Here is a 55,825-nt window from a genome sequence, read left to right on the forward strand (position 1 = left end):
ATGACAATGTGTTCTTTTGTTTTCGTTTCATGGGCTTTTTGTTTTCCCTCAGATGATGTACGTATGCTCGTACACGCAGTAAGAAGCAAAATCAAACTGGCCATGATTGAAAAAATGCGCAGCTTCAATCTTGTTGCTCCTTCCCATTCTACTAGTGGAAAGTGTATCATGTTTTAGAAGATTTGCAAATGCCTAGTCTCTTAGCTTACTTGAGTGTACTGGCTGACTTCACATCGGAAATGATATCATCGTACGGTGTATTCTCTACTCCATTGTAATCTTTCAGCACCTTACCGTCCGGACCTACCAAATAAAAAGAAGATTGATGAATCACTTGGTCCTCTCCCTCCGGCTTCTTTACGATCGCTTTAAAGCTCTTAAGTGCGAACTCCTCAATCTCACTCTGGCTGTATCCCGTGAGAAAATCCCAGTTATCAAAAGATAATGGATAATTTGCGGCAAATTTCTTCAGCTGTTTCGGCTTATCGTTTTCTGGGTCAACACTAAATGATATGATGCGGACATCTATATTTTCGGCTTTCAGTTTTTTTTGCAGATCGGTCATATGAGCGGTCATTGGCGGACATATAGTTTCACAATTGGTAAAAATAAAATCCGCCAGCCATACTTCTCCTTTTAAACTCTCTAAAGAAACGTTCTTGCCGTCTTGGTTTTGAAATGTAAAAGGCTCCACCTCGTAATTGAGCGGATTTTTAATCTGCTGTCCTCCGCATGCACACAAAAACAGAAAAATCAGCCCAGCCGTTAACCCCTTGATAACCTTCATGACATCCACCCTTTCCAGCCAGCATAAAAACGCTTTCTAAAACCGTCCTTACTGTCCCATGTTTGTATTCGATACTGAGCAAAAAAAATCCTGCATGCCTCCCATTAACGATTACAAAGGAGGGCATGCAGGTAAAAAACGGCATGTTACGCGTTGTGCTTTAACACCTCTTGATGAAATACAGCCTGATAATCTGCCCACTTCATCCGGCGCTTCATATAATGTCGGAAAGAATACACTTTTGCCCTGCTGTTTGATGAAAACACTTCTTTTAAGTAGAATTGCAAATGGTGATGTAACATAAAGAAATAGTGCTCATCTTCCTTTAATACAGGTATTTCTGTCACTTTCACCTGAATCCCGTCACCGCGTTTGAACTCTAGGCTTTTGAGTAACAAGCTATCAATCCTCTTTTTTGTTTTTCTTCTATTATATATGATGCCAGCCGGGCTGTCTGTCATTTTGCGCGGTTGTGTAAAAAAATTAGATCAGCAAATGGAACAAGTCCTCATCCTTGTTCACCTCTACATAATGAAACGGTTTTTTGTTCATCCGTTCAATCAGCGGCCCATAATCGGCTTTGTTCTGCAGCTCGATGCCGACAAGAGCAGGTCCGTTGCTTTTATTATTTTTCTTCGTATATTCAAATCTTGTAATGTCATCATTCGGCCCGAGGACTTCGTCAAGAAATTCGCGGAGCGCCCCCGCTCTTTGCGGAAAGTTGACGATAAAATAATGCTGAAGACCTTCAAAAATCAAGGAACGCTCCTTCATTTCCTGCATTCTTCCGATATCGTTATTCCCCCCGCTTACCACACACACCACATTTTTTCCTTTGATTTCATCCTTGTACAAATCAAGCGCTGCGACAGAAAGAGCTCCGGCCGGTTCAGCAACAATCGCACATTCGTTATATAATTCAAGAATGGATGTACATACTTTTCCTTCAGGCACAAGGAGAATGTCATCAACGACAGTTTCCAGCGTCTGGAAGGTTTCCTCGCCAATTTTTTTAACAGCCGCCCCATCTACAAACTTGTCAATTTTATCAAGTGTGACGACATGCCCAGCTTTATTTGATTCAAAATAGGATGCCGCTCCCGCCGGCTCAACAGCAATTACCTTTGTATCAGGAGACACGTTTTTCAAATATGTACCTACCCCAGAGAGAAGGCCGCCGCCTCCGACACTTGCAAAAAGAAAATGCGGTTCTGTATCAATGTCGTTTAAAATCTCGACTGCGAGCGTTCCCTGTCCGGCCATCACATCCGGATCATCGAACGGATGGATAAACGTCCGAGATTCCGCCTCACAGCATTCAACAGCGCTTTTATACGCATCGTCAAACGTATCGCCTGTCAAAATAATATCGATAAATCCTTTTCCGAATAGTTCAACTTGAGATACTTTTTGTCTCGGTGTAGTAGACGGCATAAAAATTTTCCCGTGAATGCCAAGATGTTTACACGAAAATGCCACACCTTGAGCGTGGTTTCCGGCACTTGCACACACAACTCCGTTCTCTGTCTGCTCGCTGGAAAGCTGTTTCATTTTATGATAAGCCCCTCTGAGCTTAAAAGATCTGACAACTTGCAAGTCTTCACGTTTTAAATAGATATTGCATTCATATCTCTCAGAAAGTCTGTCATTCCTCTGCAAAGGTGTGTGAATGACAACGTCCTTTACGTTTTGGTGAGCCTTCAAAATGTCTTTCACTTGGATGAGAGAGTTTTCTTTAAGCAACGGTTTCATGTACAGATTCCTTTCTTGTTTTAAATCCCTATTTAATATGCCATTATAACATGAATATTCAAAAAATAAGACAATTATTTTTATTTAATAATTAAAAAAATACAGACTATGTCCACCACATCTTGTGGTAACTTCTTTTCAACCATTATCCTGCAGAGCCAAGAAAAAAGATGATCGTAAAATAAAGGGTGTTTTCAACCAAAAGGCATGATATAATGAAACCAATTAGAACCAAAAGGAGCCAATTGATGAATAGTGCACCAAAACTCAATACATTTCAACATCTAATCGGAGAACATCAAACTTTCCTGGAAGCGAAGCGAATCGCCAAGCAGTTCTCGTTATCGGAGCTTCCTGTCTTAATAACAGGAAAAATCGGAACAGGCAAAAATCACTTCGCACATGCCATACACTTGGAATCTTCGAGAAGCAATGAACCGTTTATAAGCGTCAATTGCAGCACCCATTCGGAAGAAACCCTTATTCATGAGCTTTTTGGCCCTAACGGAAACACAGGTGTTTTTCAAAAAGCGGTACGAGGAACCCTTTTTCTTGATGATGTATGGCGCATGCCTGCTTCTGTACAAGCTCAGCTGTTAAAAGCGCTTGATTCAGACACGGAGAAACCGCGAATGATCTGTGCTTCTGCAGACCGATCCGTGGAACATACCTTCAGGCAAGACTTATTCTACAGACTGAACATTTTAACGCTCACACTGCCCGAATTATCGGAACGAAAAAGCGATATTCCGCTTTTGACACAGCATTTTCTCTCAAATTCCGGTCAGCAATTGTTAATCGATCCCTCCGTTTTTCCCGTGCTTGAGAAGCATGCATTTGAAGGCAATGTCAGGGAATTAAAAAACGCTGCAGATTATATGGCGGCAGTATCAAGCGGAGGAACGATTCAGCCATATGACCTGCCGCCATATATTAGAGGCGCGATAGACGGAAAAACGTCGAAGAAAAAAGCGAAGCTGCTGACTTTAATGGAAAAAGCTGAGTTTTTGTTTATTTTGGAAACAATAAAAGTATTGAACGAAAAAGGAGAACCTGCCAGCAGACGGATCATTTCTGAACACAGCAAAAATACCCAAACCTCGTTAACTCCTCAGCAGGTCAGAAGCCGTCTCGACTATTTGGAGAAAAAAGATTATGTCACCAAAAGCCGCGGACGCGCAGGCACAAAAATTACCTTTGAGGGCTTGAGCTTTATAGAGACGTTAAAAAATCAAATGATCTAGCGATCGAAAGGAGAATGTACTTGTTTACAATCAAAGAAGAGATCGCCAATGCGATTACACACGGCATCGGTGTCCTCTTATCCATCCCAGCATTAGTGTTTCTAATCATATTTGCGGCTAATTACGGGTCTGCATGGGACATTGTCAGCTTTACGATATTCGGTGTCTCTATGCTGCTGTTATATTTGAGCTCCACACTGCTTCACAGCATCACACATAAAAAAACGAAGGACATTTTGGAGATTATTGATCATAGCGCGATTTACGTACTCATCGCCGGAACCTACACGCCTTTTTTGCTTGGACCGCTGAAAGGCACACTCGGCTTTACCCTGTTGGTTATCGTATGGTCACTTGCCCTAGGCGGAATCGTTTTTAAAATTTTCTTTGTGAAACGGTTTATCCTATTGTCAACCTTCGTGTATTTAGTCATGGGGTGGCTGATGATTATTGCAGTTAAACCTTTATATGCTTCACTGAGCGGAGCGGGATTCAGCCTCCTTTTTCTCGGCGGCATTTTATACTCTGTCGGAACCATCTTTTACATTTGGAAAAAGATCCCCTTCCATCACGCCATTTGGCACAGCTTTGTATTGGGCGGGAGCGCTGCCATGTTTTTCTGCGTGCTCTTCTATTGTGTAAAGGTGCCGTTCCTTTCGTAACAGTAACAGAAAAGCGCAGTCTTCACGACTGCGCTTTTTTATGCACGTAATTGTTTTTCATTGGCAGGTATATAAGCTTTTGAAAAGGACAATTCAATGTCTGCCGGTTTTAAGCGTTTAAAAAACGAGCCCTTTTGCATGTTATCTGTTCCTTTCGTTTCCACCATCACCAACGGAAGATGATAGCGGGCCGCAAGTTCTATAGGATCAATAGAACCATCTAGTGAAAGAATCAGGCTTTGTCCCTTTTCCAGCTGTTTTGTTACATCTTCATATACCTTTTCTGAATCACCGTCTGAAATCACATCCATCCGATCCAGCCATTGCCCGATAAAAGGCAAGCGGAACACTTTTGGGTTGGCGATAAAGCCGGCCGGTTCCTCAATATATCCAGCAATTAAGGCCAGTTCAGCCAAACGCAAACGGGGATGCACATACAAAACAGGACCGTGTGGTATTGGCTCTGGCTGATGGATTGTCACAACTGAACCGGAGATGCCGATACAGCCTTCCAAAAACGCCTTTGGCTGTTCGTACACAAGAGTCATCTGTTTTTTGTATGACAGACGGGGATCGAGCATTGTTTGATTAAATAATTGTTTCATATTTTTTAACAGCATATACACAATATAAACCACTAGAAGGCTGTAGCGAACCAATTAAAATCCTCCCGCTTTAGAAGAATTCTTTTTTTCATACATTAGAAATTCGTAATCATACGGGTTTTTTTCGTCTTTGATCCCCTGCTCAGAAGAAACCAGCTTCCAATTGGATTCATCAAATTCAGGGAAATGACGGTCACCCTCAAACTCGTGATGAATTTTCGTCATATACAGTCTGTCCGCATAAGGGAACAGGTCCGTATAGAGCTGAGCCCCTCCGATCACAAAGCATTCTTCAGGGCCTGAACAAATGTCCAGTACATCCTTTAATGAACTGACAACCGTGCATCCCGGAAATTCTGAAGCCGGCGCTGAGGTAACGACAATATTTTTCCGATTTGGAAGCGGACGTCCGATCGATTCAAATGTTTTCCGGCCCATAATGATTGAATGGCCCGATGTTACTTTCTTAAAGTATGCAAGATCATTGGGCAAATGCCACGGCAAATCATTGTCTTTGCCGATAAGCCTGTTGGCATCCATCGCAAAAATGAATGAAATCATACGCTGACCGCCCCTTTTATATGAGGATGCGGATCATAATCCTCGATGATAAAGTCCTCAAATGCAAAGTGGAAAATAGAATCAACCTTTCTGGCGAAACGAAGCTTCGGAAGCCGTCTAACATCTCTTTCCAGCTGCAAATTGACTTGTTCAATATGATTTTGGTAGATATGAACATCACCAAACGTATGGATGAACTCGCCCGGTTCAAGCCCAGTCACATGAGCAATCATCATGGTTAGCAGGGCATAAGATGCAATATTAAACGGCACACCTAAGAAAACGTCGGCAGAGCGCTGATACAGCTGACAGGACAGCTTGCCGTCAGACACATAGAATTGGAACAGGCAATGGCACGGCGGCAACGCCATTTTATCAATTTCACCAACATTCCAGGCGCTGACGATTAAGCGTCTGGAGTTCGGATTTGTCTTAATATCTTCAATAAGACGGGAAATTTGATCAATGGTGTCTCCATCAGCTCCCCGCCAAGAACGCCATTGGGAGCCATATACAGGTCCAAGTTCACCGTTTTCATCAGCCCACTCATTCCAGATTCGCACTCCGTTTTCCTGCAGATAGCGTACATTCGTATCTCCTTTTAAGAACCACAGCAGTTCATGCGCAATTGATTTAAAGTGGAGTTTTTTAGTGGTGAGCATCGGAAAGCCTTCCCGTAAATTAAATCTCATTTGATATCCGAAAGTGCTGATTGTTCCGGTCCCTGTCCGGTCTCCCTTTTTCTCACCATGCTCTAAAACATGTCTGCATAAATCCTTATACTGTTTCATTTTTTTCATCCTTTAAAAGTAGTCTTCTAGTAGTGTAACACAATAAAAAATCATTTCTGAACCCAGAAATGATTTTTTTATAGTCAGCTGACGACAGGCTTTTCATCCTGTTCTTTTTCTTCATCTTGCAGATCCTGATGCGTATGGGCAATTCTGCTCGCCGCTGCTGCAGCAAGAGCTGCCACAATATCATCCAAAAAGGTGTGAATACCGTCTGGACTTTCATCAAGTTCCTTAATAATTCCAATCTTCTCTTTATCCAAATAACCGAAATTGGTCAAACCGATCGACCCGTACACATTAACGATTGAAAGCGGGATAATTTCATCTATGCCGTAAAGCGGTTCATCCGTTTCAACAAGGTGTTGCAGCGGTTCGGGGAGAAGCTTCTGTTCTGCAAGCTGATCGAGTGCAAGGCCTGTCAAAACAGCATGAATAATTTCACGTTTGTTCAGGACTTTTTCTACATTCTCCATGCAAACACTAAGCGGCAGATTTGGATTGTATTTTTCCTGAAGTTTTTGAACAATCCGTGCAATATCTTCTATCATAACGCCCCGTTTGTTCAGCATATCCTTTGTTATATCGACCATTTCATTCATTGTGTACTTTTTCATGTCTAATGGCATCTCCTTTAGGCACTCATCCAGTTGGGAGGCGTGTTGCGGTCCCAGTAAATGCTCCCAAGCTCATGATGTGATTGAAATCCATCTTCTGCTGTATGATAATGAAAATTAAACCAGTAGCCGTCATGCGGCGGATGGTCTCTTCGCACATGGAATCTGAGAAGATCTTCTCCAGTTGTCCGATTGTAAACGTTGAAAATTTTTTCCGTTTTGCCCGCTGAAGGCATGCTTGAGATCACAACATCTTGGTACGCCTCATCATCTTGCAATGTCGCTAAATATTCACTAATCACATTTTCGATTTTTGGCAGGATCTCTTTCCGATAGTCATCCTCAATGACCGGAGCGATTCTGCTGCCGAATTTTAAAAAGGACTGATCCTCAGCGCTGTCAAGGAGCTGTTCCTTGTACGATTGAAAAAGCAGTTCAGGATTTTGCCTGTCATCCGACTCATCATCGTACAGGTCATGCTCATCATAAAAAGCGGTGTAATCATTCTGCTCAAGACTGCTCGGCTGTCCGGAAGGCTTGTCCGCCATAAGGGCAGCCGGAGGAGATACGAGCCCGAACGTTACAATGGTAAATAAAACCACAAGGGTCTTTCTCATCCACAATTTCATGACTGCTTATTCCTCTCTATTTTATTGTCATGTTTCTCTTATTTTAGCACATCCAAAACATGCAAGTCATGTACTATATGAAACTGATATGCAAATTAGGAGATTCGTTGCTATGCACTTTGTGTAAAAACGCTTACAATATTCAATGAAAGGAGGCTTTCCGCATGATTGACGCTCTGTTTGCCACAGTTTCACTCTTAACATTATTATACTTTGTCGTCATGGAGGTCACCGATTAACAGAAAGCCCGTGATATGAATCACGGGCTTGTTTGAATGACGCCATAATGGAACAGTGCTGTTTTTCTTTTCATGACGTTAAAACCAAACTGTTCAAACCGCGGACTTTTCCAGTGGTCTTTTAGCACAACGCTTTTTCTGGCGACTCGTACCGCTTCATTGATACATCCTTCGTGTAAAACTGAATCCTCTGCCAAATCACGTAAAGGCGCGATGCCGTCAGAGGTCTCTACAGGTTCATGAAACATTGGATCGAAATAAACCACATCAACAGAGTTGTCAGGAAGCTGTTTGATGTATTCTAAGCAATCACCATTCTTCACCTGGATTCTTCTCATCGCAGTTTGAAGCTCTTCTATACCCGTTTCCCATGAATGCAGCCCCATCCTCACTAAAACAGACACAAGATGGTTTTTTTCAATCCCAACAACAGAACCCGTTTCGCCTACTGCCATACTTGCGATAATGGCATCTGACCCCAGCCCGAGTGTGCAATCTAAAAACGTATCCCCTTCAGATAAGCCGGCAGCCCGAAGCATAGGCTCTTGCTCTCCCTGTAAGAAGCGTTTGGCTCTAAACATCGCTGTATTCGGATGAAAAAAGAATTTGGCACCTTGTTTCGTATACAGCTCAAACCGCTCTTTGCCGACCACAAGCAAATCACGTTCAGCTGACCTCAGCAGGTGTTCAACCGTTTGTTTATTCCGGCCGCAGTATGGCATATTTAGCTCTTTAGAAAGCTGCTTTGCGGTTTTTATGGTGTGTTCAGACGGTCTATAGCTTGTTGTTATCATCTTCTGTACTCCCAAAAAGAAAATGCCCGGAAAACGGGCATTTAGCAGTGCGCATCGAAGGCAGCAGTCAGATTTTTCATGATTTCTTCCATATCGTGTCCTTCAATTTCATGACGCGGAATAAAATGTACGACTTCTTTGCCTTTCAAAAGAGCCATTGATGGTGAAGAAGGCTCCTGGCCAGTAAAATACTCACGCATTTTCGCAGTAGCTTCTTTATCTTGGCCCGCAAAAACAGTCACCGTATTGTCAGGTGTTTTGTCATTCTGGAGGACTGCCTGTGTAGCCGCAGGACGCGCAAGGCCTGCCGCGCAGCCGCATACAGAGTTAACGACTACAAGAGTTGTGCCCTCTGCCTTTTCCATAAAGTTTTCTACTTCTTCTGCTGTTGTTAACTCTTCAAAACCTGCTCCAGTCAGCTCGCGGCGCATCGGTACGACAAGCTGGCGCATGTATTCTTCATAAGCCATTGACATAAAAAAAGCCCCCTCTAGTATCCTTCATCTGAAGTAAAGGATACTATAGAGAGGGCCGGATTTCAAATGTTCACGCCTTAAAATATAGAAGTAAGTGTCCCCAGCTGTCTAGATTTTCATAATACCGCCGGTGTTGGCACTTGTCACAAGTTTAGAATAACGTGCCAGGTAGCCGGTTTTCACTTTCGGTTCAAAACCTTTCCAGTTCGCTTTTCGTTTTTCCCACTCTTCTTCTGGCACTTGTACATCCAAGATACGTTTTTCAATATCAACGATAATATGGTCTCCGTTTTCAACAAAGGCAAGTGGCCCGCCCTCAGCGGCCTCAGGTGATACGTGGCCGATTGAGAGGCCACGGGAGGCTCCGGAAAAACGTCCGTCCGTAATCAATGCCACTTTTGGTCCGAGTCCCATTCCAACGATTTGGGATGTTGGCGCCAGCATTTCCGGCATGCCAGGTCCGCCTTTTGGCCCTTCGTATCTGATGATGACAACGTCGCCTTCTTTTACTTTTCGGTTGATAATGCCGTCAAGCGCCTCGTCCTGAGAATCGAATACGACAGCCGGCCCTTCGTGTCTTGTAATCCCATTCTGTACGCCGCCTGTTTTAATGATAGCGCCGTCCGGAGCTAGATTACCGAATAAAACAGCAAGGCCTCCCTTTTCAGTGAATGGTTGATCCAGCGGGTGAATGACGTCATAATCCTTTACTTCATGTCCGGCAATGGTTTCTCCAAGAGTTTTTCCTGTAACAGTCAGCGCGTCTAAATGAAGCGCTCCTTCTTTCTTGGAAAGCTCATTCAGAGCCGCTGACACGCCGCCCGCTTCATGAAGATCTTCAATAAACACATCCGATGCAGGCGCCAGCTTGGCCAAGTGCGGCACGCGCTCAGCGACTTCGTTAATGCGTTCTAAAGAGTATTCAACGCCGGCTTCGTTTGCAAGGGCAAGGGTATGAAGAACGGTATTTGTAGAACCTCCGAGCGCCATATCGAGTGCAAACGCGTTATCAATCGCTTTTACTGTAACGATATCACGCGGTTTGATATCTTTGCGAATCGTTTCCATTAATTGCGCAGCCGATTTTCTCACAAACTCTTTGCGTTCCGGAGATGTCGCCAGAATGGTTCCATTACCCGGCAAGGCAAGACCAAGTGCTTCTGACAGACAGTTCATTGAGTTCGCCGTAAACATGCCTGAGCAAGACCCACACGTTGGGCATCCGAACTGCTCTAGTTCTTGAAGCTCGTTTTCGTTGATTTTCCCTGCTTGGTAGGCGCCTACCCCTTCGAATACTGAGGAAAGGGAGATTTTTCGCCCGTCACTTGTTCTTCCTGCCGCCATCGGTCCGCCGCTGACAAAAATCGTCGGAATGTTGATGCGCATTGCCGCCATAAGCATTCCCGGTGTGATTTTGTCGCAGTTCGGAATACAGACCATTCCGTCAAACCAGTGTGCGGATACAACCGTTTCCACAGAGTCTGCGATAATTTCACGGCTTGGCAGCGAATATCTCATACCGATATGCCCCATTGCGATGCCATCATCTACCCCAATGGTATTAAATTCAAACGGCACGCCCCCTGCTTCTCTGATTGCTTCTTTTACGATTTTCCCAAACTCCTGCAAGTGAACATGACCGGGAACGATATCAATGTATGAATTACACACCGCAATAAACGGCTTGCCGAAATCCTCTTCTTTTACCCCTGCTGCACGAAGCAAACTGCGGTGCGGAGCTCTATCGATTCCTTGCGTGATCATATTACTGCGTAATTCTGCCATGGTGATCCTCCTAAATTCTTTCAATTATTTGATTGGATTTTATTTTGACAATTTTCAGTTTATTTATGGGCTATTTTTGCAAATAAGATAAATACAGGCCGCCCTCACCTTGTTTTGTTCTTTCGTGTTTTTATATTTATATAGCTTTCTTTCGATTTGAACCCTCCAACTATTAATATTGTTACTTACTATAAATAGTTTTCGGATATTTTTCAACAATATTCGAAATAATTTTTATAAAAAGCGAATTCACATAAAAAAGGTGCATGATCTGCACCTTTTTTATCTCTATTCGCCTTTTTTTCTGCTTTCCGTCATTTGTTTCCAAACAGAACCTTTTGCTTCTTCTCCATGCTCAATACGTTCAAGCGCCATTTTGACTTGAAGGCTGACCTCAAATTCGGGGTCATCTTCGGCAGCGCGCAAAGCATCAATTGCACTTTCATCGCCGACTTCGTACAGGAACATGGCCGCACGCCAGCGAACAAGCTTGCTGGAGTCGCTTAACGACTTGATCATAGCAGGAATGGCTTGAGGATCGCCGATATCAGACAGGCAGTCTCCGGCCGTTCTTCTGACTGATACAGCTTTGTCCTCAAGTGCTTTATACAATAGAGGAAGAACATCAGGTGTTTCAATCATTCCTAAGTACACAACAGCCTGTCTTCTGATGGACACCTTTGGATCATCCAATGCCTTCTGTAAAACCGGGATATCCTCTTCTTTCGGATCCATCTGTTCCAAGTGTGCATAACGCTTTTTCCAGTCCTCATCATCCAGCATGTCAAGCGTTACTTTATACGCTTTGCGCTGTACAGCTTGTTTTGCTTCGCCCTTTCCTTGAGCGGCTGCTTCAGTCAGTCGTTTCAGCCGTTCATCACTGTATGCCGCCTGAAGTTCTTCTGTCACGTCATGGCCGATTTCATCAAAGTCACCGAATCTGACACCTTGTTCTTTCCAAGCCCGCTCAAACACAACATTGGAAGCTTCAGATCTAAGTTTTAAGATCGCCTGCTGAAAGCGTTCAGGTAAGCCGAAGCGTTCTTCCCGCTCTCCATCGGTTAATTTAACTTGCATAGGAATGCCGCTGAACATCTGCACAAAAACTTTTACCTCTCCAAAAGATTCTTGATCAGAACGATTTTCTTCTCCGCTTTCAGCACTTTCCATCCCAAATGCAGTGCGGACTTGCGGTAAAATGTCTTTCCAGTCGTATCTTGCATTCCGTTCAACAGCAAGAAAATCTGCGACGTGATATACCCCTTTAACTCCATCTATTTTAAGGATTTCCGCTATAACAGGCGGTGCGCCTTCTGCTTGCTCAGGTTTATAGTTATTGCTTTTGCCCGCCGGAAGCTCTTCCGTTAAGATGACTTTCATTGTATTCGGGCTTGGTGTAGGTTCAATTGATTTTATCTTCATGATCGTCCTCCTATAGCATATCTGTGACTTATTCTATCATAGTCGCTCCAAGCCTTCTATTACGACGTTTTGGCATCAATCCCGGGTATGTCTTTTTCTAATTGGCGGACAAATTGAAGCATAAAATTGTGTCTTTCTTCTGCCAGTTCCCGTGCAGTGTCTGTATTCATCATATCTTTCAGCCGCAGCAGCTTATGAAAAAAATGAGCGTAGGCGCTTTGATCATCTCCATAAAGGCCATGCCCGTTTGCGCCCGCAAACATGAAAACTCTCGCAATGCCGACAGCACCAATCGCATCAAGTCTGTCAGCATCCTGTACGGCTTTTCCCTCAATTGAGAGCGGCTCCTTCGCCAGCTTTTCCCTGTCTCGAAAGGACATCCTTGTTATAATATGAATCACCCTGTCAGCATTCTCTTTTCCTACTCCGAAAAAAACGAGCTGATCATATACTTCGCTCACAGAAAGCCTGACCGTGTCAGGCAGCTTCACATCAATTAAATCATGAACCAAAGCCGCCGTTTCAACAATGAACAAATCCGCTTTTTCCTTTTCTCCAATATACGCTGCAATATCTGCTACTCTTGATACATGATGCCAATCATGTCCAGAGCTTTCGTCAGTCATGATAGATTGAACCCATGCCCTGATTTGCTCTGCCTGCTTCAATTCCTTCACAAAAACACCCTCTTTTTATTGCTCTAATAGCTTCACGATATCGTCTTCCAGCTCTTTCGGATTTGTATTTGGTGAATAACGACCAACGATTTCTCCATTTCTATCCACTATAAATTTCGTGAAATTCCACTTGATCGCCTTAGTTCCCAGCATCCCTTTCGCATGTTTTGTCAAATACACAAACAGCGGGTGGGCGTTTTTCCCGTTTACATCCACTTTTGAAAACATAGGAAATGTAACACCGTAATTTGTTTCACAAAATTCCTGTATGTCAGCCTCTTCACCAGGCTCTTGGTTCATGAATTGATTGCAGGGGAACCCTAAGATCTCCAGCCCCTCCTGCTGATATGTATCATATAATTCCTGCAGCTGCTTTAATTGGGGAGTAAAACCGCACTTACTTGCTGTATTCACGATCATCAGTACCTTTCCCGCGAAAGGCTGAAGTGTCATGTCTTTCCCTGTGATTGTACGTACCTTCATATGATAAATAGACATGTAAGTCCCTCCTATGTCCCTGGTGCTGATTATTTTACCTTTTTTAAATCGCAATTTAAAATGTAAACATCAATTAAGAACTCATAAGAAGCCTAACGATATGAACGTCCGTTCATTATCAATTCATAACGCTCGTTTTTTATCTTATCATTCTATAAAACATTACAATTCCCTCTGACATCTTTGAAAATCATTTTACTGTGAAACCAAAAGGCGTGTCAGTGCGTTTTATTTAAAGAGTTTTCTGTTGTTTCCCCCTCAACACGTATAGATAGATTGAAAATTGGCGTGAAAATTCCTATAATGAAGAAAATTAAACGGGGAAATAATGGAGGTGGCACGTTGCCTATTAATATACCAACACACCTGCCGGCAAAACAGGTGCTTGAAAGTGAACATATATTTGTAATGGATGAAAGCAGAGCATTTCATCAGGATATCCGGCCGCAAAAAATTATTATATTAAATTTGATGCCGAAAAAAATCCAAACAGAGACTCAGCTTCTCAGATTGCTTGGAAATTCGCCTTTACAGGTTCATTTCACATTTTTAATCCCAAGCACACACACGCCGAAAAATACTGCGAGAGAACACCTTGACGAATTTTACACGACTTTTTCCAATATCCGTCACAAGAGGTTTGACGGCATGATTATCACCGGTGCGCCGATCGAGCATTTGGCGTTTGAAGAGGTTTCATATTGGGAAGAGCTCAAGGAAATCATGGAGTGGAGCAAAACAAATGTCACTTCAACCTTGCATATTTGCTGGGGTGCTCAAGCAGGTTTGTATTACCATTACGGTGTGGAAAAAATTCAAATGCCGAAAAAAATCTTCGGTGTGTTCGAACATACCGTTCTTTCAAAACACGAAAGATTGGTAAGAGGTTTTGACGAGCTATACTACGTGCCGCATTCCCGGCATACAGATATAAATATGGAACAGCTTCAAGCAGTGCCCGAGTTAAACATTCTTACCGCATCAAAGGAAGCCGGGGTTTGCTTAATTGTGTCTAAAGACGAAAAACAAGTCTTTTTGACAGGGCACCCTGAATATGATACAAATACGCTTCTTCAAGAGTATGAAAGAGATTTGGAACGAAACCTTTCTACTGTCGAGGCACCTAAACATTATTTTGCAAAAGGCAGCAACGAGCCAGTGAATCGCTGGAAAGCGCATGCCACATTATTGTTTATGAATTGGCTGAATTATTACGTTTACCAGGAAACTCCTTATGAATGGGACTAATTTTTCTTTTTTTAGTGATACGCTGAGCAAAAAATATGATAAAATACATCTGATTCAGTCTGCGTATAACAAAAATTTAAAATACTGGAATCCAAATCATTTAAAATTAGCTTAACTTTTTCACTGCATTAATAATTCGATTATGTATTTGTGTTATGTTTATGTATAGACAATAACTCCTTACGATGCATGAAGCTTGCTTGTTGTTGATTACATTGAGGTGAATTTACTTGAATACCAATAAAAGAGTATTAATTTTGACTGCAAATTACGGAAATGGACATGTGCAGGTAGCCAAAACACTATATGAACAATGTGTACGGCTCGGCTTTCAGCATGTAACAGTTTCTAATTTGTACCAAGAGTCAAATCCGATTGTTTCAGAGGTAACTCAATACCTTTATTTAAAAAGCTTCTCAATCGGGAAACAGTTTTATCGTTTGTTTTATTACGGAGTTGACAAAATCTATAATAAACGTAAATTCAATATTTACTTTAAAATGGGTAATAAAAGATTGGGCGAACTTGTCGATGAACATCAGCCCGATATTATTATTAATACATTTCCGATGATCGTCGTGCCTGAATACAGACGCCGAACTGGAAGAGTCATTCCTACCTTCAACGTTATGACTGATTTTTGTCTTCATAAAATTTGGGTTCACGAAAACGTGGATAAATATTATGTGGCGACAGATTACGTGAAGGAAAAACTGCTGGAGATCGGCACTCATCCAAGCAACGTAAAAATCACAGGAATTCCAATCAGGCCGCAATTTGAAGAATCCATGCCGGTTGGCCCGATATATAAAAAGTACAATCTTTCACCAAACAAAAAAGTGCTTCTGATCATGGCAGGTGCTCACGGTGTATTAAAGAACGTAAAAGAGCTGTGCGAAAACCTTGTCAAAGATGACCAAGTGCAAGTGGTTGTCGTGTGCGGGAAAAATACGGCTTTAAAAGAATCTTTGAGTGCGCTTGAGGCGGAAAATGGTGACAAATTAAAAGTTCTGGGCTATGTGGAGCGCATTGATGAGCTATTCCGAATCACAGATTGCATGATTACCAAGCCCGGCGGCATTACTTTGACAGAAGCCACAGCCATTGGAGTGCCTGTCATTCTGTACAAACCCGTGCCTGGACAGGAAAAAGAAAATGCAAACTTCTTTGAAGACCGCGGAGCTGCCATCGTTGTGAACCGTCATGAAGAGATTCTCGAGTCAGTCACTTCCCTTCTTGCAGATGAAGATACCTTGCATCGCATGAAGAAAAACATTAAGGACCTTCATTTAGCAAACTCCTCTGAAGTGATTTTAGAGGATATCCTGAAGGAATCAGAAATGATGACTACCAAACAAAAAGCCAAAGTGCTATCGTAATGGCGTACTTGAGAGCATACGAAAATCGTGTGCTCTTTTTATTTATATTCAGCCATTAATAAAAGCGGTTACATTTTTTTATGAAACTTGCCCTTCTTTTGAAAAATAAGCCGTTTCGAAACTTGACGGGTGCTCCCAGATGGTGTATAGTTGAACCATCATTTAACAATGGAATCAAAGTTAGATGATGACAAAATTTTTTTTAGCACATGGGTGCTACAGTACTAGGAGGAATTAAGCAATATGCAAAACGGTAAAGTAAAATGGTTCAACAACGAAAAAGGATTCGGCTTCATTGAAGTTGAAGGCGGAGACGATGTATTTGTTCACTTCACAGCTATCGAAGGAGATGGATACAAATCATTAGAAGAAGGACAAGAAGTTTCTTTTGAAATTGTCGAAGGTAATCGTGGACCTCAAGCTTCTAATGTTGTAAAACTCTAAACTCAATACATGATGATGAGATGACAAATAGAGGAGAGGCATTCGCCTCTCCTATTTGATTTTCATCTGGATTTCAATCGCCAAAATGTTTTGTTTACACCTCTGTTCAATCTCTTCAACATACTTTTCCATTGATGGTTTTCCTTTTTTCGCGATATCCGCCAGTTCTTCTAAATCACTGTATATTTCTATAAATGTTTTGTGAAGGATCAACTTCAAGTCTTTATCATCCATAGCTGCGTTCCCCTTCTCTATCAAGATACCTCAAATAGTAAAACGGTCCTATTTATTCTGGTTCAATAGTTATATCGGCTTATTTTTATTTTCTTTTCTATTTTGGTACATAAATTTCAAAAAAACTCTGCAAAATAATGGCGGAGGTGTTTTTTGTGACTTCAGAATTTCATAATGAGGATCAGACTGGCTTTACGGATAAGCGGCAGCTGGAACTAGCGGTGGAAACAGCGCAGAAAACAACAGGAGCCGCGACGAGAGGCCAAAGCAAAACATTAGTCGACTCTGCATACCAAGCCATTGAGGATGCTAGAGAACTGTCACAATCTGAAGAGCTGGCAGCTCTCGATGATCCTGAATTTGTAAAGCAGCAACAGCAGCTGCTAGATGACAGCGAGCATCAGCTGGATGAATTCAAAGAATAAAAACCGCAGCTTCTGCGGTTTTTATTTTTAGTGATTGGTTAAGACATCTCCGTATTGTTTCAGCTTTTCACCAACCGTACATTTATTGATACAAAATGAATGCGCATAAGTTTTGCCAAATTCTTTGCGAAACTGCTTCTTAATAAAACAGTCCTTGCAATATTCATCGTGCAGTTCTGTCAGTTCTTTAAAGATCATTTTCTTATCCAATATCGTCATCTCCGTTACGGTCTAATTTCGTGTGGCTTTCTACGAATTGATGGGATAGAATTTTTTTAGCGAGGCCGTCAGCTTCCTGATTGTCTTTTCGTTGTATTATTTCGTAGGTTGGAGTAAGCTTCAGCGATTCAAGGAGTGCTTCTATTTTGTCCAGCCATTCATTATGAGATGGATCATAACAAGGCCAGCTGCCGTCAAGCTGATTCAGCACAACAAGCGAGTCCCCTTTGATTGTAATTGAATTTCTGCTTGCCCCAAGCTCTCTTACTTCTCTTATTGCTTCATAAAGCGCTGCGTATTCAGCTTCATTATTGGTTTTCAGCCGGAAGCTTTTATTTTTTCTCAAGCGATGCCGGGTTCCTCCCAGTGAATAATAGATGACGATCCCGAGACCGGCCAGTTCGCTCTCCTTATCGAAACTGCCGTCAAAATAAACAGTAATGTCATCAGGCTCTTGAGCAAGCTCCTCTGTCAGCTTTTCCAATTCCTTCAGCATCCAGCTGCCGCCTTTCTCGTCTTCGAACTCTAGCTCTTTCATGTATGGAAAACGTCCAAGTTCTCTGGCGAGCATACGTGCCTGCTGTGCTGTCAGCCAGTCTTCGCTAAAAAATGAGACGGATCCTGTTCCTTTTGCTTCTATTTTCAAATGCGGTCTGAGCTTCATTACAATCACCTTACCATTCATTAGTTGTCGGGCTTATGCTATAATCAAACCAATCTTACCCCGGAAAGGAAGCTTTTTCATCTTGTTTAATAATTCGTTTTGGATCTTTTTTGCGATCATTCATTTTATCATTGTTCTTTTATTTTATAAAGGATTTGGCAAAATGGGGCTGTTTGTTTGGATCGGTTTTGCGACAGTCTGCGCCAACCTCCAAGTCGTCAAAACAGTCGAACTGTTTGGCTTAACAGCGACACTCGGGAATGTGATGTATGGCACAATCTTTTTTGCGACAGATGTGCTGAATGAAAAATACGGACCAGCTGAAGCCAGAAAAGCGGTATGGCTCGGATTCTCAACGCTCCTGACGCTGACATTTGTCATGCAGGGCGTGCTGCTTTTCGAACCGGCTTCCAGCGACATATCACAAACAGCGCTGGAAACGATCTTCGGATTCCTTCCGCGAGTTGCGTTAGGAAGTCTGCTTGCCTTTATCTTCAGCCAAACGCTGGATGTTTATGTATATTCGGCAATTAGAAGGATATTTCCTTCTGATCGGCTTTTATGGCTCAGAAACGGCGGCAGTACAGCAGTCAGCCAGCTGTTTGATACATTCATATTCACTTCAGTCGCCTTTCTCGGCATTTATCCGGCAGGCGTGTGGCTTCATATTTTTATTTCTACATATTTGATTAAGTTTGCGGTATCTTTGATTTCATTGCCTTATGCTTATGCAGCCAAAAAAATGATACCTAAAGATGAAAGGAGTTCATAATGCCTACAGAAATATACGTAGACGGCGCAAGCGCCGGTAATCCCGGGCCTTCCGGTATCGGCATTTTTATCAAACATGAGGGAATAGCAGAATCCTTCTCTATTCCAATCGGAGTGCATACAAATCAGGAAGCGGAATTTCTTGCATTAATTGAAGGGATGAAGCTATGTGCAACGCGCGGGTATCAATCGGTTTCCTTTCGAACCGATTCAGATATTGTGGAACGCGCCACTGAGCTTGAAATGGTTAAAAATAAAACGTTTCAACCGTTCGTAGAAGAAATCACCCGATTAAAAGCGGCATTCCCTCTTTTTTTCATCAAATGGATACCGGGCAAGCAAAACCAAAAAGCCGATCTTCTGGCAAAAGAAGCGATTCGGCTGAATGAAAAGAATTAAATCTTGATCATTGGTTCATCCTAATGGCGAGGTGAACTAACATGAAAAAGAAAGATAAAGGCCGGCTGACCGGCGGTGTTACTCCGCAAGGCGACCTGGAAGGCAATACACATAATGACCCTAAAACAGAGCTTGAGGAGAGAGCAAAAAAAAGCAATACAAAACGCTAGAGAAGATCTAAACGATCTCTCTAGCGTTCAGCTTTTCAAGCATACGCTCAATTCCTTTGATTTGGTGGCGGCGAAGCATGTCAGCCGCCTGCTCCATTTGCAAAGTAAATAAAGCGTCTTTCAGTGTGCAGGCCAGCGGCACTGAGCAATGAATTTCCGCAAGCTTCCTCGACATCTCCAAATCGCTTAAACCTTGCTGAATTTTTCCCTGCTGTCCTTTTGGAAGAAGAGAAAGATTTTCCAATAAACGGTCAATCGTTTCGTATTCACGAATCAGTTTGTAGGCTGTTTTTTCTCCAATCCCTTTGACTCCGGGATAGTTATCACTGGAATCTCCCATAAGCGCTTTAATATCAATCAAAGCCTTCGGCATTACGCCTGTTTCTTCATAAAAAGTCTCTTTTGTATAGACTTTATAATTTCCGATTCCTTTTTGAAGCAAAGCAACGCTTACTTTATCCGTTAACAGCTGAAGTAAATCTCTGTCCCCTGTTACGACCGTAATGTCCGCTTCATTCGCAAATAAATCGGCAAGAGTACCGATACAGTCATCCGCTTCATAGCCAGCAAAGCCAATATTCATGATTCCAAGCTCTGCGGCTGCTTCCTTTGCCAAATCAAACTGCGGAATCAGCTCCACAGGCGGCGCGCTGCGGTTGGCCTTATAATCTTGGAACAAGTCATTTCGGTACGTTTTGCTCCCCATGTCCCAGCAGCAGACGACGTGTGTCGGCTGGAATGTTTCCACAGCTGTAATCAAATGCTTTAAAAAGCCGTTGACGCCGTTCGTCGGCACCCCGCTGTCATTTATCATAAAGTTGCGATGTACGGCCGTGGCAAAAAAGGCCCGGAATAAAAGAGCCATGCCGTCAACCAGCAATAGTTTATTATTATTCATCAAATAACTCCCTTTTCTTTCATTCCTTCTATTTTATCATAAAGCAGCCCAAAAATAAAAAACAGTATCTCTTTAATTAGAGATACTGTTTGGATATTTATCAATCGTTGTGTCTTTTGTTGCTGGCGATCAGCTTTTCAGCTTCGCGTCCTGCGTAAGAGTCAAAATGGGTTTGAAATCCGTTTTTCTTTTTGGCATTGTTATTCGCCTGTGCATTTCTGTTTCCGAGCTTTGTTCTGCCCAACATGAATCCCCCCTTACGTCGGATGCATATAGTATATGCTTCCGGCAGGAGGTTCACTCGCGACAGGATCATCCAGCTTACATGCGGCTTACGTATTCTCTGACCATTTCTTTTGATACAAGCCGTCTTGTCGGGACGATGCCTTTTTTAGCGAGCTGATTCATTTGCTCGGTAATTTCATTAATTGCATCTGTAGTATAAGGCTCATCGTTTCTGCATTTAGCAACAGCTTCTTCAATCGCCAATTCACGCATATTTTCAAGACGCATAAATGCTTTGATATGCTCGTGCTGTTTTGATGAATGTGCTGAAATTGCTTTATGTACCTCTGACATTAATCGTTCATCTCGCTTTTTTCTATTTAGTCTATCATGACTTGAAATACAAGCCAACTGAATTTTACATTTTTATTGTATTGTCTGAATTTTTCCAGGAGATGCACGCCTGATACGCCATTTCAATCTCTTTCGCATGTTCCCCTTCCGCATATCCTCTTAAATATGTCTCTTTTTGATCCGTTATTTGCGCGATTGCTTTTTCACCCATATCTTCCTGTAAGCGTCTGAGGTGAGCAGTGTAATGAGATATCAGGCTTTCTTCTTCATTTTTTATCCATGCCTCTGTGATTTTCGTAAGTTTCATCCGTACAGCTTCGATAAAGGCCGCTTTTCCTTTCTGCTCAAAAAACTGCTTCGGTGATTTGATCTCTTTTAGTTCCTGCTCAAAAGCACGTTCTTCTATTTCCGGTTCAACTTCCTTCAACTGTATGCCGTTCGAATGCTGATCACCCGCATAAACGGAAAAATAACCGTCCTCGTTTAATGTTTTTTGAAAATGATCCAGCCATTCTTCATTGATATGCCGTTCGATGAAACCGCTCATGCGAACATCAAGCGTTTTGATTTCCTGAATATATTCAAATTGATATTCATGTAAGGCTGTTGTCATCGCTTTACTGACGTTCTTTTTCCAATCCCCGTTTTGCAGCCCGGGATGAAATGCCGATTTTAATAAATCATTTGCAAAATATGATAATCGCTGTGCAATGTGATATAGCTGCTCTCTTGTATCTTTTTTTACTTTTTCAATGATGGTTTTTGAGTTCCGCCGTTTCTCGATATCGGCCACTGTCCACTCAAATGACAGCATAAGGCGCTGTTTCTGCGCTTCCTTCTCTTCTCGGGACTGATGCTGGGATTGGTGAAGCTGAAAAACAGTTTCGCATAGTTTGTCTGCCTCCGAACTGAGCTGCGCTGCTGACGCTTTTTTTACATCCAATTCGATAAACCGGTCTAAGTGTTTTCTTACTTTCGAGAACTGATTGTAAAATGACTCCGGTTTTCCCACCAGTTCCTCCTTACTTGATACGGTAAAGAGCTGCGGCTCATAAACCCCTTCTTTTACAAGCTCTGCGCTGACATAATCGGTCACTGTTTCGAGCTCTGTTTTATCTTTTGCAAGGTCTGCAGCATTAATAATAAAAAACATTTTATCCATGCTGAGCGATTCTTTCACAAGTCCAAGCTTTCGCAAAAATGAACGGTCTCCTTTTGAAAAAGAGTGCTGATAATAAGTCATATAAAAAAATGCATCAGCATCTTTGATATATTGGAATGCCAGTTCTGTATGCCGTTTATTCATGCTGCTCGCGCCGGGTGTATCAACGATCGTAATCCCTTTTTCAGTTAGCGGGCATGTATAGTAGACCGTTACCTCTTTCACAGCACAGGCCGTTGTTTCCTCTGCTACATACGGCTTTAATTCAGAGAGCGGAATCGTTAATTTCTTCTGTTCCTGTATATACTGCTGATACTTCTCGTATGCAAGCAGGAAATTGCTGATCAATTTCACGTGTTCTTCCTGCAGCCTGTTTTTTTTGACTGCCTTTTCCCACTTCTCTGTTAAGGAACGGCCTGCCGGTTCCTTTGGTATTCCGGTGAGCTGCAAAATTTCAGCCGTTATGTCATCCTCTGTCTTAAACACTACATCCGCTGTTTTGTTTAAGTTGCCATTGATTGGCTTTGTGATCTTGTTAATTGTCGCTGTGGTTGGCGTTGGTGAGGATGGCAGCACTCTTTCGCCGACAAGCGCATTGGCAAATGATGATTTCCCCGAGCTAAAGCCTCCAAAAAGAGCGAGTGTAAATTTCCGTTCCTCAAGCCTTTTCACCCTTTCACGAAACGCTGAAGTTTGCTTTAACAACATGCTGTATTCGCCTAAAAGGTCAGACAAAGTGTAAAAGCGTTTGATTTGGTCTTGAAGCGGCATTTCTTGTTCCATTTTGATTTCTGATTTCGGCATCGGCTGCGCCGTCAGCTGGCTTCGGCCTTGTTTCTGCTCTGGAGCCGCCACTCTTGTTTTCTTCGATTTAAACCATTCTGTGTCTATATGCATTGGGCATGCGGACTCTTCTTCCCAAATGGCCCACAGGCGATCGGTTTTCTCTCGGGCATTATTCTCTAAACGCGCCTGTTCTTGAAGAAAGACAAGTTTTTCTGATTCTTGGACGAGCCGGTCGTTAATTGTTTGCACATCTTTGGAAACACGCTCTTTCACCATAGCGGAGAGCACCTTTATGATGTCTGCGGCTTCTCTTTTCGCCTCTTTCCGGATGAGCTCTGCCAAGTCTTTTGTATATTGCAATACATATTCAGAGGAAAAGGCTGCACCATGCTTGACCGCGCGTTCAATGATGCTTATATCAAGCGGTGTGCGATAGGCCTGAATCAGCTTTTCACTTTCAGCGGTATAGACATCAAATACCTTGGCGAGTTTATGAAGCGTGTCTATCATATGCCAATCCGCTTCGGCCTCTGTTCGTTTTGCCACATCAGAGAAAAAAGCATTCCGCCTTTTATCTCTTTCCTGTGCAGTTTTCGCTTTAGAAAAGAAAATGCCGGTTTTAAAAGAAGGCTCTTTTGATTCTAAAAATGCAGCTGCCAATTCACGCATTTCAAAAGGCGTCAGGTTTGCGTTTTTTAAAATACGATTGATTTCTTCCTGCATCCTCTTCTCTGCCTCAGTCGTTTGTTTTTCGGCCTCATTCAATTGATCACGCAGCGATTGGACCAGTCCAATTTGGATATTAAGCTGTTCAGCGAAACTCGGAGCGCCTGTTTCGTCTTTCTTCAGCATTTCCGTATGTTCCTTTAGCAGATTACGGACTTTTTGTTCCGTTAAAGCCTGCATATTGCTTTTTGATTGCTGTTCTATTCTTCTTAACTCTTCTCTCAGGGCCCCCATCTGATTAAACGGGTGATCCGGTTCTGTTACTGATGTAAAATAGAGCGCTTCCCTTGAAATCCCTTCATTGCAAAGCATCTCCTCTACCTGCGCTTGATAGTCTCCAAATTTCGTCTCCGTCTCATCATGGCGGTCAATTTGATTGACGATAAAATACACATTCGGAATGCTTTCTTTTATTGATCTGAGAAACTTTACATTTTCCTCAGAGTGCACGTGATTATAGTGAACGACGTAAAACAGCGCATCCGCTTGGTGAAGAATAGAAGCAGCCGATAGAAAATGAGCATCATCTGTTGAATCTATCCCTGGAGTATCAATATACGCAACCCCGGAATCGATCTCAGTATACCTGTCAAAAATTTCGACGCTTTCAATCTGTTCCCCGTCTTTACAATATTGCTGCACCTTGTCTTTCTGGTAAGCCCCTTCCAGCTCAGCACACGCTCCGTCTGTTGTATGAAGCCGAACTCGCTTTTCCCCGTTTCTGATCACAACAAGGTTAGCGCTTGTCGGAATCGGGCTTGTCGGCAAAATATTCTCCATTAACAGGCAGTTCAGCAGTGACGATTTTCCCGCTGAATAATGCCCGGTAAACGCGATATAAACCTCTTCATCAGCCGCTTTTTTCATGACCGCAGCCAGTTTAGCAGCCCTTTGTTCATCTTGATTCTCAATAAATTGCTTATAAAGTTCCCCAGTTTTATGCAAAAGCTCTTTTCTGTTTTGATCTGTCATAAGTCTGAACCCCTTTGTGCCGTTTCAATTGTGAACCTTTTTCGAAAGATCTGAATTCATTCCCTTTACATTTTACACAAGAATAAACCAAATTTCTTTAGGAGAATAGAAAAAAGCCGCCATTACGGCAGCTTCTATAAAAGAAAATCTGCAACTTTTACAAGTTCCAGATTCATCAAACAGATTTATTAGAGATTCCTTTTAATACAAAACCAATTAATACACTATATGTACAAACCGCTCCAAGCAAAAACAGCATTGTCATTTGCTTCACCATCCTGATTGAGAATCTTTTTCAAATTCATTTTAACATGGTTGAGAATGATTTTCAATCGCTATTTTACGCTGTATTCCTGTAATGCTTTGTCTTCTGCGCGAATTCTGACGCTTAACAACACGGCATTGAAAATGGAAAACAGACACATGGTGACGTATGCTTGATAAAGCAGCGGAATCAGCAAAATTTCAAGTATAACAACGGCATAGTTTGGATGTTTCATCCATTTATATGGACCTTTTTTTACAAGCTCTACACCTGGAACAACAAGGATTTTCGTATTCCAATGTGCCCCTAAGGAACAAAGCGCCCAATACCGTACGATCTGTACGCTTAAAATCACTGCAGCGATACCGAGCCACCAGTTGGACGGCTGTTTATTCATCAGCAGCACCTCGGCAATTAAGGACAGGAAAAAAAGGATATGCATCGTAATGATATACGGATAGTGGCTCTCGCCAAATTCAATTGCTCCTTGCTTCTTTACCTTTTGTTCGTTTTGCCTGGCCACTGCCATTTCTGCTGCTCTTTGAACAATGAGAATGGCGATCAACAACCAAAACATGAGTCAGGCCCCCTTTTCCCAGCTGAATAATAGCAACTCTGATGAAAAACCTGGCCCTAATGCGCCAATCAGTCCTCGTTCATCTTCCTTTTTATGTCCGTTCTGCAGATGGTCTTTGATCACATACAAGATTGTGGCTGAAGACATATTTCCGTGCTTTTGCAAAATGCTTTGCGCAGATGAAAGCTTTTCTGACGACAGCCCGAGACTTTTGATGTATGCATCGATCACTTTTTTTCCGCCTGGATGCGCCAAAAAAACACTGATATCATGGAATGACAGCTTATGTTTGTCCAAAAAAATCTGTACATTTGTTTTGAGCCATTTTTCCACCAAGGTCGGAATATCTCGTGAGAAAATGACTTTGAATCCTTGATCGGTAAAGTCCCAGCCCATGACATCTTCTGATTGTTTCATCAAAACAGATTGGGCGTCCATTATCTTCGGTGCAAGCTTCAGCTTTGACATCCTGCGGTCCGCCTTCTCTCCGCATAATAAAGCTGCGGCAATGCCGTCACCAAAAAGCGAGGTGCCGATCAGATTGCTTTTTGTTTTATCTTCCGGCTGGAATGTCAGGCTGCACAGCTCGGCAGCAATGACAAGCACAAAAGCCTCAGGATACGCTTTGCAGTATTCGGCTGCACGCGCAAGTCCGCTGGCTCCTCCTGCACAGCCAAGCCCCCAAATCGGAATCCGCTTCGTATATGGAGAAAACGGAAGTTCATTCATAAGCCGCGCCTCGATACTCGGTGTGGAAAGGCCTGTACTGGAGACGAAAAAAACAGCTTCCACTTTCTCATAAGGAATGGCTTCTTGAAAAAATTCCGGATGAGAGAGGCACTCACGAACAGCCGCTCTGCTGTGTTTAAGTGTTTCTTCTATGTATATTTGATTTTTTTCTTCAAAGCTGTGCCCCTCTTTATACCATTCAATCGGCTTAACAAACTGTCTCGAATGGATTTGCCCGTTTTTAAAGGAGGATAACAGCCGGTCAATATCCTTAAAAGAATGCTGAAACATATAGCGGGCGAACTCGGCCGCTTTCTCTTGGTTTACATTATACGCAGGAAGACTTGTTCCAATGGATAAAATAAACGCCATGCGATCACCTCTTTGCATACATTGTGCCGCAACAATCTTTTTTATATGCAAAAAAACTCCGCCGCGGCGGAGTTAGACTGCTGTTTTTTGTTCAGCGAGGTCAGCTTCTTGTTCTATTTTTTTAGCTTTAGAAAAAACGTTATATACAATATTTAAGACGACTGCAGTAAAGCTGCCCGCCACAATGCCATTCGTTGTAAGCAGCGTTAAGGCACTCGGAAGCTGTTTGAAAATATCCGGCACAACGGTCACACCGAGCCCCAATCCCACTGAGCAGGCAACAATCAGCAGATTTTCCTGTTTCGCAAAATCAATGCGGCTGAGCATTTTAATCCCGTAAGCGATCACCATTCCAAACATCGCCACCATTGCACCGCCCAAAACAGCGGATGGAATAATGGTCGTGAAAGCAGCGATCTTTGGAAACAGCCCAAATGCCATTAGGATCACACCTGTGACCACAATGACGGCATTTTTTTTGATCCCTGTGAGCTGAACAAGCCCGACATTTTGAGAGAATGCCGTGTAAGGAAAAGCGTTAAAAATACCGCCCAGAAGCACAGCCAGTCCTTCAGCTCGATAGCCTTTAGACAAATCTTCCTCTGTCAAACGGCGGTTTGTCAGGTCACCTAAAGCAAAGTAAACACCAGTTGACTCCACAAGGCTGACAATTGCAACGATGGACATCGTAATGATAGGCGCTGCGTGAAAAGACGGCGCTCCGAAGTAAAATGGCTGAATCATTTGAACAACTGCCGCGTCCGAAACATTATCAAATTGAACTTTTCCCATAAAATATGCGATGAAGGTGCCAATCAAAATACCGATCAAAATCGAGACGGACTTGATAAAGCCTTTTGTAAAACGGTATAGAAGCACAATGATACTCAACACGGTAAAAGCAAGAGCAAGATTGGAGAGATCTCCGAAATCTGCACTTCCTTCTCCGCCGGCCATGTTATTCATGGCAACCGGCATCAGTGTAATACCGATAATCGTAACAACAGAGCCTGTCACGACCGGCGGAAAAAACGATACGAGCTTTCCAAAGAAAAATGAAATAAGAATGACAAGAATGCCTGAAGCGATAATGCTGCCGTAAACAGTTGAAACCCCATATTCAGATCCAATCGCTATCATCGGCGATACAGCTGTAAAGGTACAGCCAAGCACTACCGGAAGCCCGATCCCAAAAAATCGGTTGCTCCACACTTGCAGAAGTGTAGCCACACCGCACATAAAAATATCAATTGATACTAAATAAGTCAGCTGCTCGACGGTCAGTCCCATTGCTTTTCCGACAATCAGAGGAACAACAATGGCGCCGGCATACATGGCAAGAACATGCTGAATCCCTAAAGACAGCGTTTTGCCGAATCCATTTCTCATGAATGAACCTCCTGTACGAAGGACACTTTTCCTTCTTCTAAAGACTGAATTCTTGCCAAAGATTCCACTCGGTAGCCCAGTTTTACAAGTTCATCTCTTCCCGGCTGAAATGACTTTTCAATAACAATGCCGATTCCCGCAATAGAAGCTCCCGCTTGCTTCACAATCGACACAAGCCCGTGCGCTGCCTGTCCATTTGCCAAAAAATCATCGATAATCAGCACATGATCCTGATCCGACAGGTGGGTCCCAGACACTGCGATTTGGCTTTCTGTTTGCTTCGTAAAGGAATAAACAGACGCTGTCAGCAAGTTGTCGGTGAGTGTTAACGATTTATGCTTTCTCGCGAAGACAACTGGCACACCCAGCTTCAAGCCCGTCATTACAGCGGGAGCGATACCTGATGATTCGATTGTCACAATTTTGGTAATACCGTCTTTTGCAAACCTGGACGCAAATTCATCACCAATTCTCTGCATAAGCAGCGGATCAATTTGGTGATTCAAAAAAGAATCCACTTTCAATACCTGATCAGATAATACGACGCCTTCTTCCTCTATTTTCCGTTTCAGTGCTTCCATCCTGTCTACCTCCGTTATGAGAATAAAAAAAGCATTGCCCGCTCAAATAAAGAGCAAGCAATGCTGATATCACAAAAAACCGTACACGTGCGGTTCCATTGCTCACCCATAGTCGGACATTTACGGTGCCCGGTAGAAACTTGCGTGCCATATCCACGCGATTATATGAGTGTTCCTATTATATTGTAATAAATTATATCAAGATTCTAATCTCTTGCATAGGCTGAAAATAAAAATTCCCGAACTTTAATTTTGTTTTTTTAGATATCATTCGTATTTCAAGGGGATTCGATATAAAAGAGCCTGACGACGCGCCGCCAGGCTTTTGATTATGACAGATAGAGATTTGAATATTTGTTTGATAAATAATCAATTAAATAGCGAACATTCAGCTCTTCTCCTGTTGCATCTTTAATAATGTCTAACGGCTTTTTCCGTTTTCCGTGAATGTGCACCTTTTCCGTCAGCCATTGCTTTATCGGATGGAACTCTCCTCTTTCCAAGAGAGCGTCAAATTCAGGGAGATCCTCAAGCATTTTTTGTTTCAGCTGAGCCGCATACATGTAGCCGAGCGCATAGGATGGGAAGTAGCCGAAATCTCCACCTGCCCAATGGACGTCCTGTAAAATCCCCTCTGCGTCGGTCTGCGGTGTAATCCCTAAATAATCTTGGTATTTTTGATTCCAAAGCGACGGCAGATCTTCCACAGACACTTCATTGCTAAAAATCGCTTTTTCAATTTCATAACGGATGATGATATGAAGAGGATACGTCAATTCATCCGCTTCGACCCTGATAAATGAAGGTTTTGATTCATTGATTGCCCGGACAAAATCATCCAGGGAGATGTCCTTGAACTGTTCAGGTGATGCTTCTTGAATCTTCTGATAGTACGGTGTCCAAAAATGCTTGTTGCGGCCGATAAAATTCTCGTAAAATAATGATTGCGATTCATGAATTCCCATTGATGCGCCGTCTGACAAATTCGTGCCACTGAGTGCTTCATCAATATTTTGCTCGTATATCGCGTGCCCGCACTCATGAATGGTGCCAAAGATCGCCGTCCGGAAATCTTTTTCATCATATCTCGTCGTGACCCGAACGTCTCCCCGATTCAGCGTAGTTGCAAACGGATGAACGGTTTCATCAAGTCTTCCGCCATCAAAATCGTAGCCAAGCTCCTGTAAAAAATACAGACTGAGCTCTTTTTGCTTTTCTTTCGGGAACGCTTTTGTAAGAAAGCTTGTATCTGGTTTATTTCCGGAAGCTGTCACCTGTTTAACAAGAGGGATAATCGCTTCCTTCAGCTCAGTAAACAGCTGATCAAGCACCTTTACCGTGACGCCGGGCTCAAACAAATCAAGCAATGCATCATAAGGATGCTCTTGATATCCCCAATACGTAATAAAACGTTTATTGAATTCAATCAGCTGTTCTAAATAAGGAGAAAACAAGCTGAAATCAGATTTTCCTTTCGCTTCCTCCCACGCTGTTTCTGCCTTTGAACACAGAATCACGTATTCTTTGTATTCAGCCTCAGGGATTTTCTTATTCTCTTCATACTCTTTTTTCGCCAGTTCCACTGCTTTTTTCGTATCTTCCGACAAGTCATCAAATCGTTCATACAGGACATCGATAAGCTCCTTCATTCGATCTGATGTTTGGATATTGAATATATCTGTTGAAAGCTGGCCGATGCTTTCGGCACGATCCTCTGAGCCGTTTTTCGGCGCTCCTGTTCTGGAGTCCCAGTGCATTAACGCAACTGCTTCGCTGTAATGTGAGATTCTTTTTAAAAGATCAAAAAATTCTTTTTCATATGTATGTATCTCCATATCCATTCCCTCCCTATTCTAGCCGTTCCATTACAGGCTAATGGAAGGGGGTATGAAAGTCAAATTGTTTGTATAAAAGGCTGCCGGTATGTTTTGCGGCAGCCTTTTTATTCAGTTGATCGTCATTTGATTTTTTGGTGGAGGTGTTCTCCGCTTTTTCTGCTTGATTTTTTTATCCACCCACACTGTTGCCAGCGGGGTTAAGAGCGAGGTGACAATAACGCTTGTCGCGATAATTGCAGTTGCCGACTCAGCAACTGGCGCAAATGAGGCATTCGCTTCCGCTAATGCGTATGGCACGGCTACAGCCGCCCCTGCCGTAGAAGAAGCGGCCACACCCGCGACACCGTCTCCCCGCGCGACAAAACGATCAAGTAAAAACAAGGAACTGCCCGATAAAATGACGACAGAAACTCCGATAAAAATGCCGAGCAGCCCTGATTGGATCAGCATTCCAAAATTCAAGGTATTGCCGAGCGAAAAGGCGAAAAATGGAATGATCGCCGGCACAACCTTGCTGAATAAGTCTCTGAGATCGTGATCCAGATTTCCAAGTATACATCCAAGTAAAAACGGGATGACTGTCGCTGCCAGCGTTTCCCATGGGAATGCGGCAAGTCCCGTCACACCAAACGTCACCATGGTCATAAAAGGACCAGATTCTGTACTGATAAAGGCGAAAGCGCCCGCATCCTCTTTTCTTCCCATGTGATTCATGAGCGCCAAATACAGTCCGCCGTTCGTTTCATTCATTACCGCGACAATTGCTAAAACAGAAAGACCTGCAAAAAAGCCGGATTGTATGCCATCGTCTGGTATAAATTGCGCTGCGATCACGCCGAGCAGCGCCGCAAATCCGATCTTTCCCAATAATAACGTGATTCCTTTTCTTGCGATATAGCCTGAAGAACGAAAATCAATCGTTGCTCCTACGCAAAAGATAAAAACACCCAGTATCGGCAGCGTTCCGGTAATCAAAGCACCCGTAAACCCTCCAAAGAACTCCGCTGTTCCAGGCGCAAACGTGTTGAGCGCCGCTCCAAGAAATAGCGGAATAATCATCATTCCGCCAGGTACCCGTTCAATTGTCGCCTTGATTTTCATATTATGGATTCTCCCATCCTCCGGTTATGAAAAAACAATTCCGCTTACACTTGGAAAACAGCCTGCAAATCCTCTTTTGAACAGCTGCCCAGCTGGCTGCCGACTCCGACGGCGCCAGCTCCGGCTCTAAGCCAATCCGGCACTTCAGACGGATGTATCCCGCCTGTCGGAATAAAGGTCACCTGCGGGAAAGGACCCGCTAAATTTTTCATAAACGGGATGCCAAACACACCGCTTGGGAACAGCTTTAATGTCGTAAAACCGAATGTCAGCGCTTCCATAATTTCGCTCGGAGTCAAGACGCCGGGGATATAATGTGTCTTTACAAAAGATAGATGTTCAGCAAGATCAGCTGAAAAACCCGGACTGACAATAAACTGCGCGCCAGCCTCAGCAGCTTCCCCAGCTTGCTGCGCGGTGATGACCGTGCCCGCGCCAATTAAAATATCTTCCCTATTACGGAAGGATTCGATAATATCTGATGCCCCGGGGGTCGTATACGTCACTTCAACTGCACGAATCCCTTTATCTAATAAACTCTCAATCTGCTGACAGGCCTCCTGCTTATCCTTTGAACGAATGACTGCAATCAGCTTTGCTTCTTTCAGACGGTTTTCAACTACTTTGGACTCCATATTAATAATCCCCTTTCTTTTGGTGAACCGTTCTTTGAGCAGATAAAAAAGAAGCTAATTTCTCCCTGGTCGGCAAACCGTCCATATCTCCCGGTGCCTGCACTTGCAAAGCGCCAATCGCATTTCCCCTTTGCACCGCATCCTTGTACGACAAGCCGTCTAGGATACCGCTGATTACACCGACTGCAAATCCGTCTCCGGCGCCGACCGTATCAACCACCCGGTCGACCCGGCAGCCTTCTAGAAATCCTTCACTTGTCCCCGTTTTAAAGTAAGCGCCTTCTTTTCCGAGTTTAATAGCGACAAAGCTGGCACCTTTTTTCAAATAATAGTCGGCAATGCCTTCAGGTGTTTTTTCTCCGGTCAATAGCTCTCCCTCTGCGATACCCGGGAAAAACCAGTCTGCAAGCCCAGCCAGATCGTTGATTGTGTGTACCATTGTTGCTTGATCAGGCCAAAGCGAAGGTCTTACATTAGGGTCGAATGAAATGGTTTTCCCTGCGTTTCTCATGTCGTTCATGACATGGTACGTGAAGTCTTTCATCTCGGCTGATAAGGCAGGCGGAATACCTGTCACATGCAAATGGCCTGCGCATTGAAAATAATCTCTCGGATATTCAGCAGAAGTTAATGTGCTTGCAGCTGAGTTTTTCCTATAGTAGGTAACTTGCGGGTCGCCTTCTTTCACTTTTGACTTAAGCAGCAGCCCGGTGGGATTTTCGTCCTGCGAGCGGATCACGCGGGATACATCCACTCCCTCTTTTTTAAGCTCTTGTAAAATAAACGTTCCGAGCTGATCATTGCCGACCTTGCTCATCCATCCCATTCGGAATCCGAGTCTGGCAAGGCCGCAGGCGACATTGCTTTCTGCTCCGGCAAGCCCTTTAGAAAAAGTGGATACTTCATGAAGGCCTCCATACTCATTTGCGTAAAACATGGCCATTGATTCCCCGAATGTCACCGCATCAAGCTTCATCTCTTCCCAACCTCCTCTTAGTTGAGGGCACCTAGGATTAAAGTGACTTTCTCATGATGACTTTTGCCTCTAATTCAATGGTTTGAGGCGCTCCTTTGTCACCTTCAATCCTTTTTAATACACGTTCCATCGCCGTCCTGCCCATATCATGTGACGGCTGGGCGATCGTTGTAATGCCTGGACCGATCAGTTTGTACCACTCCGTATCATCGAATCCTGCAATCCCTATATCTTGAGGGATGCGCAGGCCAAGCTCTTCCATACAGCTGATGATTTTCAGCATAATCAAGCCATTCAAAGCCAGAATCGCTTTTTTTTGCTCCGGCATTTCCTTGTGAAAAGAACGAAGCGCCGCCTTAAGCTGCTCCTTGTCTTTTACGTCAATTTCATGCAATCTGACAAGCCCGTTCACATTTTGAACCGAAGCCATTTCCTGATACACAGCTGCTCTTTCTGCACGAGGGCTGATAGAGGAAATCGGTTCGGTAAACAGCGCGACATCAGTATACCCTTTGCTGTACACCTTCTGAAGAATCTCTTTTGTGATCCATCTGTTGTCAGTCGTTACGGTATCCAGTTTCAGATCCGGCAGTTTCCGGTCAATTAAGATGGTTGGAATTTGCTGTTCAGCAAAAGCGCGCAGTACATCCTTGTTTTCCCCTGTTGCGTTTAAAATCAGGCCCTCAACCGAATGGGCTTCTAGCTTTAAGAGCATTTCCCGCTCTTTTTCAGGACTGTTATCTGTGTTGCACACCATAATGCTGTATCCATATTGATCACAAACCTCTTCGACTCCCCTGAAAGCAGCGACCGAAAAAGGATTTGTAATGTCAGCCACAACAAATCCGATTAACTTGCTTTTTTTTATTTTCAAACCTTGTGCCATTTTACTCGGCCGATAATTCAATTCTGCGATTGCCTTTTTAATGTTTTTCACTTTTTCAGGAGAAATCGCGTCAATTTTTCCGTTAATATAGCGGGAAACTGTCGATTTCGAAACTCCTGCACATTCAGCTACGTCTTTGATGGTTGTATGGCCTGTTGTTTTCTTTTTCATTCAAGTGCTCCTGTATCTCATATATTTGAAACCGATTTCAAAACCGTTACAACAAAAGAATACCATAATTTTAAAATTTGGGAAGAGTTTTTTTAATAATGTGTCAATTCATTATTTTTTCGTTGACTCTTTTCAATATTTATCCTAAAATTTTCTTTGAAACCGTTACCAAAATATTTTCATTCAAGTGATGCTGAAATCCTAACCAAGGGGGAAATATAATGGAAAATCGTTATTCTGTACATCCTGAACAGGTAAAACGCTTTACAACAGAGGAGCTTCGCAGTCATTTCTTAATGGATTCTTTATTTACAGAAAACAAACTTACGATGTATTACTCACATGAAGACCGGGTTGTCATCGGCGGAGCGGCTCCAGGGCAAAGTGAACTGAAGCTTGATGCAGGTGATTTTCTAAAAACAGACTTCTTTTTGGAACGGCGTGAAATCGGGATTATTAATGTCGGCCAGCCTGGTGCCGTTAGAGTCGGCGATGATGAATATGTGCTTCAAACAAAGGATTTTCTCTATATTGGAATGGGCAATCAGGATGTATCGTTTTCAAGCCTGAACGGGGAAAAAGCGAAGTTTTACTTCGTCTCCGCTTGCGCCCACAAAAGCTATCCGACACAAAAAGCCGCCCTATCTGAACTGACACCGGACCGCCTTGGTGATGATGCAGCGTCTAATGTCAGAAGTCTGTACAAAGTCATTCATCAGGATGGCATTAAAAGCTGTCAGCTGATGATGGGAATAACGATGTTAGATCAAAACAACAACTGGAATACCATGCCAGCACACGTTCATGACCGTCGGATGGAGGCTTATCTTTATCTGGATCTTGAAAAGGACTCAAAGGTATTTCATTTCATGGGCCAGCCGGATGAAACACGCCATCTTGTTGTTGGAAATGAGCAGGCTGTCCTTTCTCCCGCCTGGTCTATTCATTCTGGCGCAGGAACATCAAACTATAGCTTTGTGTGGGCGATGGCTGGAGAAAATTACACATTTACGGACATGGATCTCGTTCCGATGGATGGGCTGAAATAAGATGGGTTATCTACATGACGCCTTTTCATTAGAAGGAAAAACAGCGCTGGTGACAGGCCCGGGAACAGGGATCGGTCAAGGGATAGCCAAAGCCCTAGCCGGGGCTGGCGCTGATATCATCGGCACATCACATACAAGCAGTCTGTCTGAAACACAGCAGCTTGTGGAACAGGAAGGCCGGATATTTACATCTTTTACATTGGACATGAGCAAGCCGGAAGCGATAAAGGATTCTGCAGCTGAGCTGTTTGAAAACAGGCAGATCGACATCCTTGTCAATAATGCCGGCATTATTCATCGGGAAAAAGCGGAAGATTTTTCAGAAGAGAACTGGCAGCACGTACTGAATGTCAATCTAAACAGCCTGTTTATTCTGACACAGCTTGCTGGCGGGCACATGCTGAAAAGAGGTCATGGAAAGATTATTAATATTGCCTCTCTCCTGTCTTTTCAAGGCGGCATCCTCGTTCCGGCTTACACCGCGAGCAAACACGCTGTTGCCGGTCTGACAAAATCATTTGCAAATGAGTGGGCAGCGTCAGGTATTCAGGTCAACGCAATCGCCCCAGGCTATATTTCTACTGCGAATACAAAGCCTATTCGGGATGACGAAAAGCGAAATGAGGACATTTTAAAGAGAATTCCTGCCGGCCGCTGGGGCCAAGCGGATGATATCGGGGGGACTGCAGTCTTTTTGGCATCACGTGCTTCAGATTATGTAAATGGACATATTTTAGCAGTTGATGGCGGCTGGCTATCCCGCTGACAAATAAAAAAAGCTGACGAACGATCGTCAGCTTTTTTCCATTACATCATGTGCGGTTCAACAGGCAAGACCTTTTTGACCTCATCAATGATGCGTTCATTTTCTCCGCCAGCGTAAATGTGAATCGAGCCGCTGTCTTGATTCGAGCGAATCAGGCGCCCGATGCCCTGCCGTACACGTAACAACATATATGGCAGATCAACTTCTTCGAACGGATCTTTTTTCGCTCCGTTGCGCTTCGCTGTAAATACAGGATCGTGTGGCGGGAACGGCAATGACCAAATGGTAACATTCTTCAATGCGTCACCGGGAATGTCGAGTCCTTCCCATAAGTGAACTGAACAAAGTACTGTTTCCTCTTCCTCTTGGAATTTCTCTACTAAGCTGCTGATTTCCTCATCACCTTCGAAGAAAATTGGATACGGCAGCTCCCATGCCGCCGACAGCTCTTTAAACTCGTTTAATTCTTCAAAAGAAGGGAAAAGCACCAGCGTTCTTCCTTTGTAACGTTTGATTGTTTCAATCGTTTCAGCCGTTTTTTGTTCAGCGGCCATATCTGTTTTTGCGTATAGATTAATACTCATTTGCTCGTCATAATCATAAGGGGAATCAACAGTTAATGACAAATAATCATGAATCCCAAGACTGTCGGCAATATAATCAAACGAACCGCCTTCTGACAGCGTAGCAGAAGAGAAGATATAAGGAATTTTCTTAGAAAACACTTTTTCGCCAAGTACTTCTGCTACCGTTCTCGGCATCACGACAAAGGTTGATTCTGCTTCCTTTTTCTCCAGCCAGCTGATCGCATCCTTTTGATATAGAGATAATGAATACGCCATTTGTTCAACATATTCTTCCACTACTGACAGTTCGTATTGATCAATCGTATACATTTCAGACTCAAATACAAGTGCCTCACCGATTTTATCAAGTAAACGGCAAAGCTCGTCCGCCGCCTTTTTGACACGATGGTCATTTTTTATTTCTAAACGGTGTGAACCGGCTACTTCCTTTGATTCTTCAGAAAGAACATAGAAAAATTCGTCGTTTGCGAGAAGCGCATCTTCAATCAATTCTGCAAACTCTTCTCTGATGTCATTTTGCAGCAATCGTTCTAAAAACAATTCAAGAGTAGACTGCTTCACTCTATAGGTTAGCGCTTTTTGCGCAGCAAACTCTAACAAATGCCCCTCATCAAATACAACTGCACTATGATCAGGCAAGAGCGGCAGCTGGCCCTCTCGTTTGCGTGATTCTTCCGTCCACACATGCTCCATATAAAAATCATGGGAACAAATGATTAAGTCCGTTGACTTGCGGTAGTAATCTCTGGAAAGCGTCAGACCGCATCTGTGTCTCATATCACAAGTCAGACAGTCCTGAAACGAGTCGTAACTTACGTCAGACCACTCTTCATTCGATAGATTTGCGTACTGCTTACGGTCGCCATACGGATAAAAGCGCTGCATCGCCTGTGACTCGTGGACAAATGACGGTAACGACTCATAAAGATCCAGCCATTTATCATCATCAGAACGCTGCATTGTTTTTTCAAGCTTCTTCAAGCATAAATATTGCTCATGTGATTTTGACAGCCTTGTATCAATTTTCAGATCAAGATGCTCAGCCAGCTTAGAAATATCGCCCTCTTTTTTCACCAGCTGTTCAATTAATGTTTCATCTGCACAAGCGATGATGGCGGGTTTGCCGACATATCTTGCATAGCTGATTGCAAAAAGAAGATAAACCAGCGTTTTCCCCGTTCCCACTCCAGCTTCGGCGAACATGACTTTTTTCTCTTTAAACGCCCGCTCCAGCTGAAAAGCCATAAATACTTGCTCATCCCGAAGATCAAACCCTTTTTCGGGAAGGATATCGTAAAACACGTCACCAATCCAATTGTTCAATTCTTCATAAAAATTCTTTGTTTTCGTTAAAGAAAAAGGCAAACGTGATGTTGTCACCTAGTTCCAACCCCCAACTATTCGACATTCAGACCACCAATAATATCATTTTCCGCTGATGAATACAATAAAAAAACTTGGCGATGCCAAGTTTTTTGCAGTTTACTTACGATTGATCACATGCGACGATAAAAAAGGATGGTCTGTTGAATAAATATGTTCTACCGCTTTTTCTAAATCAGTTTGCGCATGCGAAATCACAGACGGAGACGATTCAGTCCCGAGCTCCTTCAGCTCGTTTGCTGTTGCGTCAAGCGCCCTTTGAATAAGATTAAAATGTTCGCTGTTCAGCATGAGATCACCTCTGATGGAAATAATCATCATTGTATGCGAACTTTTCATTTTATATACATGCTTTACCGCATGTTATCACCGAAACATGCACAAACTACACTTGATATTCCGTCTCCGGATTATCCGTCTTATCAACAATATTCTATCAGGGAGTGATGTTGACATGAGTTATAGAAACCGATTAGATCAGCATTCTGAACTGTTTCATCACAATTGGACGCGGCCTAAACGTTCTAAGTCTCAAGTAAACGGTCACACTGAAATGTCCCAAACCAACATTATATTGAGAAGCAACGCGAAAGCTCACCGTTGGTAACGATAGAATAGAGCTGAAAGATGAAAGAAGACGCATGCAGAGCGTCTTCTTTTTATGCGTTTTCTGTTTTCTTGCGCTGCGGTCTTACTTTTGACCAGTATTGATAATAATCCGTTTTAATAAACCCGTTAAAGAGTTTTCGTTTCTTCGTTGCTTTTCTGCCATATGCTTCCTCAAAGTTTTCATTTGATGTCAGCATATACACAGACCAAGTATCAAGCGGCTCGAACGCCTGCCCCATTTCTTTGTACATCTGCTCAACGGCTTTTTTCTCGCCGAGACGCTCTCCATATGGCGGGTTGCCGACAATTACGCCAAACTCCAGATTTGTGGTAAAGTCTTTGACCTGCATCTGTTTGAACTGGATTAGATCTCCCAGTCCTGCTTCCTCTGCATTTTCTTTTGCGATTTGAACCATGCGGTGGTCTATGTCGCTAGCGAAAATTGTAAGCGGCTGATCATAATTTGCCTTTTCTTCGACTTCAAGCCGCGCTTTGTTCCACAGATCTTTACCGATCCATTCCCAATCCTCTGATACAAAATCGCGGTTGAATCCCGGGGCGATGTTTTGGCCGATTAACGCCGCTTCTATCGCGATTGTTCCGGAGCCGCAGAAAGGATCAACAAGCGGGCGGTCAGGCGTCCAATTGGTTAATTGCACCAAAGCGGCAGCAAGTGTTTCTTTAATCGGCGCACCGCCCTGATCGACACGGTATCCTCGTTTGTGAAGGCCTGTCCCTGATGAGTCCAGTGTAATCAAAGCCTGATCTTTCAATAAAGAAATTTCGACTTTATACTCGGCACCTGTTTCTTCAATCCAATCATTGGCTTTGCCGGACTGCAGCTTGAGCTTTTCGACAATTGCTTTTTTGACGATCCGCTGACAGTCGGGAACGCTTGCAAGTGTTGATTTTACCGATTTTCCGATGACAGGGAATTTCCCGTTTTCAGGTATAAATGAGCGCCAGTTAATCGCTTTCGTTTTTTCAAACAGTTCATCAAATGTTTTCGCTTTAAAAGAAGCAACCTGAACCTTTATACGGTCGGCTGTTCTAAGCCAAAGGTTCGCACGGCAGATGGCAAGTGCATCACCTTCAAAAATAACTTTCCCGTTATCAACCTTGCATTCGTATCCTAAATCTCGTACTTCCTTTGCGACAACAGCTTCAATGCCCATCGGCGCCGTTGCAATTAGTGTATACTTCTTCATCGTATCACCCTGTCTTTTAAAACTTTTCTCTTTTCAAGATAAAAGCTCTCCTTATACGGGAGAGCTTGTTTTCATCATTTTAAATGTAAGTGGTCTAACGTTCTGTAAGCCATGTTTTGTTCCGTCGTACTGCAAACGGCTCATCACCTCGTACTCAGGCGGCAATCATCTATCTACAGAAAGCATTCTGTCCTTCTCTCCGTTGAATTCCGTTAAGAAGGTTCCCCTACCAAAATTTGGGTTTCTCGCTCGAGGGGTTTACCGCGTTCCACTCTCACCATTTCTAGTGAGACTTCGTCACTGTGGCACTTTCAAGGATACTCAGCCATATCCGAAGACGTAGGCTTTTTTCCTGCCGTCAGCCTCTAAAGACTGCCCTAGCTTATGACTTCGCTAGGCACGAACACTACGGGCATCTCAGCACCGTGCGAGCATGGACTTTCCTCTACAGATTCAAGATCTGCAGCGATTACCCGAACGTTAAGAACATGAATTATTATATAACAACTGATTACAATTTACAAGCGCCATTTTTTTCAAGCGTGATCAATCATAAAGCTTGCTGCCAAAAACGTGTTTTTCTAAGTTAGACAGCCGTTTTAAAATATCAAAGTTTGTTGTGTTAGATTGCACAGGCTGTTTTTTGCTGGCTTCTTCAAGCTGTTTTTTCAGCTGCAGATTTTCCTGCTGCAGTTCTTCAATTTCTTGATGGAAGGTTTCATAATCCTTAATAATCATATCTAAAAATTTGTCAACGTCTTCTTGCTTGTAGCCTCTAACGCCTGTTTTAAATTCTTTTTCCAAAATTTCTTTCGCAGAAAGCTTTACTTTATCAGCAAGCATCTTTTTCACCTCGTATCGTGAATCATCACATATATTTTTTCAGAAATCTGTACGGTTGTCAAATTTCTCTTATTGCTATGAGTAGCTGTCTTCCTCTACTGTCACTCTCAAGTCATCCATTGTAATAAAGTAGATGGGATAGCCATTCTGTTCGCGCCTTTTTTCCGCTGTCCCAAGCATATACTTAGGGGAGCCTTCCTTTTCCGGGTCATATAAAAGCAGAAGCCCGTCAGACTTATCAATGAAGAACTGATTTTTTTGTTTGAATTGAAGCGGGCTTTCATAAGGACGGTGAGTCAGGCTTGCTTCATAGTCTGCCTGAGCCAGAACTGCTTCATACTGTTCCTTATTCGGTTCTTTCCAGTTCTTTTCCTGCTCGTAAAATGGTGTGATGACAGCTACCTTTAAGTCAGGGTATTCTTCCTGCAAATCATATGCGGCTTCTGCCGCCCACAGCTCTGCTCCAAGCTGGCCCGAAATTAAAATCCATTCTAATCCTTCATCCAAAAAAGCAATCAGCCGGTTCTTAATGGCTTTTTTTATGTAATACAGCGCCTTGTCATCCTGCTTAAATATCCCGAGTTCAAACGGTTTATAGCCCGTTATTGCCAATACTTTCATCATTTCACCTGCTTTAAAAAATGGGGCTCCCGTGGGCCCCATTTGTTGTGCTGCATTGTTTACACCATCAAGCTGCACGTTTTCCATACTAGTAGTCGCAGCAAGGTTTTCCTGCTTGAAAATGCTGATGCGTAGCCGGGTCAACATTTGAGAAAGTGTGTGGAAAGTAGTGAACGTGCTGAAAATGCTGGTGGTTTACGTTTGTTGTATGCTGTGGGTGAATGTGCGGCACGATAGTCTTCGAAAACGTATGGTGTTCACAGCAATGAGTAGGATGGACAATTGGCGCCATCATATGCGGTCTGCAGTGATGCATGATAAAATCCCCTTTCCATAAACTTTATTACAATACTAAGCTATGAAAAATAAGGGGTACATGTTCTGATGCAAAGACCTATTTTAAAAGTGTGCAATTAAGCTGTCTTTAAAGTTTGAAAACACAAAAGCAATCAAAAATACCACAACAAAGAACAAGTAAAAAACACCCTTATACATACCAACTCTCCCTTTAAAAATAACTAACGTCATTTTACAGGATTCGCCGCTATTCTACAACAAAATCAATGTGAATTCAGCAAAAAAAATTCATGGCGAAACAAGTCGTCTTTTGCGCTTTCCCGGGGAATATTTAAGAGGAATATTTCCTCTTCAGCCGGGCAATTCTCACATGCAGTTTTTCAGTTTCTTTCTCTGATAAGCATGCCGCATCGCTAAGCAATTGCTCTGCTATTTGCAATGCTTTTCCGAATTCTTTTTTCTTATGCTCAAAATATTTCGCGAGCTCTATTACAGCAGCGTATCTGCACTTCTGGTTATGCGAGCGGGACAGCTTTTCCCAAAGCGGCACTGCTTCTTCCAAGCGGTTTTGTTTTTTGTACAGAAGCGATAAATCCAGCCGTGCACTGTCCTGGTCCTCAAACGATTTTTCTATAAGCCTTTCCAACTGCTTGATCGCTTGGTCCGTTTCTTTATGAGCCATAAACCATTTCGCCATAGCATAGGCTTCACTGTGTTCTTTTGGCGCATGTGATTCTGAAAGGATTTTTTTAGACATATGGATGTACAATGAAATGAGCGATAACACATCCATTTCATTATGATGCAGGACACCTTTTAAAAGATCCGGCTCTTGCGCCTTGATAAAATGAAAGTAAAGCATTGGCGCCAAGTAGCCCGGTGTGTCTTCTAGTCTGCGGATGCCGAGCTCCTCTTTTTCAACCGTGCCAAGAGATACGCGGTCCATTTTGTGTTTCCACAGGCGTCTAGCTCCATGCAAAAGATCAAAGTGGCCAAATTCCGGAAGCTTCGGAAGTCTGTCACGGATCAAGGTGTGTCTTGTTTTCACCTGCGGCCAATCAAAGGCTTTGCCGTTGTAGGTCACAAGTGATGTAATGTCAACCTCGCTTAAAAAGCTTTGGTACAAGGCGACTTCGTTCCCCGGTTTGGGCAAAAGATGCTGTTTGACTGTCACTCGGTCTTCATATACTCTCGCATGCCCAAGCAAAAAAATGGTATTCCCAGCTCCACCCCCAAGACCGGTTGTTTCTGTATCAAAGAAAAAGAGGTTGTTTTTGTTATACCCTTTTGCTGACAACGTATGCGACAGGCCGCTTTGATTCCACAGTGTGATCACTTCCTCAAGCTCAGAAAAGCTGTATAACCCATGGCGGTGAGAAAGCGGATATTCTACTTCTCTGATAAGGCAGTATTCATCTTCGAAGATGAAAGGCTTCATGCCAAAAGCCTCCCACTCTTCTAAAAACGGGATGTCATCAAAGTGGTTTTCTTGTTTGCCTGCTTCTATTTTTTGTTCTCCTTCATCGAGCACCATGTGCTTTTTCATCCGTTGGAGTTTCCCTTTTAATGACATATCCGGCCTCCCTCCTTACGACATTTGATCCAACAGCTGCAAAATTCTTTCCTTTGCTTTTATCCCTTCTATTTCCGTACCTATACAAGACGGACAGCCGTCATGACAAGGACAATGTGTAATCAGTTGTTTCGCCGCTTCATTAATGTCTGAAAAACGTTTAAAGACTTCCTCCGCCAAACCGATACCGCCCGGATAATGATCATATAAAAATATGGTTGGCAATCCGGTATGGGCTGCTTTAATTTGAGAAACAACATGAACATCATTTCGATCACACATGATATACACAGGGACAATATGCTGCAGCACATTCGAGATGCCGAGAAGCAGCTGTTCCAGTGTCTTTTCCCCGATGTCTTCATCCGCTGTTTTGATTTCGAGCCAAGCTGCACTTGTATGCAGTTCTTCTTCCGGCAAATGAATAGGTCCAGACCCAATATTTTCAAAAGTGGTCATTTTTATTTTTTTAAAAATGGTCGGCAGGGCATTGACAGTGACGTCTCCGTAGTGCAATGACGTACGGCTTTTTTCTTTCGTTTTATCGATTTCTAAAACCTTCAGCTGAACTGCCAGGTTTGCATCCGTATAATATTCGACATCGACTTTTCTGACATACGCCTTTTTATGGTCCCAATCGAGCCTCTCAACTTGATACTGAACGCCTTCATGCAAATAAATCGCTTCATCATGTAAAAGCGTCATCGCGCTAAAACGGTCCATTTCACCTATAATCCTTACATTTGCAATATCCGACTGATCAACTATAACGACATTTTCCTGGGAGGCGGAACGCAAACTGATGTTTGAAGCAGGGAACGACTCACTTGCCCAATGGTACCGTTCGCCGTTGCGGTGAAGAACAGCCTCTTCCTGAAGATACTCAAGAATATCACTGACTTCTATGGGTCCAAATTCTTCATCAGCTCTAAAAGGAAGCTCATAAGCCGCACACTTTAAGTGGTCTACTAAAATAATCAAATTCTCCGGATTGATTCTTGCAGATTCCGGCGAACGATTAAAGAAATATTCAGGATGCCGCACAATATATTGGTCAATCGGTGTTGAATTGGCTACCATGATAATCAAAGATTCACCGTGTCTTCTGCCGGCCCGTCCCGCCTGCTGCCAAGCACTTGCAACACTTCCGGGATACCCCGTCATTACACACACTTGCAGCTGGCCGATATCAACACCAAGCTCTAAGGCATTCGTACTGACCACTCCTAAAATGTCGCCTTCTCTCAGTCCTCTTTCGATTTCTCTTCGCTCTTTCGGCAGATAGCCTCCCCGATAGCCTCTGATTGATTTTGTTCCAATCTCTTTTTTCACAAGCTCCTGAATATGGCTTAAAATAATTTCCACCCGAACTCTGCTTCTGGCAAAAACAATGGTCTGCACTTTGTTTTTAAGGAACTCTTTCGCCAGTTCATTCACTTCTGCGGTTGCGCTCCTTCTAATATTCAGCGGTTTGTTCACAATTGGCGGATTGTAAAACACAAAATGCTTGCGTCCGCTCGGTGCGCCGTTGTCATCGACCAGCCGCATCGGTTTGCCTGTCAGCTGCTCTCCCAATTCCTTTGGGTTGGCAATTGTTGCGGAAGTACAAATAAAAACTGGATCACTTCCATAAAACCGGCAGATCCGCTTCAGCCGCCGGATCACATTTGCCACATGGCTGCCGAACACACCTCGATACGTATGAAGCTCATCGATGACGATATACTTAAGGTTTTCAAACAAACTGACCCATTTCGTATGATGCGGTAGAATGGCAGAATGCAGCATATCGGGGTTTGTAATGACAATATGACCTGCTTTTCTCACCTTTTGTCTGATTGCCGGAGACGTATCCCCGTCATATGTAAAGCTTTTAATATCAATGCCCATTTCATCAATAATTTCATTTAGCTCGCTCTTTTGGTCTTGTGCCAGCGCTTTAGTCGGAAATAAATATAACGCCCGGTTTGTTTCATCTTGGGCGATGGACTGCAGGACTGGGAGGTTGTAGCATAACGTTTTTCCTGATGCTGTTGGCGTTACGGTAACGATGCTTTCTCCTTTTTGCACATATTGAAAAGCGGAATATTGGTGAGTATATAGTTCATCAATGCCCCTTTTCGAAAGGGCCGCTTTGATTCTCTCGTCTATACTTTCGGGCATAGGCCTTGTTTTTGCTTCCCGAGGCTCAATTTCATGCCAATTCACAACGTTTTCATTTCCTTTTAAATCAGAAATGAGTTCAGTCAGTGATTTCTTTTTCATTCTTTACACCTCTTTGTCAAGTACAGTTTACCGAATATTTGTTTGCATGGCTAGGTGCAAATTTTATACAGTTGAATAAAAAAAGCAAGGCATACGCCCTGCTTATTTCGCTTTTATTGTAAGGAGCTTTGATTCGCCTTTACGAGCAGCCTTTTCGCCTGCCGGCACAATTGATCCTACAGCCTCACCATTCATTATAACGATTGGGATGACTGTGCTGCTCGCTTTTTCTTTTATTAATTCCAAATCACATGTAATCAGCGGGTCACCGACCTTCACTTTATCCCCTTCTTTAATGTGGGCAGTAAATCCTTCTCCGTTCATATTGACTGTCTCCAGCCCGACATGAATTAACAGCTCAATTCCCGAGCGAGTCCGAATGCCAACGGCGTGTTTGGTGTGGAAAATCTGAATGACTTCACCTTCAGCGGGAGAAACGATTTCACCGCTAGAAGGTTCCACCGCTATTCCTTCTCCCATCATTTTCTGTGAAAAAACAGGGTCCGGCACATCTGACAGGTCCATTACTGTACCGTCTGCCGGAGAATAAATAACCTCTTCTGTCACCTTTTCCTGAGTTTTGCCCATTCCGAATAATTTTTTCAGCAATGTATTTTCTCCCTTCTCATTCACTTCAACCGTTATCCCTTCATTCACCACTATTTAACCACACTTTCAATTTTGCTTCAATTTATAACAACATCTGGCATAGACGCATAATCTGGTTAAAAAAGGCGGTGGCGAAATTGGAATTCCATGATGACAAAAAGAACGAACTGCAAAAGAAAGAAGAAATCATAACGGAGGCAATCGACACTCTTTTTCAATCCTCAGCGTTCGGCAACCTTATAAACGGATTTCAGAACCTGATCAACTCGAGTTTAAAGGATGTGCAGACGACCATACATGTCAGAGAAAGAGATACTGGGCTGTATATCGATATTACCATTCCGGCGACGTTTCGAGATGGCGAGATCGTCGTTGATGTTAAATCGAGGTATCTCCATGTAACACTCCAAGAAAAACAGAAACACCAAAATGAGGCTACCTTTACAAGCATGACAAGAACAGTTCAGCTGCCTTATGAAGTTCGCCAAGAAGATATGGAAACGTCTTGGAACGAGCAGACAATGACACTTTTCTTTCCAAAAAATAAGCATGAATGAACGATTCATTCATGCTTCTATCATTTAAAAAAGCTGGTAAATCCCTTTATTAAAGATCCGACCTGATTCATTGCACTCATTACTTGACCTGTCGTATCCATCATTTTATTAAAATCAAATTGCCCATTGGCTTTTTTGAACTGCGACATAATGCTTTGAAATTGCGAAGGCTGCTGTTGATTAGGCCTTGGGATAGGATAAGGGTTAGAAAATACAGGCGGCTGCATAGGCATAGGCTGGATCGGAGCATAGGGCTGATAATAATCCTGCTGTCCATAATGCTGCTGAGGCAGTTGTTGCTCTAAATAACCGGGTGCAGCCTGCTGATAATATCCTTGCATTTGCTGAGGATAATAATAGCCCATTTGCCGAGGATAGCTTCGAGAGCTCCTGTTCATTGCGATTCCCCCCTAAACACAACATATTTCTCTTCTATATATGTATGAATGACTTCTATTGTTTGTGTCACAAGTGATGATTAGCATTTGTCAAATTGTGTCGAAAGTTTAAATTTTTTAAAAACAGAAAAAAGTCGAATCATTATGGTACCATATTTTCAATACAGATGAGAGGGGATGCACCATAATGAACGTATCATACTTAAGCAAACGTTTTGCAGAAATGAAGAAATATGAAACAGACTGTATGAATAAACTGATGGACTTTGCCAAGTTCCTCTATATTCAAGGACATCTCAGCATAACTGAGTTTCGTAACAGTATGAAGGTTCTCGAAGCAAATGGAGCAGAAAGCCCGGCATATGAGATGAATTAACGTCCGGCCCCCTATAAAAACGAAAAGAAGACAGCCTTTTACCGGCTGTCTTCTCTTGCAATTTCATCCTTTACTGCGTGTAATGTATAAAGGACTGACTCAGTGATGTCCTTGAATCGTTTTTTATGAATATGATGAACATATGATTGAAGGACCAATTCCAGGAAATTATCTTTTACGGTCTCAATTTGCTCTTTATGCACATATTTTGGCCGGTGGGCTTTTATCAATTCAAGAGCACCCTCTGCCCAGCGGGCCGCCAGTTCATCATTCTCTTCAACTGCAGGCTTTATCGTCTCAAAAAAATCATAAGAATGATTACTGTTTTTTCCTTCCTGATACCGATCAGCGCCTTTTTCAGCAACTTCAATCATTTGCTCGGTCATTTCCAGCAATGTTTGTGATAGCAATACCTTTCACCTCAATGCCTATCGTACCAAATTTCACTCGCAAATTCAGCCGATGCGGTATACCTTCTCAAACGCATACCTGTGTTCAGGCGATTGATACAGCTCATTTATACAAATATGAAGATCTATGATTTCTTCTTCAAGCATACTTAGGCGATCGTTTTCCGTTTCCCGCATCTCAGCCTCTAATGCATTTACAGAATGATTCAGGCTTTGCTCAGCTCGCGTTAATTCATCTTCTATATCAGAAAGCATACGGAGAATATCTGTCTTGCATACATAACCGGACATTCGTGTACCTCCCTTTCCTTGTCTCTCCCGGTTAAAATTCTTTGCTCTCAAGGCTCTTTCCTTCCTCATGACAAAACTAGAAGCAAATCGCCAAACAAACAGGTATTCCACGAAAAGCTGAAGTTTTCGACAAAAACACCCGCAAAAATTGTATGATCCTCCTCCTTAATGCAAACGATACTTGTGAGGAGGTGCCGTATGAAAACAAGACCGAAAAAAGCCGGCCAGCAAAAAAAGACTGAATCAAAGGCAATCGATTCTTTAGATAAAAAATTAGGCGGCCCGAACCGCCCTTCTACGTAAGAAGCAAGGAATTTCCTTGCTTCTTTATTTTTTTAGCCACTGCTCCACCGCAAAAAGCGCATGAAGCTGGCGCTTTTTATGTAAATACCAGTCTGTCAATTCAATCTGCTTCGGCAATTCCTCGCGCCTAAAGAACGTTTTCTTTATCTTTCCATGAAACCAATCTGTTTTCGTTCCGTCTAATGAGTGGATTAACTCAGGGTAGCATGTCCTTAGCATAGGAGATGTTCTTTTTGTAATCCCGATCATCTTTTCCATATCAAAACGGGAACCTGTGTGCGGCACTGTGTGCAAAAAGTGATAAAAAGAGGAGAACAATTCTGGCTTGAACAGCAATTGAGACAGCTGCTTTCCCAGCCTTATCCTTTCCTCCGCCTTTGAAAAGCGTTTCACTGAAATGCCGTAAAGAAACCCATTTGAGGAAGGAAAAATAACGGTGTTAAAATGAAACCAGTCACTTAAATAAAAAGGAATCGTGTCAAAAACATTCTTTTTAAACGAAGGATTTTGTATAATAGGTGTTTGGATAGTGTTTTGTTCATTTATAATGAGGGCATACATTAGCCGCTCCGTATTTCGCTCATGCCAAAAACGGGTCCATTCTTCCGACATAAATTGTGAGACGCCAAACACATGCAGAAGATGAAACAGCGGTTTCCCGACTCTTTTTGACCAGTGGTATAGTAGAAGCTGCGGATAGGCATCCGAAAAAATAAGCCAGTTCGCTCTTTCATAGGCTAAAAAGAACCATTTTTGCTGTCTCTCACGGAGTCCAAGCTGAAACAGACTGCCTTTTAAGTCAGTCATTGACCAGCCGGCATTACGAGAAACGAAAGAAGCCAAAAGCGACCATTTGATTTCCGGATGACGGTCGTAAAATGCTTTATAAGCATTTGTTCTTGAAATGTTATCCGCGTTTTTCATTTTTGTCTGCCGCTCAATCCGGCTCAGAAGCTTTCTGATGGTCTGTTGTTCTTGCACGTTCATTCACTTCCGTCATGATTAGTTTAATAAGGAGGATGAGAAAGTGATTCGGTATCCTAACGGAAAAACATTTCAGCCGAAACATTCGGTTTCATCCCAAAACAGTCAGAAAAGGGCCCCGTCTTACAGTAATCGCGGAATGACCCTCGAAGATGACTTAAACGAAACGAATAAGTATTATTTGACAAACCAAATTGCCGTTATACACAAAAAGCCGACACCTGTTCAAATTGTAAATGTCCATTATCCAAAAAGAAGTGCCGCAGTGATTAAAGAAGCTTACTTTAAACAATCATCGACAACAGACTACAATGGGATTTACAAAGGACGGTATATTGATTTTGAGGCGAAAGAAACGAAAAACAAGACCTCTTTCCCCCTGCAGAATTTTCATGACCATCAAATCGAGCATATGAAGCAGGTAAAGGCTCAAGACGGTATTTGTTTTGTTATTATATCCGCTTTCGACCAGGTTTATTTTTTGGAAGCCGATAAGCTGTTTTATTTCTGGGACAGAAAAGAAAAAAACGGCAGAAAATCAATTCGAAAAGATGAGTTGGAAGAAACAGCTTATCCGATTTCTCTTGGATACGCACCCAGAATTGATTATATTAGTATTATTGAACAGCTTTATTTTTCGCCATCATCTGGTGCGAAAGGTTGATTAACGAAAGGTTGAGATGTTATGTCAGATCAATTTAACAGCCGTGAAGCTCGACGAAAAGCGAACAGCAAGTCGAGTCCTTCACCGAAAAAAGGCAAGAAACGAAAAAAGGGCGGATTGTTTAAAAAGACCCTTTTCACTTTACTCATTCTGTTTGTTTTAGGCGTAGTCGGCGGTGCTGTTACATTTGCCGTCATGGTTTCTGATGCGCCGTCCCTTGATGAAAGCAAATTGAAGACGCCTTATTCATCAACGATTTACGATAAAAATGGAAAAGAGATCGCCGAAGTCGGCGCCGAAAAACGGACCTACGTCTCGATAGATGAAATTCCCGATGTTGTAAAAGAAGCCTTTATCGCGACAGAAGACGCTCGTTTTTATGAGCACCACGGGATTGACCCTGTCCGTATCGGCGGTGCTTTAGTTGCCAACTTTAAAGATGGCTTCGGGGCTGAAGGCGGAAGTACGATCACCCAGCAGGTCGTCAAAAACTCCCTTCTTTCACATCAGAAGACGTTGAAACGGAAGGTGCAGGAAGTATGGCTTTCGATTCAGCTGGAGCGCAATTACTCTAAAGATGAAATTTTAGAAATGTATTTAAACCGGATTTATTTTTCTCCTAGAGCATACGGAATCGGAAAAGCGGCGGAAGAATTTTTCGGCGTTACAGATTTAAGCAAATTGACTGTCGAACAGGCTGCCACACTGGCAGGCATGCCGCAGAGCCCAACAGCGTATAACCCGGTTAAAAATCCGGATAAAGCGGAAAAAAGACGGAACATCGTCCTCAGTCTGATGAAAAAACAAGGATTTATTTCTGATTCTCAATACAACAAAGCGAAAAAAGTGGCAGTGAAAGACGAAGGCGTCGTGTCACAGAAAGAATATGAAAAAGCAAGTACAAACAAATACAGCGCATTTGTTGAAGAGGTTATGAAGGAAATTGATGAAAAATCTGATGTCGATCCATCTGCTGACGGATTAAAGATCTATACGACATTAGATACAAAAGCACAAGATAAACTAGATGAATTAATGGACGGAGACACCGTCGGGTTTACTGAAGGCATGCAGGGCGGCGTTACCCTTCTCGATACGAAAACCGGAGAAGTGCGGGCGATTGGCGCCGGAAGAGATTCTACGGTTGGTGGCTATAATTACGCGACCCAAGCCCAGCGACAGCCTGGGTCTACCATTAAACCTATTCTCGACTACGGTCCAGTGATTGAAAATAAAAAATGGTCAACTTACGAGCAAATTGATGACTCAGCTTACACTTATTCAGATGGAACACCTATTCGAGACTTTGACCGTTCCTATAAAGGGGTCATGTCTATGCGTGAAGCCCTCGCCCAATCACGTAACATCCCGGCTCTAAAAGCATTCCAAGCAGTCGGAAAAGATGCAGCAGTTGATTTTGCTAATGGACTGGGGCTCGGATTAAATAAAGAAAAAGTGTATGAATCATATTCTATCGGAGGATTCGGAGAAGGTAATCCCGGTGTCTCTACTCTAACTATGGCTGGAGCATACAGTGCATTCGGAAATAACGGAACATATAACGAACCGCATTTTGTGAAATCAATAGAATTTAATGACGGCACGAAGCTTGACTTAACACCGAAATCAAAATCAGCAATGAGCGATTATACAGCCTTCATGATTACAGATATGCTGAAAACAGCTGTTAAGACAGGTACTGGACAGCTCGCCCAAGTTCCGGGAGTGGAAGTTGCAGGTAAAACAGGTACAACAAACTTTGATGAAGCGGATATGCAAAAATACAATATCGCACAAGGCGGTGTACCAGATTCATGGTTTGTAGGATATACACCTCAATATACCGCTGCTGTTTGGACAGGTGTAGATTCTCAAAATAAGATAGGAAAAAAATCTTTAAATAAAACAGAGCAACAGATTGCAAAGCGCATCTTCGCCCAGCTCATCGCCGATGTCGATGACGGAAGCGGATCATTTGAGAAGCCTGACAGCGTAGTGGAAGCCTCTGTAGAAAAAGGCTCAAACCCTGCAAAACTGGCAGGGCCAAATACGCCAAGCGATAAGAAGCTCACAGAGTACTTTGTTAAAGGCACAGCTCCTTCTACTGTTTCTAAAACATATGAGAAAGAAGAAAAAGAGGAAACAGCTAAACTGTCTGGTTTAAACGTGAAATACGATAAAGACAATCAATCTTTAACGTTAAGCTGGAATTACGACGGAGATGCGACCTTTGCTGTTAAGCAATCTGTTGACGGCGGCAGCTACTCGGAAATTCAAAACAGCTCTGCAAAAGAGGCAGTTATTTCGGGTGTGCAGTCAGGATCTGTATACAAATTCGAAGTAACAGCCGTCAGTGATGATGGCAAAAGTACAGCTTCCACATCCTATGAGGTGCCAAAAGCTGAAGACGATGAAGATAAAAAAGACCAGCAACAAACGGATGATGAAAAACAAGATGATGAGAAGACTCAGGATGATACACAAACTGATGATTCTCAAAAAGATGACGGTCAGACGGATCAAGATCAGACAGATGATTCAACAAACGATCAAGACAAAAAACAAGACAATACGAACACCAATCCGTCCGACAACAATAACCAAGACCAATCAAACGATAACGATAACGACAACAGTAACAACCAGGATACGTCGGATGGTGATTCGAACTCTGGTAAGAATGATTCAACAGGTTCTGACACGAATAAAAATAAAACAGACACATCTAATAAAACACAAACAAACTCATCATCCATTGAAAAAACAAATTAAACAAAAAAGCCGTCACCTTTGGGGTGATGGCTTTTTTGGTACACAATAAAAAACCTCCCGTTTTAACAGGAGGTTTTATCGATTCATCGCATGATATTTATAAGAATGCTTTTTCATTTCGGTAATCAGCTCATCAAGCTGAATAAAGCAATGGTATTGGGTCGGCTTAAGAAGAATAAATTCCACTCGTTCAGCCCAATTAATCGGCTTTGCGGGATATGATTTCTCCCTCAGTTCTTGCCAATCGAGCGATTTCACCGGCTCACCTGCTGTCCAATGTAACGAAGCCAGCAAACACACAATGCCCTTTAACATTTCGTTTTGGTCACATCTCGATTTTCGTGTTTGAAAGACTGGGAGAAGTGATGCTTTGATGTCATCCCACACTTCAAATAAAAGCGGAACGTATTTCCCGCTGTCCTCCCATGGCAAATCGCCTTGTAATTCCGTGCAGAAATCAAAATACACGGGATTGGTCTGCAAGGTTTTCTTCATATCCGAGGAACTCTTCTGGCCAAGACTGCGCAAGTATTGCTCATAGGAAGCCAACACTTCTTTTGCTTGCGTCATCGTTTCACCAGTCCTTTTTTATCCCTCTTCTGCCCTTCTCTGCACAAAGAAAGCAGCGGACACTCCGCACAGCGCGGAGATTGGGCTTTACAGTGATATCTGCCGAAGAAAATAAGCCGGTGATGCGTAACGGACCAGTCTTCTTTGGGAACCTTGCGCATCAGCGTCTTTTCAACTTCCAGAACCGAGTCCTTCCACCGGCAAATACCCAATCGTTTGCTGACTCTCTCCACATGGGTATCTACGGCAATGGCCGGCACGCCAAACGCAACGGATACCACTACGTTTGCGGTCTTTCTCCCGACCCCTGGCAGTTTGACAAGCTCATCGCGGTCTCTCGGCACTTCTCCGCCGTAATCTTCAATAATCATTTTACTCAGCTTTTGAATATTTTTCGCTTTATTACGATATAAACCGATTGATTTAATATCCTGCTGAAGCTCTTCCAGCGGAACAGCCAAATAGTCTTCCGGCCGTTTATATTTTTGGAATAATGTTTTGGTCACTCTGTTTACAAGTGCATCTGTACATTGCGCAGATAAAGCAACAGCCACCACTAATTCAAAAGGATTGGAATGAACCAGTTCACACTCCGCATGAGGAAACATGTCACCTATCTTGTCTAAACAGAATTCAATTTGTTTTAGATTTAACACGATTGTCACCTTTTCACTTTATTGTTCAAGCCAATTGTAAAAAGGAACCTGCCTTTTATACTCTTTTTGCGGTTCATTCTGCTTTGCTTGTACACGCCGGAATTTTTGGCTGTGTATTTTTGCCTGCTCCACAGTTTTAAGCCCGTTTTTCTTCCATTCAAACAAAATCCGGTCAATGTAGCGGAAACTGAGTTTTCCTGATAGTACAGCCTCTTTTAACGCGTGTTTGATCAGTTGTGCGTCATGCTGATCCTGGTCCTGCCAGATCGCCAGCGTTTCACACTCCAAAGGCGATAACGGCCTTGCGAACTCTTCCTCAAAAATGGTATAAAGGCTTTTTTGTTCCCCTTCTGCTTTTCTTTCCTGTGTTTGATTCTGTGCAAGCTGAATATACTCGTACAGCTTCCCCCATAAAGGCTGAAGAGAATATTTCTCAAATTTGATGCCGTTTTGATCCTCGCATTCTTCAATAAACAGAAAGCCTTTTTGAATAAACATCCGCAATCTGTTTGTGCATTCTTCAACAGAAATTGACATACCTTCCTGCAGCTGATTCGGTGTAGGAAAATATGATCCTTTTTCTAAATGCATTTTAATTTTTAACAGCAGAATAAGTTCTGTTTCATTAAGCCCAAGCTGTTTATAATGCGTAAGCAGAAGATTGGGGATGGTTGATGTTCCCTGCTCCTGCATATCAATAAATTGCTGTTTTTTCATCGTCACACCTCTTACTGTAAAGGATTGTGATTGCCCCTTTACTGTAAAAAGTCTCCCTTGCAGGAGACTCTTTTTTGTTTCATTTGAATGTATTACGGATACAGACGGTTTAACAGTCTTGGGAACGGAATCGTTTCACGAACGTGAGGCGCTCCGCTGATCCAAGCTACTGTCCGCTCTAATCCAAGGCCGAAGCCGGAATGAGGAACTGATCCATATTTTCTAAGTTCAGCATACCATTTATATGCGTCAGAATCCAGTCCATGTTCTTTAAGACGCGATTCCAAAAGTTCCATATCGTGAATCCGTTCAGACCCGCCGATGATTTCTCCATAGCCTTCCGGCGCAATCAAGTCAGCGCAAAGCACAACGTCCTCACGGTCAGAAGCCGGCTGCATATAGAACGGTTTTAAGGACGTCGGATAGCGAGTGATGAATACCGGTTTGTCATAATGTTCAGCAATCGCTGTTTCATGAGGCGCTCCGAAATCATCTCCCCACTCGATATCGTCAAAGCCTTTTTCTTTCAGAAATTCAATCGCTTCATCATACGTGATTCTTGGGAACGGGGCTTTGATTTGCTCAAGTTTTGACGTGTCTCTTCCCAATGTGTTTAATTCAATTTTACAATTCTTAAGAACTGATTGTACGATGAAAGAAACGTAATTTTCCTGTACTTGAAGGTTTTCTTCAAATTCTACAAACGCCATTTCCGGTTCGATCATCCAGAATTCGATTAAGTGACGCTTTGTTTTAGACTTTTCCGCTCTGAATGTCGGTCCGAAAGAGAATACTTTTCCTAAAGCCATTGCCGCAGCTTCCATATAGAGCTGGCCGCTTTGAGACAGATAAGCATCTTCATCAAAGTACTTTGTCGCAAAGAGTTCTGTTGTTCCTTCAGGTGCGCTTCCAGTCAAAATCGGCGGATCCACTTTTACGAAGCCTTCGTTATTAAAGAATTCGTAAGTCGCGCGAATGATTTCATTACGGATTTTCATGATCGCATGCTGGCGCTTTGAACGCAGCCATAAATGTCTGTGATCCATCAAAAATTCCGTTCCGTGTTCTTTTGGTGTAATTGGATAATCGGTCGCTTCGTGAATGACTTCAATATCTGTCACAGCAAGTTCATATCCAAGCGGAGAACGCTCGTCCTCTTTGACAATCCCTTTTATATAGAGC

The 55,825-nt window shown here is 42.9% G+C and carries 67 protein-coding genes, 1 other RNA gene, 1 pseudogene and 1 riboswitch (2 of these 70 cut by a window edge); of the genes and pseudogenes, 18 read left to right on the plus strand and 51 right to left on the minus strand.

Annotated elements, in window-relative coordinates; genetic code table 11:
- The 4 genes from ACZ07B_RS01825 to ilvA form a co-directional block, all read right to left on the minus strand.
- Positions 1-128, minus strand: partial view of an SGNH/GDSL hydrolase family protein gene (locus tag ACZ07B_RS01825; protein WP_003245956.1) — the 5' end (the start) only. Its footprint begins 640 nt before the window's first position; 128 of the gene's 768 nt are visible here — the first part of the coding sequence; its start codon is at positions 126-128; its stop codon lies beyond the left edge, outside the window.
- Positions 129-205: 77 nt separating this feature from the next.
- Complete coding sequence (gene scuA / locus ACZ07B_RS01830) at positions 206-787, minus strand: cytochrome c oxidase assembly accessory protein ScuA (RefSeq protein ID WP_024572006.1); 582 nt, start codon at positions 785-787, stop codon at positions 206-208.
- Between the two features lie 146 nt (positions 788-933).
- Positions 934-1,185 carry a YpmP family protein gene (locus ACZ07B_RS01835; RefSeq protein WP_004399020.1) on the minus strand — a complete coding sequence of 84 codons (252 nt, stop codon included), beginning with the start codon at positions 1,183-1,185 and terminating at the stop codon, positions 934-936.
- An 85-nt stretch (positions 1,186-1,270) separates the two neighbouring features.
- Positions 1,271-2,539: a threonine ammonia-lyase IlvA gene (gene ilvA / locus ACZ07B_RS01840; RefSeq protein ID WP_217019556.1), complete on the minus strand. Its 1,269-nt coding sequence runs from the start codon at positions 2,537-2,539 to the stop codon at positions 1,271-1,273.
- 248 nt (positions 2,540-2,787) lie between these two features.
- On the opposite strand from ilvA, the gene ACZ07B_RS01845 reads away from it, so the two are divergent.
- Both ACZ07B_RS01845 and trhA read left to right on the plus strand, forming a co-directional pair.
- Positions 2,788-3,783 (plus strand): sigma 54-interacting transcriptional regulator, encoded by a 996-nt coding sequence (locus ACZ07B_RS01845; protein ID WP_033884735.1) that lies wholly within the window; start codon positions 2,788-2,790, stop codon positions 3,781-3,783.
- Between the two features lie 20 nt (positions 3,784-3,803).
- Entirely contained in the window at positions 3,804-4,445 is a 642-nt protein-coding gene (gene trhA, locus ACZ07B_RS01850) for a PAQR family membrane homeostasis protein TrhA (protein ID WP_004398522.1), read from the plus strand.
- A 38-nt stretch (positions 4,446-4,483) separates the two neighbouring features.
- Here trhA and ACZ07B_RS01855 read toward each other — a convergent pair whose 3' ends face one another.
- From ACZ07B_RS01855 to ACZ07B_RS01905, 11 genes are all read right to left on the minus strand, one after another.
- Positions 4,484-5,104 (minus strand): lysophospholipid acyltransferase family protein, encoded by a 621-nt coding sequence (locus tag ACZ07B_RS01855; RefSeq protein WP_024572094.1) that lies wholly within the window; start codon positions 5,102-5,104, stop codon positions 4,484-4,486.
- Complete coding sequence (dfrA, locus tag ACZ07B_RS01860; protein WP_015383909.1) at positions 5,105-5,611, minus strand: dihydrofolate reductase DfrA; 507 nt, start codon at positions 5,609-5,611, stop codon at positions 5,105-5,107. It lies immediately after the preceding gene.
- Positions 5,608-6,402, minus strand: coding sequence for a thymidylate synthase (locus ACZ07B_RS01865; protein WP_464876848.1), 795 nt, complete (start codon positions 6,400-6,402; stop codon positions 5,608-5,610). The genes dfrA and ACZ07B_RS01865 overlap by 4 nt, the downstream gene beginning before the upstream one ends.
- Before the next feature lie 83 nt (positions 6,403-6,485).
- A complete protein-coding gene (locus tag ACZ07B_RS01870) occupies positions 6,486-7,019 on the minus strand; it encodes a phosphatidylglycerophosphatase A family protein (protein ID WP_003230797.1) in 534 nt (177 codons plus the stop codon).
- Between the two features lie 17 nt (positions 7,020-7,036).
- Entirely contained in the window at positions 7,037-7,648 is a 612-nt protein-coding gene (locus ACZ07B_RS01875) for a YpjP family protein (RefSeq protein WP_080529448.1), read from the minus strand.
- Between the two features lie 259 nt (positions 7,649-7,907).
- Entirely contained in the window at positions 7,908-8,681 is a 774-nt protein-coding gene (locus tag ACZ07B_RS01880; protein WP_024572098.1) for a class I SAM-dependent methyltransferase, read from the minus strand.
- Positions 8,682-8,722: 41 nt separating this feature from the next.
- Positions 8,723-9,157, minus strand: coding sequence for a bacilliredoxin BrxA (gene brxA / locus ACZ07B_RS01885; RefSeq protein WP_003230794.1), 435 nt, complete (start codon positions 9,155-9,157; stop codon positions 8,723-8,725).
- Between the two features lie 108 nt (positions 9,158-9,265).
- Positions 9,266-10,942, minus strand: coding sequence for a dihydroxy-acid dehydratase (gene ilvD / locus ACZ07B_RS01890; RefSeq protein WP_009967560.1), 1,677 nt, complete (start codon positions 10,940-10,942; stop codon positions 9,266-9,268).
- A gap of 288 nt (positions 10,943-11,230) precedes the next feature.
- Positions 11,231-12,364 carry a conserved virulence factor C family protein gene (locus ACZ07B_RS01895; protein ID WP_217003126.1) on the minus strand — a complete coding sequence of 378 codons (1,134 nt, stop codon included), beginning with the start codon at positions 12,362-12,364 and terminating at the stop codon, positions 11,231-11,233.
- Between the two features lie 59 nt (positions 12,365-12,423).
- Complete coding sequence (hdhQ, locus tag ACZ07B_RS01900) at positions 12,424-13,041, minus strand: Mn(2+)-dependent (deoxy)ribonucleoside pyrophosphohydrolase (RefSeq protein ID WP_217019553.1); 618 nt, start codon at positions 13,039-13,041, stop codon at positions 12,424-12,426.
- A gap of 15 nt (positions 13,042-13,056) precedes the next feature.
- The gene (locus tag ACZ07B_RS01905; protein ID WP_464876849.1) at positions 13,057-13,539 is read right to left on the minus strand and encodes a glutathione peroxidase; all 483 of its coding nucleotides are present in this window, start codon (positions 13,537-13,539) and stop codon (positions 13,057-13,059) included.
- Positions 13,540-13,881: 342 nt separating this feature from the next.
- Here ACZ07B_RS01905 and metA point away from each other — a divergent pair, with 342 nt between their 5' ends.
- The 4 genes and pseudogenes from metA (at position 13,882) to cspD (ending at position 16,610) form a co-directional block, all read left to right on the plus strand.
- A complete protein-coding gene (gene metA, locus ACZ07B_RS01910; RefSeq protein ID WP_004398721.1) occupies positions 13,882-14,787 on the plus strand; it encodes a homoserine O-acetyltransferase MetA in 906 nt (301 codons plus the stop codon).
- Positions 14,788-15,017: 230 nt separating this feature from the next.
- The gene (locus ACZ07B_RS01915; protein WP_033884727.1) at positions 15,018-16,166 is read left to right on the plus strand and encodes a diglucosyl diacylglycerol synthase; all 1,149 of its coding nucleotides are present in this window, start codon (positions 15,018-15,020) and stop codon (positions 16,164-16,166) included.
- 80 nt (positions 16,167-16,246) lie between these two features.
- Positions 16,247-16,394, plus strand: a pseudogene (locus ACZ07B_RS01920) (hypothetical protein).
- 15 nt (positions 16,395-16,409) lie between these two features.
- Positions 16,410-16,610 (plus strand): cold-shock protein CspD, encoded by a 201-nt coding sequence (cspD, locus tag ACZ07B_RS01925; protein ID WP_003230776.1) that lies wholly within the window; start codon positions 16,410-16,412, stop codon positions 16,608-16,610.
- A 51-nt stretch (positions 16,611-16,661) separates the two neighbouring features.
- Here the strand turns inward: cspD and degR are convergent, their stop codons facing one another.
- Positions 16,662-16,844 (minus strand): transcriptional regulator DegR, encoded by a 183-nt coding sequence (gene degR / locus ACZ07B_RS01930; RefSeq protein ID WP_003230774.1) that lies wholly within the window; start codon positions 16,842-16,844, stop codon positions 16,662-16,664.
- A 155-nt stretch (positions 16,845-16,999) separates the two neighbouring features.
- On the opposite strand from degR, the gene ACZ07B_RS01935 reads away from it, so the two are divergent.
- Complete coding sequence (locus ACZ07B_RS01935; RefSeq protein WP_004398863.1) at positions 17,000-17,269, plus strand: DUF2564 family protein; 270 nt, start codon at positions 17,000-17,002, stop codon at positions 17,267-17,269.
- 27 nt (positions 17,270-17,296) lie between these two features.
- On the opposite strand, the gene ACZ07B_RS01940 is transcribed toward ACZ07B_RS01935, so the two are convergent.
- Both ACZ07B_RS01940 and ACZ07B_RS01945 read right to left on the minus strand, forming a co-directional pair.
- On the minus strand, positions 17,297-17,479 hold the full coding sequence (locus tag ACZ07B_RS01940; RefSeq protein ID WP_004399003.1) for a zinc-finger domain-containing protein: 183 nt from the start codon (positions 17,477-17,479) through the stop codon (positions 17,297-17,299).
- Positions 17,472-18,152, minus strand: coding sequence for a ribonuclease H family protein (locus ACZ07B_RS01945; protein WP_217003123.1), 681 nt, complete (start codon positions 18,150-18,152; stop codon positions 17,472-17,474). The genes ACZ07B_RS01940 and ACZ07B_RS01945 overlap by 8 nt, the downstream gene beginning before the upstream one ends.
- Positions 18,153-18,234: 82 nt before the next feature.
- On the opposite strand from ACZ07B_RS01945, the gene ACZ07B_RS01950 reads away from it, so the two are divergent.
- From ACZ07B_RS01950 to sspL, 3 genes are read left to right on the plus strand one after another with little or no spacing between them, the layout of a single operon-like run.
- Positions 18,235-18,924 (plus strand): queuosine precursor transporter, encoded by a 690-nt coding sequence (locus ACZ07B_RS01950; protein WP_014480082.1) that lies wholly within the window; start codon positions 18,235-18,237, stop codon positions 18,922-18,924.
- Positions 18,924-19,322: a reverse transcriptase-like protein gene (locus tag ACZ07B_RS01955; protein WP_014480083.1), complete on the plus strand. Its 399-nt coding sequence runs from the start codon at positions 18,924-18,926 to the stop codon at positions 19,320-19,322. Before ACZ07B_RS01950 ends, ACZ07B_RS01955 begins: the two co-directional genes overlap by 1 nt.
- 41 nt (positions 19,323-19,363) lie before the next feature.
- A complete protein-coding gene (gene sspL, locus ACZ07B_RS01960) occupies positions 19,364-19,492 on the plus strand; it encodes a small, acid-soluble spore protein L (RefSeq protein WP_003218255.1) in 129 nt (42 codons plus the stop codon).
- A gap of 7 nt (positions 19,493-19,499) precedes the next feature.
- Here sspL and exnP read toward each other — a convergent pair whose 3' ends face one another.
- The 14 genes from exnP to kdgR form a co-directional block, all read right to left on the minus strand.
- Positions 19,500-20,390, minus strand: coding sequence for a 5'-3' exonuclease ExnP (exnP, locus tag ACZ07B_RS01965; RefSeq protein ID WP_003230763.1), 891 nt, complete (start codon positions 20,388-20,390; stop codon positions 19,500-19,502).
- Between the two features lie 100 nt (positions 20,391-20,490).
- On the minus strand, positions 20,491-20,637 hold the full coding sequence (locus ACZ07B_RS01970; protein WP_003230761.1) for a hypothetical protein: 147 nt from the start codon (positions 20,635-20,637) through the stop codon (positions 20,491-20,493).
- A 74-nt stretch (positions 20,638-20,711) separates the two neighbouring features.
- Positions 20,712-20,969, minus strand: coding sequence for a YpbS family protein (locus ACZ07B_RS01975; protein WP_003230757.1), 258 nt, complete (start codon positions 20,967-20,969; stop codon positions 20,712-20,714).
- Positions 20,970-21,033: 64 nt separating this feature from the next.
- Positions 21,034-24,615: a dynamin GTPase gene (gene dynA, locus ACZ07B_RS01980; RefSeq protein WP_464876850.1), complete on the minus strand. Its 3,582-nt coding sequence runs from the start codon at positions 24,613-24,615 to the stop codon at positions 21,034-21,036.
- Positions 24,616-24,790: 175 nt separating this feature from the next.
- On the minus strand, positions 24,791-24,880 hold the full coding sequence (fbpC, locus tag ACZ07B_RS01985; protein WP_100069434.1) for a Fur-regulated basic protein FbpC: 90 nt from the start codon (positions 24,878-24,880) through the stop codon (positions 24,791-24,793).
- Between the two features lie 70 nt (positions 24,881-24,950).
- Positions 24,951-25,457: an alkylpyrone methyltransferase gene (gene bpsB / locus ACZ07B_RS01990; RefSeq protein WP_464876851.1), complete on the minus strand. Its 507-nt coding sequence runs from the start codon at positions 25,455-25,457 to the stop codon at positions 24,951-24,953.
- Between the two features lie 3 nt (positions 25,458-25,460).
- Positions 25,461-26,558: a type III polyketide synthase BpsA gene (gene bpsA / locus ACZ07B_RS01995; RefSeq protein WP_250622038.1), complete on the minus strand. Its 1,098-nt coding sequence runs from the start codon at positions 26,556-26,558 to the stop codon at positions 25,461-25,463.
- A gap of 72 nt (positions 26,559-26,630) precedes the next feature.
- Positions 26,631-27,947: a xanthine permease PbuX gene (gene pbuX / locus ACZ07B_RS02000; protein WP_134157106.1), complete on the minus strand. Its 1,317-nt coding sequence runs from the start codon at positions 27,945-27,947 to the stop codon at positions 26,631-26,633.
- Positions 27,944-28,528, minus strand: coding sequence for a xanthine phosphoribosyltransferase (gene xpt / locus ACZ07B_RS02005; protein WP_003230744.1), 585 nt, complete (start codon positions 28,526-28,528; stop codon positions 27,944-27,946). The genes pbuX and xpt overlap by 4 nt, the downstream gene beginning before the upstream one ends.
- 89 nt (positions 28,529-28,617) lie before the next feature.
- Positions 28,618-28,717: riboswitch (purine riboswitch) on the minus strand.
- 140 nt (positions 28,718-28,857) lie between these two features.
- Entirely contained in the window at positions 28,858-30,363 is a 1,506-nt protein-coding gene (ypwA, locus tag ACZ07B_RS02010; protein WP_017696980.1) for a carboxypeptidase, read from the minus strand.
- A 111-nt stretch (positions 30,364-30,474) separates the two neighbouring features.
- Positions 30,475-31,467, minus strand: coding sequence for a 2-keto-3-deoxygluconate transporter (gene kdgT / locus ACZ07B_RS02015; protein WP_029945980.1), 993 nt, complete (start codon positions 31,465-31,467; stop codon positions 30,475-30,477).
- A 44-nt stretch (positions 31,468-31,511) separates the two neighbouring features.
- Positions 31,512-32,102, minus strand: coding sequence for a bifunctional 4-hydroxy-2-oxoglutarate aldolase/2-dehydro-3-deoxy-phosphogluconate aldolase (eda, locus tag ACZ07B_RS02020; protein ID WP_015383933.1), 591 nt, complete (start codon positions 32,100-32,102; stop codon positions 31,512-31,514).
- 1 nt (position 32,103) lies between these two features.
- Complete coding sequence (kdgK, locus tag ACZ07B_RS02025) at positions 32,104-33,078, minus strand: 2-dehydro-3-deoxygluconokinase (RefSeq protein WP_015251846.1); 975 nt, start codon at positions 33,076-33,078, stop codon at positions 32,104-32,106.
- Positions 33,079-33,115: 37 nt separating this feature from the next.
- A complete protein-coding gene (kdgR, locus tag ACZ07B_RS02030) occupies positions 33,116-34,135 on the minus strand; it encodes a pectin utilization transcriptional regulator KdgR (RefSeq protein ID WP_015383935.1) in 1,020 nt (339 codons plus the stop codon).
- A gap of 221 nt (positions 34,136-34,356) precedes the next feature.
- Between kdgR and kduI the strand changes: the two genes are divergently transcribed.
- Together kduI and kduD are read left to right on the plus strand one after the other, a co-directional pair.
- Entirely contained in the window at positions 34,357-35,184 is an 828-nt protein-coding gene (gene kduI, locus ACZ07B_RS02035; RefSeq protein ID WP_130572497.1) for a 5-dehydro-4-deoxy-D-glucuronate isomerase, read from the plus strand.
- Position 35,185: 1 nt separating this feature from the next.
- A complete protein-coding gene (gene kduD / locus ACZ07B_RS02040; protein WP_134157108.1) occupies positions 35,186-35,950 on the plus strand; it encodes a 2-dehydro-3-deoxy-D-gluconate 5-dehydrogenase KduD in 765 nt (254 codons plus the stop codon).
- 41 nt (positions 35,951-35,991) lie between these two features.
- On the opposite strand, the gene ACZ07B_RS02045 is transcribed toward kduD, so the two are convergent.
- Together ACZ07B_RS02045 and ACZ07B_RS02050 are read right to left on the minus strand one after the other, a co-directional pair.
- Positions 35,992-37,917 carry an ATP-dependent DNA helicase gene (locus tag ACZ07B_RS02045; RefSeq protein ID WP_015251842.1) on the minus strand — a complete coding sequence of 642 codons (1,926 nt, stop codon included), beginning with the start codon at positions 37,915-37,917 and terminating at the stop codon, positions 35,992-35,994.
- 102 nt (positions 37,918-38,019) lie between these two features.
- Complete coding sequence (locus tag ACZ07B_RS02050) at positions 38,020-38,211, minus strand: hypothetical protein (RefSeq protein WP_123373263.1); 192 nt, start codon at positions 38,209-38,211, stop codon at positions 38,020-38,022.
- Positions 38,212-38,374: 163 nt separating this feature from the next.
- On the opposite strand from ACZ07B_RS02050, the gene ACZ07B_RS02055 reads away from it, so the two are divergent.
- Complete coding sequence (locus ACZ07B_RS02055) at positions 38,375-38,527, plus strand: YpzG family protein (protein WP_010327933.1); 153 nt, start codon at positions 38,375-38,377, stop codon at positions 38,525-38,527.
- 52 nt (positions 38,528-38,579) lie between these two features.
- Here ACZ07B_RS02055 and ACZ07B_RS02060 read toward each other — a convergent pair whose 3' ends face one another.
- The 9 genes from ACZ07B_RS02060 to ACZ07B_RS02100 all read right to left on the minus strand — a co-directional run bounded on the left by ACZ07B_RS02060 (position 38,580) and on the right by ACZ07B_RS02100 (position 45,945).
- Positions 38,580-39,737: a THUMP domain-containing class I SAM-dependent RNA methyltransferase gene (locus ACZ07B_RS02060; RefSeq protein WP_134157110.1), complete on the minus strand. Its 1,158-nt coding sequence runs from the start codon at positions 39,735-39,737 to the stop codon at positions 38,580-38,582.
- Between the two features lie 100 nt (positions 39,738-39,837).
- Positions 39,838-40,218: RNase P RNA component class B (gene rnpB, locus ACZ07B_RS02065), an RNA gene on the minus strand.
- 65 nt (positions 40,219-40,283) lie between these two features.
- Positions 40,284-40,580, minus strand: a complete 297-nt coding sequence (gpsB, locus tag ACZ07B_RS02070) for a cell division regulator GpsB (protein WP_003225629.1) — start codon at positions 40,578-40,580, stop codon at positions 40,284-40,286.
- A 75-nt stretch (positions 40,581-40,655) separates the two neighbouring features.
- Positions 40,656-41,201 carry an SLOG family protein gene (locus ACZ07B_RS02075; protein ID WP_024571852.1) on the minus strand — a complete coding sequence of 182 codons (546 nt, stop codon included), beginning with the start codon at positions 41,199-41,201 and terminating at the stop codon, positions 40,656-40,658.
- An 88-nt stretch (positions 41,202-41,289) separates the two neighbouring features.
- Positions 41,290-41,517, minus strand: a complete 228-nt coding sequence (cotD, locus tag ACZ07B_RS02080; RefSeq protein ID WP_010886551.1) for a spore coat protein CotD — start codon at positions 41,515-41,517, stop codon at positions 41,290-41,292.
- 83 nt (positions 41,518-41,600) lie between these two features.
- A complete protein-coding gene (locus tag ACZ07B_RS02085; RefSeq protein WP_003230707.1) occupies positions 41,601-41,729 on the minus strand; it encodes a hypothetical protein in 129 nt (42 codons plus the stop codon).
- A gap of 100 nt (positions 41,730-41,829) precedes the next feature.
- Positions 41,830-43,071 carry a metal-dependent exonucleaseMrfB gene (mrfB, locus tag ACZ07B_RS02090; RefSeq protein WP_153256151.1) on the minus strand — a complete coding sequence of 414 codons (1,242 nt, stop codon included), beginning with the start codon at positions 43,069-43,071 and terminating at the stop codon, positions 41,830-41,832.
- A 15-nt stretch (positions 43,072-43,086) separates the two neighbouring features.
- The gene (mrfA, locus tag ACZ07B_RS02095; RefSeq protein WP_336805239.1) at positions 43,087-45,336 is read right to left on the minus strand and encodes an ATP-dependent helicase MrfA; all 2,250 of its coding nucleotides are present in this window, start codon (positions 45,334-45,336) and stop codon (positions 43,087-43,089) included.
- Between the two features lie 102 nt (positions 45,337-45,438).
- Positions 45,439-45,945: a PTS sugar transporter subunit IIA gene (locus tag ACZ07B_RS02100; RefSeq protein ID WP_015483368.1), complete on the minus strand. Its 507-nt coding sequence runs from the start codon at positions 45,943-45,945 to the stop codon at positions 45,439-45,441.
- Positions 45,946-46,082: 137 nt separating this feature from the next.
- Here ACZ07B_RS02100 and ACZ07B_RS02105 point away from each other — a divergent pair, with 137 nt between their 5' ends.
- On the plus strand, positions 46,083-46,502 hold the full coding sequence (locus ACZ07B_RS02105) for an Hsp20/alpha crystallin family protein (RefSeq protein WP_004398640.1): 420 nt from the start codon (positions 46,083-46,085) through the stop codon (positions 46,500-46,502).
- Between the two features lie 20 nt (positions 46,503-46,522).
- On the opposite strand, the gene ACZ07B_RS02110 is transcribed toward ACZ07B_RS02105, so the two are convergent.
- Positions 46,523-46,900, minus strand: a complete 378-nt coding sequence (locus tag ACZ07B_RS02110) for a YppG family protein (protein WP_014477159.1) — start codon at positions 46,898-46,900, stop codon at positions 46,523-46,525.
- Between the two features lie 187 nt (positions 46,901-47,087).
- On the opposite strand from ACZ07B_RS02110, the gene ACZ07B_RS02115 reads away from it, so the two are divergent.
- The gene (locus tag ACZ07B_RS02115) at positions 47,088-47,276 is read left to right on the plus strand and encodes a YppF family protein (RefSeq protein ID WP_003230690.1); all 189 of its coding nucleotides are present in this window, start codon (positions 47,088-47,090) and stop codon (positions 47,274-47,276) included.
- 38 nt (positions 47,277-47,314) lie between these two features.
- On the opposite strand, the gene ACZ07B_RS02120 is transcribed toward ACZ07B_RS02115, so the two are convergent.
- Complete coding sequence (locus ACZ07B_RS02120) at positions 47,315-47,686, minus strand: YppE family protein (protein WP_015714151.1); 372 nt, start codon at positions 47,684-47,686, stop codon at positions 47,315-47,317.
- A 45-nt stretch (positions 47,687-47,731) separates the two neighbouring features.
- Positions 47,732-47,977, minus strand: a complete 246-nt coding sequence (locus tag ACZ07B_RS02125; RefSeq protein WP_015251831.1) for a YppD family protein — start codon at positions 47,975-47,977, stop codon at positions 47,732-47,734.
- Between the two features lie 198 nt (positions 47,978-48,175).
- Between ACZ07B_RS02125 and sspM the strand changes: the two genes are divergently transcribed.
- Complete coding sequence (sspM, locus tag ACZ07B_RS02130) at positions 48,176-48,280, plus strand: acid-soluble spore protein SspM (protein WP_003225606.1); 105 nt, start codon at positions 48,176-48,178, stop codon at positions 48,278-48,280.
- A gap of 24 nt (positions 48,281-48,304) precedes the next feature.
- Here sspM and ACZ07B_RS02135 read toward each other — a convergent pair whose 3' ends face one another.
- Positions 48,305-49,267, minus strand: a complete 963-nt coding sequence (locus tag ACZ07B_RS02135; protein ID WP_086344007.1) for a DUF2515 domain-containing protein — start codon at positions 49,265-49,267, stop codon at positions 48,305-48,307.
- A 40-nt stretch (positions 49,268-49,307) separates the two neighbouring features.
- On the opposite strand from ACZ07B_RS02135, the gene recU reads away from it, so the two are divergent.
- The gene (gene recU, locus ACZ07B_RS02140) at positions 49,308-49,928 is read left to right on the plus strand and encodes a Holliday junction resolvase RecU (RefSeq protein WP_004399067.1); all 621 of its coding nucleotides are present in this window, start codon (positions 49,308-49,310) and stop codon (positions 49,926-49,928) included.
- A 21-nt stretch (positions 49,929-49,949) separates the two neighbouring features.
- Positions 49,950-52,700, plus strand: a complete 2,751-nt coding sequence (locus ACZ07B_RS02145; RefSeq protein ID WP_464876852.1) for a transglycosylase domain-containing protein — start codon at positions 49,950-49,952, stop codon at positions 52,698-52,700.
- A 75-nt stretch (positions 52,701-52,775) separates the two neighbouring features.
- On the opposite strand, the gene ACZ07B_RS02150 is transcribed toward ACZ07B_RS02145, so the two are convergent.
- The 4 genes from ACZ07B_RS02150 to asnS all read right to left on the minus strand — a co-directional run.
- On the minus strand, positions 52,776-53,270 hold the full coding sequence (locus tag ACZ07B_RS02150; protein ID WP_217003118.1) for a YpoC family protein: 495 nt from the start codon (positions 53,268-53,270) through the stop codon (positions 52,776-52,778).
- Positions 53,267-53,926, minus strand: coding sequence for an endonuclease III (nth, locus tag ACZ07B_RS02155; RefSeq protein WP_009967580.1), 660 nt, complete (start codon positions 53,924-53,926; stop codon positions 53,267-53,269). Before nth ends, ACZ07B_RS02150 begins: the two co-directional genes overlap by 4 nt.
- 18 nt (positions 53,927-53,944) lie before the next feature.
- Positions 53,945-54,643, minus strand: a complete 699-nt coding sequence (gene dnaD, locus ACZ07B_RS02160; RefSeq protein WP_004398499.1) for a DNA replication protein DnaD — start codon at positions 54,641-54,643, stop codon at positions 53,945-53,947.
- Between the two features lie 92 nt (positions 54,644-54,735).
- Positions 54,736-55,825: the 3' portion of an asparagine--tRNA ligase gene (gene asnS, locus ACZ07B_RS02165; protein ID WP_004398777.1), read on the minus strand. It continues 203 nt past the right edge of the window; only the last 1,090 of its 1,293 coding nucleotides appear in the window; its start codon lies beyond the right edge, outside the window; the stop codon is at positions 54,736-54,738.

The organism is Bacillus sp. 9.4 (assembly GCF_055486415.1).

Coding starts and splice junctions, on each gene's coding strand:
- scuA (WP_024572006.1), bottom strand. CDS start 787: ATGAAGGTTATCAAGGGGTTAACGGCTGGGCTGATTTTTCTGTTTTTG.
- ilvA (WP_217019556.1), bottom strand. CDS start 2,539: ATGAAACCGTTGCTTAAAGAAAACTCTCTCATCCAAGTGAAAGACATT.
- ACZ07B_RS01845 (WP_033884735.1), top strand. CDS start 2,788: ATGAATAGTGCACCAAAACTCAATACATTTCAACATCTAATCGGAGAA.
- dfrA (WP_015383909.1), bottom strand. CDS start 5,611: ATGATTTCATTCATTTTTGCGATGGATGCCAACAGGCTTATCGGCAAA.
- ACZ07B_RS01865 (WP_464876848.1), bottom strand. CDS start 6,402: ATGAAACAGTATAAGGATTTATGCAGACATGTTTTAGAGCATGGTGAG.
- ACZ07B_RS01870 (WP_003230797.1), bottom strand. CDS start 7,019: ATGAAAAAGTACACAATGAATGAAATGGTCGATATAACAAAGGATATG.
- ACZ07B_RS01875 (WP_080529448.1), bottom strand. CDS start 7,648: ATGAAATTGTGGATGAGAAAGACCCTTGTGGTTTTATTTACCATTGTA.
- ACZ07B_RS01880 (WP_024572098.1), bottom strand. CDS start 8,681: ATGATAACAACAAGCTATAGACCGTCTGAACACACCATAAAAACCGCA.
- brxA (WP_003230794.1), bottom strand. CDS start 9,157: ATGTCAATGGCTTATGAAGAATACATGCGCCAGCTTGTCGTACCGATG.
- ilvD (WP_009967560.1), bottom strand. CDS start 10,942: ATGGCAGAATTACGCAGTAATATGATCACGCAAGGAATCGATAGAGCT.
- ACZ07B_RS01895 (WP_217003126.1), bottom strand. CDS start 12,364: ATGAAGATAAAATCAATTGAACCTACACCAAGCCCGAATACAATGAAA.
- ACZ07B_RS01905 (WP_464876849.1), bottom strand. CDS start 13,539: ATGTCTATTTATCATATGAAGGTACGTACAATCACAGGGAAAGACATG.
- cspD (WP_003230776.1), top strand. CDS start 16,410: ATGCAAAACGGTAAAGTAAAATGGTTCAACAACGAAAAAGGATTCGGC.
- degR (WP_003230774.1), bottom strand. CDS start 16,844: ATGGATGATAAAGACTTGAAGTTGATCCTTCACAAAACATTTATAGAA.
- ACZ07B_RS01945 (WP_217003123.1), bottom strand. CDS start 18,152: ATGAAGCTCAGACCGCATTTGAAAATAGAAGCAAAAGGAACAGGATCC.
- ACZ07B_RS01955 (WP_014480083.1), top strand. CDS start 18,924: ATGCCTACAGAAATATACGTAGACGGCGCAAGCGCCGGTAATCCCGGG.
- sspL (WP_003218255.1), top strand. CDS start 19,364: ATGAAAAAGAAAGATAAAGGCCGGCTGACCGGCGGTGTTACTCCGCAA.
- exnP (WP_003230763.1), bottom strand. CDS start 20,390: ATGAATAATAATAAACTATTGCTGGTTGACGGCATGGCTCTTTTATTC.
- ACZ07B_RS01970 (WP_003230761.1), bottom strand. CDS start 20,637: ATGTTGGGCAGAACAAAGCTCGGAAACAGAAATGCACAGGCGAATAAC.
- ACZ07B_RS01975 (WP_003230757.1), bottom strand. CDS start 20,969: ATGTCAGAGGTACATAAAGCAATTTCAGCACATTCATCAAAACAGCAC.
- dynA (WP_464876850.1), bottom strand. CDS start 24,615: ATGACAGATCAAAACAGAAAAGAGCTTTTGCATAAAACTGGGGAACTT.
- fbpC (WP_100069434.1), bottom strand. CDS start 24,880: ATGACAATGCTGTTTTTGCTTGGAGCGGTTTGTACATATAGTGTATTA.
- bpsB (WP_464876851.1), bottom strand. CDS start 25,457: ATGTTTTGGTTGTTGATCGCCATTCTCATTGTTCAAAGAGCAGCAGAA.
- bpsA (WP_250622038.1), bottom strand. CDS start 26,558: ATGGCGTTTATTTTATCCATTGGAACAAGTCTTCCTGCGTATAATGTA.
- pbuX (WP_134157106.1), bottom strand. CDS start 27,947: ATGAGAAATGGATTCGGCAAAACGCTGTCTTTAGGGATTCAGCATGTT.
- xpt (WP_003230744.1), bottom strand. CDS start 28,528: ATGGAAGCACTGAAACGGAAAATAGAGGAAGAAGGCGTCGTATTATCT.
- ypwA (WP_017696980.1), bottom strand. CDS start 30,363: ATGGAGATACATACATATGAAAAAGAATTTTTTGATCTTTTAAAAAGA.
- kdgT (WP_029945980.1), bottom strand. CDS start 31,467: ATGAAAATCAAGGCGACAATTGAACGGGTACCTGGCGGAATGATGATT.
- eda (WP_015383933.1), bottom strand. CDS start 32,102: ATGGAGTCCAAAGTAGTTGAAAACCGTCTGAAAGAAGCAAAGCTGATT.
- kdgK (WP_015251846.1), bottom strand. CDS start 33,078: ATGAAGCTTGATGCGGTGACATTCGGGGAATCAATGGCCATGTTTTAC.
- kdgR (WP_015383935.1), bottom strand. CDS start 34,135: ATGAAAAAGAAAACAACAGGCCATACAACCATCAAAGACGTAGCTGAA.
- kduI (WP_130572497.1), top strand. CDS start 34,357: ATGGAAAATCGTTATTCTGTACATCCTGAACAGGTAAAACGCTTTACA.
- kduD (WP_134157108.1), top strand. CDS start 35,186: ATGGGTTATCTACATGACGCCTTTTCATTAGAAGGAAAAACAGCGCTG.
- ACZ07B_RS02050 (WP_123373263.1), bottom strand. CDS start 38,211: ATGCTGAACAGCGAACATTTTAATCTTATTCAAAGGGCGCTTGACGCA.
- ACZ07B_RS02055 (WP_010327933.1), top strand. CDS start 38,375: ATGAGTTATAGAAACCGATTAGATCAGCATTCTGAACTGTTTCATCAC.
- ACZ07B_RS02060 (WP_134157110.1), bottom strand. CDS start 39,737: ATGAAGAAGTATACACTAATTGCAACGGCGCCGATGGGCATTGAAGCT.
- gpsB (WP_003225629.1), bottom strand. CDS start 40,580: ATGCTTGCTGATAAAGTAAAGCTTTCTGCGAAAGAAATTTTGGAAAAA.
- ACZ07B_RS02075 (WP_024571852.1), bottom strand. CDS start 41,201: ATGAAAGTATTGGCAATAACGGGCTATAAACCGTTTGAACTCGGGATA.
- cotD (WP_010886551.1), bottom strand. CDS start 41,517: ATGCATCACTGCAGACCGCATATGATGGCGCCAATTGTCCATCCTACT.
- ACZ07B_RS02085 (WP_003230707.1), bottom strand. CDS start 41,729: ATGACGTTAGTTATTTTTAAAGGGAGAGTTGGTATGTATAAGGGTGTT.
- mrfB (WP_153256151.1), bottom strand. CDS start 43,071: ATGTCATTAAAAGGGAAACTCCAACGGATGAAAAAGCACATGGTGCTC.
- mrfA (WP_336805239.1), bottom strand. CDS start 45,336: ATGAAAAAGAAATCACTGACTGAACTCATTTCTGATTTAAAAGGAAAT.
- ACZ07B_RS02110 (WP_014477159.1), bottom strand. CDS start 46,900: ATGAACAGGAGCTCTCGAAGCTATCCTCGGCAAATGGGCTATTATTAT.
- ACZ07B_RS02115 (WP_003230690.1), top strand. CDS start 47,088: ATGAACGTATCATACTTAAGCAAACGTTTTGCAGAAATGAAGAAATAT.
- ACZ07B_RS02125 (WP_015251831.1), bottom strand. CDS start 47,977: ATGTCCGGTTATGTATGCAAGACAGATATTCTCCGTATGCTTTCTGAT.
- sspM (WP_003225606.1), top strand. CDS start 48,176: ATGAAAACAAGACCGAAAAAAGCCGGCCAGCAAAAAAAGACTGAATCA.
- ACZ07B_RS02135 (WP_086344007.1), bottom strand. CDS start 49,267: ATGAACGTGCAAGAACAACAGACCATCAGAAAGCTTCTGAGCCGGATT.
- ACZ07B_RS02145 (WP_464876852.1), top strand. CDS start 49,950: ATGTCAGATCAATTTAACAGCCGTGAAGCTCGACGAAAAGCGAACAGC.
- ACZ07B_RS02150 (WP_217003118.1), bottom strand. CDS start 53,270: ATGACGCAAGCAAAAGAAGTGTTGGCTTCCTATGAGCAATACTTGCGC.
- dnaD (WP_004398499.1), bottom strand. CDS start 54,643: ATGAAAAAACAGCAATTTATTGATATGCAGGAGCAGGGAACATCAACC.